Below are 57,671 nucleotides of genomic sequence, written 5' to 3'. Positions count from 1 at the left end.
TTGAAAAAACCGAATTGAGGATTATACATGAATTGCCACAGCAGCAAGGTGACAAGCATCGGGACAACCATGGGCAAGCAGAATAACAAACGATACAAATACTGAAAACGGCTGCTTTTCAGCCTGAACAGCACAATGCAGGAAGCAACGGTCGGCACCATCAGAATGATGTGGGCAACCAATAAAATCATCATGTTTTTAACGGATATCCAGAAAACAACGTCATGGAATATTTCTGCAAAATGATCAAAGCCGACAAACTTCTCAAGCTGAGCTCCATCCCAGCGGTAGAAGGCATGATACACGCCGCTCAGAATGGGATAATAGTCAAACAACAGGGTGAAAACCAGCGCGGGCAGCACGAACAAATAACCAATAAACCATAGCTTCCATGGATAGTCGGAATGCGAGCCGGACTTGCTTAGCCTTGCGCCTGCGATCTTCGCGGGACGGTTCATCCTCTCAATCTCCCTTCTGTATCCACACAGAAAAGGGCAACCTGTTGCCCGATGCCCCTTCTGCATCTATTTTTTTATTTCAACAATGGCACTGCGTCCTTCTGCAGCAATTCCAGCTTGCTCTTAAGCGTATCAAGCGCTTTTTGCTGCGCGTCCAGAAGCGATTGCGGGCCATTCTCCGCCTGCAAATCTGCAATCTGCTCCTCCACCGTGGCAATGGTCGCCGGAATTCCGATTTCCTCATCCAGCTCGTCCTTTATGGTCTTCTTCGCCATGGACTCCGCATCCTGGGCGAGGATCGACATGAATTTCTCCCGATCGATTTTGTCCGTATAGTATTGCTGGGCCGCGGCAAATGCAATCGATTTGCTGGCAGTGGTGAACAGCAAATTGCCTGCCGGATATTTCAGCTTATTCTTGTCGGTTTCCATGAATGGAACCAGAGCATCCGGAATATGCACGCCCTCGACCGGAGAATTGCTGACAGCAGTCTCGACAAATTTGTCCTGCACTTCCTTGCTCGTCATATATTGAAACAGATCGATGACCACCTTCAGCTTATCCGCATCTTTCTCCAAGTCCTTGTTGATTCCCCATCCATATACTTGAAGAGAATCCAGCCCCTTCGGCATCGCCTCTTCCGCATACGGAGAGGATTCCTTGGTAATTAACGGAAACGGAGTGACGCCCCATTCGAAATCGCTGATGTTATCCTTGTAGAATTGATAATTCCAGTTGCCGTCAACCAGGAACGCCGCCTTCTGGTACAGGAATAGCTGCTGCGCAGCCTGCTCATTGGCGCCTGCCCACCCATCCTGCCAATATTGCGAGAATTGCTTCACAAGCTCCACCTGGGCATTCATAACGGGATCGTCCTTGTTCACATCGCCGGCCAACACCGCGATTTCATCCTTGGTGCCGTTCAGATCCGCATTATCGGCATACTTGGCATCGAAGAAGCCGTTTACATAGTTTTCTCCGAGCTGTTTTCCCGTCCATGCGTGAATCCATTGCAGCCAACGATTGTTGTCCGCCGCAATGGGCGTAATGCCGGCGTCCTTGAGCTGTTGGCATACCTCGAGAAACTCTTTCCAAGTTTCCGGGAGCTTGGTTACCCCGGCCTTGTCCAGCAAATCCTTGTTATAGAAGAATGGCCGAATGGAGTTGATTCCCGGACCGCCGTCGACGGGCACGAAGGAGATGACGCCGAATTTATTGGCGATTTGCGCAGGCTGGAAGGATTCTTCTCCGCCTTTGAACGTATCGATCCAGTTCGACTCTGCCGCATAAGCCGAAGGCTGCTTATAGTAGGCATCGAGAGCCATAATATAACCCTGATTCGTATATTTCTGAATCATGCCTCCGTCCAACTGCATGGCATCCGGAGCGGTATGGGATACGAACTGGGTATCGAGCAACTTGTCATAGCCGTTGTTGGACAACGGTTGATAAATATGCTCAATCTTCACATTCGGATGCAGCTTCATATAGTCGGCGATGGCCTGATCATATGCCGCTTGATAGGGCGGGTTTTGTCCCTGCCAATCCATTAACTTTATCGAAAAGTTCTTATCCGCAGGAATCGAGCTTTGTCCATTCCCATCCGTTGACGCCGGAGCCGTGCTGCCGGCAGCCGATTCATTCCCATTATTCGCATTCGAGCAGCCGCCTGCGATCATCGCCATGGACAGAAGCACAGCCGGCAGCCATCTCATAAAGCCGATATTGGATTTCGCGTTCATTGAGAAATGTCCCCCTTGACATTAGAATTGCAGTCCCTATTTGGATGCTGCGCAAAGTGTCTGTCCGGACAGTTCACAATGCTTGATTTAATCTTACCTGCCTGCAACCGCTTTCGAAAGGGAAATATTCATAGGTTAAGTGTAATATTCTACAGGCGCGTCGCAGTCTCGTCATCCGCATTGCAGGGCAAGCGTACGATCGCCGCAACCCCTCCGTCTGCGTTCGATTCATAATGCAGGCCGTACATTTCGCCATATTTCAGCACGATGCGTCTGTTCACATTTTTGATGCCGCAGCTTTGATTCTCCTCTTCGCCCGCTACTTCCTTCCCGGTTGCAATGGCGTTCATTCTGTCGATATCGGCGCCCTGGCCGTTGTCGCCAACCATCACCACGACAGCATTCCCATCCTTATATGCGGATAATTCAATGCTTCCCGTCATCCCGGTATTGTCAATGCCATGAATAAAGGCATTCTCTACCAGCGGTTGAATAATGAGCTTGGGGCATGGCGTATTCAGAACTGCCGGGTCAATCTTATAATGAACGTCAAAACGATTCTCGTAACAATGCGATTGGATCGCAATATAACGCTTCACCTGCTCCAATTCCTCAGCTATGCTCGTTGGGGTATCCGAATCCTTGGTGATATACCGCAGCATGTTGGCAAGGGATGAATTGATTTCCGAGATCGGATCAATGCCCGACTTCAGCGCCAGCCAGTTAACAGAATCCAGCGTGTTGTACAGAAAATGCGGATTAATCTGAGCCTGCAGCGCCTTTAATTCCGCCTCCTTCTCGCGTATGCCGCTCTCATAAACCTCGCCGACCAGCCTGTTAATGCGGCGCATCATGTTATTAAAGCTTTTGAACAAAAAACTGACCTCGTCCTTGCCCACAGGGGGGTCCAAATAAACATCCAGCTTGTCCGTTATTTGAATAACCTTCATCGTTCGGGCCAATCTTCGAATCGGCGCTGAGATTCTATTGGAGATCAGCACGGAAAGAAGCAAGCCTGCAAACAGAGAAACCAGCGCCGTCGTACCTACAATGTTGCGCACGAAGGAGGCTTGCTCCGAAATATCGCTTAGTGGAATCAAAGCGAACAGTTGCCAGCCTGATGTCAGCTCATGATGGCTGACGGCATATTGTTGCCCATACTTGACAATGCTTCCCGAAGGAGCGTGAAGATAGACGTCGGGAGGAATAACGCCGGGCTGGGCGTCTTGACGATAGATGGCATTGCCTTCCTCGTCCAAAAGAATCATATGCGTGGCTTGCGTCAACTGGGACGCCTCAAGCTGCTTGCCGAGTTGAGCGGTATCAAAGCCGATCACCACGACGCCGACATTCTCAATAAGAGGCTTGTCCAGATGAGCGTTGTCATTGGATAGCGCCTCGGGATTTTTAATAAGACGGGCAGCATACAGCATGCGGCTCTCGCTTTCTCTCTTAAACCAGACCAAGGTTCCGTCACCCGCCAGAGTCTGTTGCAGCCACTTCTCGCCCATAACGTCTCGCCAGTTATAAAAGCCGTAAAAGAAATCGCTTCCTGTCGGAAGCTCTTGGGTAAACGGCAGCTTGTCGGTAACAAAAAAACTGACGGAGTAAGACGTCAGCATACTGTTCAATGGGAAATAAATATATTTCATCAATTCATTATTAAGCGCTTCAATGTCCTTATACGTCTGCATGAAATCGCTCGGCTCTTTATTCAGAATATTCATAATACTTTGATCGGAATAAAGCAGCAGCGTCGCCTTATCAAGTCCACTGACCAGATTGTTGAGATTCACTTTATTCTGCTTCATAATTTGATCCATATCGTGAATCAGTTGTCTGGACATAATGCTCTTGAATTGCCAATAGATAATGCCGCTCGACAGAGTCGTCAGAAACAGGATGACGACAAGAAAGATCAGCGTAATTTTGTGGTGAATGCCGATGGAATTGCGCTTGGCGATCATCCCCCCTCACCACGCTGCACCAGATTTCGATATTGGGAAGGCGTCAGCCCTTCGCTCTTTTTGAATACCTTTGAGAAGTAATGGGGATCATGGAAGCCGGCGCTTTGGGCCACCTCGCGAATGGGATATCCGATATCAGTCAAAAGCTCAAGCGCCTTTTCCATTCGCAGCCTCGTAATATAGGCGCTAATGTTCTCTCCCGTATATTGTCTGAAAATAACACTGATATAATTGGGGGACAGCCCCAGTTCGTGAGCGATTTTATATACGGTGAGATCCGGATCATGGAACTTGTGCCGCATCACTCCTATCAAATGCTCAACGATGGTTTCACTTCGTGAATTTTTCCTGTCATTGACGAATTGAACGGTTTCCTGGAAGACGCCTTGCAGCTTTGCTCGCCATTCCTCCCTCGTCTGGAGCGAAAACAGCTCCCTCGATATCTCTTCGAAAGACAGACCGAAGCCATTCGGAGATATCCCCGCCGCTTTCACGGCCTCCAAAAACAGGGCAAGCAGCTTCAAGCCAATATCCGTAACGGTATCCTGGCCCGCCTGGCCCATCTGTTGAAAAATATCTTCGAGAAGTCCTTCAAAAAATGCGCCGTTTCCTTCCTTCAAATGCTCCGAAATCTGCTCCTGCACCTGTTTTCCGTACAACATCGCATGCATTTGCCGCTTGGTTTCACGTCTATGCGCAACTTGCTCGATTTTATCGGCGATCAAGCCTATTTTCTGTTTATCAATGGGCTTTAGTATATAGTCGCTCACCCCGTACCGAATAGCGGCTTGAGCATAGGAAAATTCATGAAAAGCGCTGAGAATGAAAACAATCGTTTCCGGGAGCCGCTCTCGAATATGCTTGCACAATTCGATGCCATCCATTACCGGCATCCTCACATCGGTAATGATTACATCCGGCTTCTGTACGAGCGCCGTCTCCAACGCCTCCTGGCCGTTTCTGCAATCACCTACAATCTTTGCGTCGAGAGACTCCCATGGAATCATTTCCCGCAGCCCTCTGCAAACCATAGGCTTGTCATCCACAATCATAACTTTGATCATGCTCGTCCCCCCTTATGAACCTTACTATAAATAAGCGATAACGGAGAAGCAATATTCAAATTAAACCACTCGCTTCAACAATTGAAAAAAAGACGCCTCCATTTCCTCACAAGGAGGGCTTCTGGAAACGTCTTGACGCCTCATTTCAGAATCGCCTTCCACATGCACGACTCCTCTATGAGCTCGCTGCCTTCATTGCGACTGCCTTCTCACTGTCATAACTCAGGATTACAGGCAAGCTATGCGTCGGCAAGACGCAAATCGCTATCCGCCACAATTTCGCCCGGTCCTGCCGTTAGTCTTGCTTCAAACGCATCGTTAACCGCCAAGCTTCCGACGCTCTTGAAATAAATCTTCTTCGCCTCGACCTCATTTTCAATCAGCTCAAGCGTGCCGGGATGATGAAACGTGCAGCCGTTCAGCAAAATATGCGTTTTGCCGTAATCCTGCATCGCCTGATTGCCGTGTATATGAATCGGGTTGTTGCGGAAGCTGGAATTCGATACGGTCAACACATCAACGGGAGTGTTGATCGATAGCATCGGCTTTCGCTCATCGTACAAGACGCGAATATTGTCGAACGCCAACTGCTCTTGCGCGGGCACCGACGCTCCCGGATAATACGAACGACTGAAGCGGCCATTGTCGAAATGAATGGAGAAGGGGATTCTCGGCTTGTGCAGGTGAATATTGCGGAAGGTTACATTCCTCACACCTGCGGTATAGACGACATCCTCCTGAATCATTGCCCACTGAATACCGTCAAGCTCCTGTGTTCCTTTGACATGCACGGGCTGAGTGTGGGATACAAACCGCCGTCCGTCGGGATCGGCCTTGACACGGTATAAACGACCGTTGGATACGACTGTATCCGACTTCTGCACCTCCATTCCGGCTTCCCAGTCCCTCCAGGCTCCCGCCAGAATTCTGCAGAAGAATCCGACCGACTCACCGTTAGCGCGGGGCAGATCATGACAATTCTCCACCACCCCATCCTCGATCCAGCCAAGCTCCGGGTTGCCGACATCGTAATCATGGGCGTTAAGCGCGACGGCGTCATCATACGTTTCAAAGACGCCGCCGCTAATATGGAAGCGTCTTCCGCGGCCAAGATGAACGCCGTCCTTGTCTCCCTTGATGATTACGTCGCGAATGATCAAATCCTCGAAATTGCAAATGTGAATACCGTATTGCATCCTGCCCAAATCCATGCAACGGAAGCCTTCAATATGCAAATCGCGCACATAATAGAAGGCGAGTTGACCATGCAAACCAAAAACATCCACAAAGGTTCGACAGTCCATCCCATTGATTTCCATATGCAGATTTTCGACAACGATATGCTCGTCGTAGGTCTTCGTCAGCGCACCTTTGTTCAGAAGCACATGAGAGAACGGTCCCTGCTCATCCACCTTCCGCACGAATACGCCATTGCCGAATAGCAAGCTCGTAAAGCTGCCAATATAAACTGTGCGCGCCAGCTTGTACGTTCCCGGACAGCTCACTGTTATCGTTCCTCCAGCGTCCAGCGCTCTCTGGAGAGCGTCGGCATTCTCGATTCCTGACGCTTCCGGCCGAAATCCATAATCCTCCGCCTTTCTAAATGCCTGCATTTCCCAGTCCCCCGTTTCTTTTATCGCTGCTGCGCGTTCAATATAATAACATTATTTCCCATTAACCTAGCTTCGTCCCCATCTACTTTATACCATTCATTGTCGAATTCACAAGCCCTGTATGCAGCTTCACGGAATGCTCCTATAGAATTACTCCAATTGTATTCCCATTTTGATGATCGGGGTGCGATTTTTTCAGATTGGCTTTACAATCCTGCCGCTGTGTCTTATACAATTAATGTAGAGAGGTATAAGCGACAGGGAAGGAGAATTTATATCCGACGATTATTCTCGCCGAGGCGTTACCGCGAATGGAGCATCATGACCAAGCTGCTTGTGTTGACGGGCCTCCTGCTCTTCCTGTCCGTCTTCTTCGAATCCTATCTGTCCTACACGCGGTACACGCGCGATTTCCAGCAGCAATCCTCCGACAAGGTGCAGCAAATTATCGATCAGGTGTCCATTAATATCGATACCTATCTCGATGACCTGTATCGATTGACGCTCTCTCCCTATCGCAATTCGGGCATCATGACGGCGCTGGAGGAGCCAAGCGGCGGCACGGAGCTGCAGCAGCTCGAGAAACGGCGGCTCGTGGAGAATTTCCTCGACGAGATGATGATCTATCCGCGCAAGGATATTCTTCGCGTGTCGATCGTCACCGACCAGATTTACTCCAGCGCGCGGCTTCCGACAAGGCTGGTGCCGGATGAGAATTTGGCCGAATATGATTGGTATAAGCAGGCGCTCGCCTCTCAGGAATATATATTCGTTCCTTCTCGGAATAACGAGTTCAACAATGACAACGGCAATAGCGTCAGCGGCAATGTGCAGGTGTTCTCGGTCGTGAAGCAGCTTCGCAGCATCAGCAATACTCAGCATATTCTCGGCGTCATCAAGGCCGATGCCAATTACAAGGGCATTGTCGATATCGTGGAGAAAGCCGAGATGGGATCAGGCGGCGGCTTGTTCATTATCGACGAGCATCAGGACTTCATCTATGCTTCAAACGAGGAGCAGAAGGAGCTTGCACTAACGGCACTGGCGGACGAGAGCTCGGTTGATGACGATTACCTGCTGAACACCTCCTTCATTCCGCGAACCAATTGGCAGATCGTCGCGGTCAATTCGGTAACGGAGATGAACCGGGAGGCGATTCATACGCGCAATCAGACGCTTGCCGTATCGCTTGCAAGCGCGCTCATCTCCATCTTGGCGCTCGTTCTGCTCATACGCCACTTTCTAAAGCCGCTGCTCGCCATTGTCCGACTGATGAAGGAGGTCGAGCTTGGTCGGCTGAACGTAACGTTTCAAAGCAAGCGCAGAGACGAGATCGGCTATCTCGGCACGACCTTCAATCGGCTGGTGAGCCGAATCAGCGGCATGCTTCAGGAGAATACGAAGCTGGTCGAGGAGGTGTACGAGTCCAAGCTGCTTCAGCAGGAGGCGCAGATTCATGCGCTGTTCAGCCAGATTCAGCCTCATTTTATATTCAACACGCTTAACTTGATCAGTCTGTCCATGCAATCCGGCATGCAGGACAAAGCAATTCAGCATATTAACGGTCTAAGCAGCATTCTGCGCGGCATGTCGCAATGGGACAAGGAGATTCCACTAAGCAAGGAAATCGAGCTGCTCCAGGCCTATCTCGGCATTCAAAGCAGCCGTTACGAGGGAAGACTCTCCTATTCCATCGCCGTCGCTCCCGAATTGCTCGACTATCGCGTGCCCGCTTTGCTGCTGCAGCCGCTGGTGGAGAATGCCGTCATTCATGGCTGCGAAGCGCAGAAGGAGACGACCTCTATTGCGATTTCCTCCACGCTGCTGTCAGGGCTCTTAAGGTTCGAGGTTCGGGACAACGGCCCCGGGATGGATGAGGAGACATTACGCAGACTTCAGAGCAGGCTGGACGGGCTGGAGAATGCTCCCGGTGAAGAAGGCGCGCAGGAGAACACGGATGATGCTGCCCCGCGTGGCGGCAAATCAGATGGCAGGCATGCCGGCATCGGACTCCTCAACGTCAATCGGCGCATCAAAGTGCGATATGGAGAAGAATACGGCTTAACGATACACAGCAAGCAAGGAGAAGGAACGTTGATCATCCTCTCCATTCCCTATCACGCGGCGAAGGAGACATAATGATTATGTACAAATTAATGATTGTCGATGACGAACCTCTGACAAGAAGCTATGTGAGGAGCCATATCGGTTCGTTGCACGAAGAGTGGGAATGCGCGGGCGAGGCGGCCGATGGCGAGGAAGCGCTGACGCTGCTGAATCAAGACGAACATTTCGATCTTATTATTACAGATATCAAAATGCCGGGCATGTCCGGGCTGGAGCTTGCGCGCGAGCTGGCGAAGCGGCCTGGCAGGCCCAAGATGATTATTCTGTCCGGCTACGACGAGTTCGCCTTGGCGAAGGAAGCGATGCAATACGGCGTCACGGATTATCTCTTGAAGCCGATTGTGCGGGAAGAGCTGGCGGAGACGCTTGAGAAGATGGCGGTTCAGCTTGCCGCCGAGCGCACGGAGAAAGCGGCTTACGAGACGATGCTGGCGCTTAGCGACGAGTCTCGCGCAGGCGTGGCGCGCAATTTTCTGCGAGCCGTCGTGACGGACAATCATAGCGAGATCGGGATGCTCTATCCCCTCCTCTTTCGCTTGAAGATCAGCCTGCTGGAGGCCGAGGGCGGCATGTTGATTGTCGCGCTGGATGAGAAGCAGCTTCTTGAAAAGGGGTTCTCCCTGAGCGATCAGGCGCTGTTCCGCTATATCGTGCATCAGACCGCGACGGAGCTGACCGCTGAGAGCAAGGATATCGTCCTGTTCATTGATGACGAGGAGCGTACGGTACTGTTGGTGCCGGGGGAGGATGCGGAGCATGTCCGGGCGCGATGCGGACAGCTCTATGAAGAGCTCGCGGCGAAGATCGCGGAGATGACGGGATTGCGGCTATGGGGCGCTGCCGGAGCATCCGAGCAGCATGCGCTGCAATTGAATCATTCCTACAGCGGTGCGAACCAGGCGTTGAAACGCCGCTTAACGACGAGTCTGTCCGCGCCTCCGGTCTTGTTCTATGAGAGCCCCCGCAGCGGCAGCCTGGTTGCTGCCGAATCAGGCAAGAGCAGCGAGCATGAAATTGTGACGAAGGCGAAAGCGTATATTCACGCCCATTTCGCCGAGCCGATCAGCCTGGCGCTCATCGCCGAGAAGCTTGAGGTTTCCGCAGGCTATCTCAGCTCCCTCTTCCATCAGAACGCGCAGGAATCCTACATTAAATTCCTGACGCGCATTCGCATGGAGCATGCGGCGGAGCTGCTTCGGAGCAAGCCTTCCGAGAAAATCTACGATATCGCCGAGAAGGTCGGCTATGTCAGCGTGAAGCATTTCTCCTACGTCTTCAAGCAGCATTTCGGCATGCCGCCGGGGGAGTATCAGGAGAAGGCTCGGGGGTAAGGCATATCCGAGCAGCAATCACGCATGAACCCGCGCGTGGAATGCGGTATCGCCGGGCGCCTGCTCCCCCTCCCGCACCCGGTCCTCGCGGAAATCATGGGCCATGGCGAAAGCGATCAAATCTTTGATTCCTGCGTGAATATCAACTTGGGGAACATCTTCCATGAGCTGCGTCAGAACCGTGGTGTCGAAATGATACTGAGGCCCATTCAGATAAGGCTCGAAAACGCTGCCGACAGTCCGATAATAGAACTTTTCTGTACTGCTCAAATCCTCGGGCATCACTTCTACAAACTCATAATGGTCGAAACCGAGCGCGTTCAAAATTTGGGACAAATAATCCCGATGCGAGATGGACTGCTCGTGCACGATATTCAATTGGCGAATGTTCGTCCGGCTTAATCTTACGCATGCTTTCGCCACCACATCCACCGGAACGATATTCATGCCGGAATTCAGATTGATCTGAATTCTAAGCTTCTTGGCAGCCGCTTTCTCTCTCATCATCCAGAAAAATTGGGCCCAGCCATAAATAACGTCGAACTTGGACGTATAACAGACCGGTTGATCGAGCATTCTGCCTACTACAACACTCGGCCTGGCGATTTGCGTTTTCATATGATATCGGGCTCCGAAGCTCTCAACCATCTGCTCAATCTCCGCCTTGGATTGTTCATAGGGATTCCGATACATGGGGTCTGCCGAGGGCTCATGCTGATCATAAATGATCCCCTCTCGAATGCCGCAAGAGAACGCTGTGCTAATAAACATAAACTGACAAGGATAAAATCTCAAAGCTCGAAGCAAGGTTTGCGTGCCTTTATAATTATTATTCATCACCTCTTGCTCGGCAGCTTCGCCGATCCGCAAGTTGACGCTTCCCGCGCTGTGATATACTTGCAAGCTGCAATGATGAGGAATTTGATTATTGATGAGAATATCGAGATCATGATCGCGAATATCGCCTTCAATGATTTGAATATACGACAGAAGCTGGTTTAACGGAAATTTCTTCAAATAGTCGGGGGTCCAACGGTTATTCAGCAAGTCACGTATATAAGAGGTTGCCCCTCTTCCCTCTTTCGCGCGAATTAACAGGTAAATAACCCCTCCTTGTTTCCGACGGCTAGCGTATTCATGCAATTTCTCAAATAAGATATGTTGTCCGATCAGACCCGTGCTGCCCGTAATAAGCACATTCTGCTCCTTGTCCGCCATCATGCGACACCAGCCGCCTCTCTCAGATTAATTTCTATCAGGATAATCCGGGAATGTGTCGAGAAGAAGTCGAACGCATGACGGTATTGCCGAAATGGAATTCTCCTTTCACAAAAGTATGCTCATAAGGCTCGTTAGGATTCGCGATTCGCCACAGCATCTTCTCCGCCGCCCGGGAGCCCGTCCTCTCAACAGGCAGTACCGGACGGGTCAAGCCGGGCAGCATCTCATTCCGACCGCTCTGAATGCTGATAAGCGAGCAGTCCTCGGGGATGCGTAAGCCCGCCATGCTGCAAGCATAATAGATCCAGGCAATATCGCAATGAACCGCAGACAATATCGCCGTCGGCTTCCTCGCTCTGATCTTCTCCGTAACCTCCTTCATCCATTCCGCTTTGTCGATCCCATGCTCCGTCACATGCTGTTCGGGATTCGCGCCAATCCCCGCCTTCTCCATGACCTCTTGAAAAGCGTGCCAGCGCACGGCGAAGCCTCGATGTCTGTTCAGATTGCCGATATACAAAATATTCGAATGATTCATTGATAAGAGATACTGCACGGAATCCCACACGGCCGCCCTCACATCCCAAATGACGGAATCTACCGGCTGGGAGGGCGTTGCAAAATTAATAAGCACCCTCGGCACCGGCAGCTGGAGAAGCCTGCGCTCCACCTCGGGCAAAATAAGCGGCGCAATGAACAGCCCGTCCCAAAGCTCGGCCCGCTGCTCCATCAACCACTGATCGATGAACGCCTCTCTCTCGAATTGCGGCACAATGATCGTCTGCACGGAATGGCCGAATGGCTGCAGCTTATCCTGAAGTCCCTGAAGAATGAGCTGATATTGATGGGATTGCTGGGGATCTCGATTGACGAGCAGCTTGAACACCCTCTGCTTCTGCGTATAGATAGGAATCTGCTCGACGGCGTAGAACCGTTCCTGTTCCTTCGAGCGATAACCCAGCTTCTGCGCGCAGAGCATGACTTCCTTTCTTGTATGCTCCGACATGCCCGGCAGACCTCTTAACGCTTTGGACACCGTGTGGACGGAAAGCTTCAGCTCTTGCGCAATATGATGGAGCGTGACCTGCTTCTTGTTCGACATCCCCCGCACCTCGACTCTCTTTGTTAAGAAATCAAATTTGCAACAAAATTGTAGCTATAAATGAAAGTTCGTTTTCAATATAATTCAAAGCACAGCATTAAGCAATCTGAATGAAATGAGGTGCAATCTTGAAAAATCGTCCAAATATCCTGTTCATAACGACCGACCAGCAACGGTGGGATTGCCTTGGCGTCGCTCGCTCCAACCATCCCGTCATGACTCCGCATCTCGATCAGCTTGCCGCGGAAGGCTTGCGCTTCGATAAAGCGTACAGCGATTGTCCGATTTGCATTCCGGCCCGAACGACCATCATGACGGGGCGCTGCGCCTATCATCACGGGCAGTCCAATATGACGGTCAAGCCCTTCCCCGAGCAGGATCATCTCACCTTGCCCGGCAGACTCAGAGACGCGGGATACCAGACCCATGCGGTAGGCAAAATGCACTTCCATCCGCCGCGCGCCAGATACGGCTTTGACCGCATGCGATTGCTGCCGGAGGATTATGTCAATTGGCTGGAAACGACGCCTCATGCGGGCGAGTATCGGGGGCATGGGCTTGGCGGCAACGAGATTTATCCCGTATTCGCTTCCACGCCTATACCCTTCACGCATAGCCACTGGATTGTGGAAGAGTCGATCGATTTCATACGCCAGCTTGATCCGCATCATCCCTTCTTCATGTGGACCAGCTTCGAAGCTCCGCATGCGCCGTTTGATCCGCCGGAAAGCTTCGTTCGTCTCTATGATAATGCGGATATTCCGGAGCCGTTGTCGGGAGATTGGGAGGATGAGGAAGCCGCTCCAAATTGGGTGAAGCATACGAGATGGGCAGGCAAATTCGATGAGCTTCCCGCGCATGTCATTCGCGCTGCGCGCAAGCATTATTACGCGCAAATTACCCATATCGACTACGAGCTGGGAAGGCTGTTCGGCGAATTGAAGAGCCAAGGACTCTATGACAATACGCTTATCCTCTTCACCTCCGATCATGGCGAAATGCTGGGGGATTTCAATCTTTTCCACAAATCCGCCTTCTACGAATCCTCCGCCCATGTCCCCTTTCTCTTGAAATGGCATGAGCAGGCGAATCACTCTTGGACGAAGGGGCAGTTGGCGGACGGCGCCGTTCAATTAGCCGATATCTACCCTACCTTGCTGGATGCCGCGGGATTATGGTCCGCTCAAGATGAGGAATCACGAGATGGAGTAAGCCTGCTTCAGGCTCAAGAGTCCGATTTGCAGGATCGCTGGATTTGCGGTTATATGAACAAGCTTGACGGCTTCTACATGGCCACCAATCGCAAATGGAAATATATTTATTACGTTAATGGAGGAATGGAGCAATTATTTCATCTTGTGAATGATCCTGAAGAAAGGCATAATGCTGCCGCCGAGCATCCCGAAGCGCTCGCCATCTGTAGGCGGAAGCTGCTCGAGGCGATCCCGGAGCTGGAGGATTCCCAGTCTGAAACCGGCTTGAAGCGCACCACCACTCCGCTTCCATCGAAGCAAGAAGTGAAAGCTGTTAACGGCTTGGCTTGGCGCGGGCCGATTCGTTACGGGAAGGGGTATTAAATCGGATAGACATTAATTGAGCAGCCGAATCTCGTGTGAAATTGGCTGCTCTTTCGCTAATAAATTGCTCTTTTAACGAATAAGAATGACCTCGATGCCCGCAGCATCTACATTCGACCAGGCTCGGTCCGCAACCTTCTTATTCATCTCGAGCCTCTTTCTTTCGATCCGCTATAAGTTGCTCAGACAATAATGGTTCATTGACTTGATATTCCACCATCTATTCTTGCACATACTGTATGGCTTGCTTGCGGGTCATAAGAATAGAGTCTCCCTTTTCCAATGACAACACCTCCAGCTGGGAAAGAATCACAATCGTTTTTTACATTTAATGGTCATGATGTTATACCTATTATTCCATGCTGTTTGCAAAAATACAACGATGAACAACCGCTGTAATTTTAGGTGTATACAGATCGAAGTTTTGGCATTCCAAAAAGCAATGGGGAAAAGACGTTAATACTGGATTATTATATGCCGTGCGTGACTCCGATTCTTAACAGTCGCCGGAGCTAGGCAGAGGATTGACAGAAGAAATCCTAACGAATACTGAATTCGTTAGGAGGCTTCTAACCGTATGAATCTGAATCTAACGAAAGTGTATATGCTTATTTGCCAATTTTGCTCTGTAGGTAGGGATATTTTGGCGCAATAGCATTGTGAGTCTTCGTTAAATGTTTGATATGTCTGTTTTTGAGTAAATAACGCTTTGAATCTTCGTTAGAGATGGGTCTCAGCTATTCCACCTCCACCTCGGGAGCATGAACTCGCTGACTTGGTCTGAGCGCGAATCGGAACTACTCATTAAACTTCATGGCAGCTCAATCCACTCGTCGCGGCGCGAGAGAGCAACTCCGCCCGCCTCGATGAGCGCCATGACGGCAAGTGTCTCCGCAGGCGGCACCGGCACTTCGCGAGTCTCGAAGAATCGCAGCATCGCTTCCATCAGCCCTTCGAACATGTCGGAGCATTGCGGGATGTAGCCGCCTTGCCCGTCCTTCTGTTGAAGAATCGCCTGAAAGGGCGCGCTGCTGAGCTGCAAATAGGAGGCTTGGCGTTCGCCGTCGAACTCAACGATGATTTGGCGTCCCTGATCGTTCGACAGACTCTTGAGGCGCCGCGCGCCCGTTCCCATGAGCGTAACGATCATCTCGAATTGATGCACCGCATAATTGGCGAACCTGCCCGGACCCGAGACAGCCAAATAACTGATTTCTTCGGCATTCAGCTTGCCCGCTTGCTCCTGGATTTCCTTCGCGAACCGAAGCGCCGAGCTGGAGAACAGCGGCGTGCCGCCCGCTTCCGCCTGCTGGAATATGCGCTTCGCTGCTGCTACCTCGGGCGCGAAGGTTTTGTCCATATAGACCGGCTTGCCCGACTGAAGCGCCAATTGAGCCAAGCGCTCGTGATGCTCGGGATGATCCGGAGACAAAATGACGATGGCGTGGGACAGCTCGACCAGCTCTTCGAGGGAGTCCAGCCTCTGCACGTTATGCTTTGCGCACCAGTCATCCGTGGAGAGGCCGTCCGGCTTGTCGATCTCCGCCCATGCGTAGGCCAGCTCCCAATCCAATCCGAGCAGCTTCGCGCGTTCTTCGAGCCAAGCCGGATAGTTATTCGCATGCCATTCATCCAGAAAGTAGTCGATGAAGCCTATTTTCTTCACAGGACGACCTCCTTGCCTTGCGCGGCCGATTCGTAGATGGCGTCCATTACCTGTGTCGTCACCAGCGTGTGATCAATATTGGCGCGGTTCTTCTTGCCAGACGCGATCGATTCCAGGAATGACTTGATCTCGGCCTCGAACATGTTCTCCTTCTCAAAGGTTGCCGCCGTTTCGTACAGCATGCCGTTCTTGCTCGTATACAGGGTGAAGTCGCCGCCATACTGCAGCTTGATGCCGCCCTTGCTGCCGAGGAACTCTACGAACATTGCCCGTTCGCCGATATTTTGCGCCCATGCGCCATTCATGCTGATTGTCGGACCTGAAGTGCGAATCAAGCCGGTCACGAAATCCTCCACGTCGAAGATGCCGTCCAGAATCGGCGGTCCCGCCCACATGCTGGTATAGACGTAATCCTTCATCCGACGTCCGAGCTCGCCATACGCCGCTCCGGATACAGCCATCGCCTTCGCATTCTCGCCTAGCGCGTAGAAGATCAGATCGAGGAAATGCACACCCCAATCGATGAGCACGCCTCCGCCGGAATGGGCTTTGGTCGTGAAGGGTCCTCCCAGGCCCGGTATGGAGCGATGCGAGCGGAAGGAGCAATACACATGATAGAGATTGCCAAGCTCGCCTTCCTCGATCAATGCCTTGATCTTGTTCACCGCCGTGTTGAACCGGTTGACGACGCCAATGTTCAGCATCCGGTTATTGCGATCGGCGGCCTCTTTCATCCCCATTGCTTCTGTGTACGACATCGCTGCCGGCTTCTCGCACAGCACATGCTTGCCTGCGTTCAGGGCAGCGATCGAGACCGGCGCATGCGACGCGTTCGGCGTGCAGACCGAGACGGCATCGATCTCAGGATCGGCCAGAACCGCCGCCAGATCGCTGGTTGCATGCGGAATATCAAAGTCTGCGGCAAGCGAAGCCGCTCTCTCCGTCTCGGCATCCACCACATATTTGATTTCCGCCAGCCCGCTGTTCACATAGCCGGGAACATGCTGCGTGCGAGCGATTTGGCCGCAGCCTATTATTGCGATTTTCAGTTTTTTCATCTGGTGGATAACCTCCCCTGGTTAAGTTAGCCCTATTATAACAACGGGATTCGCGATCGGCTTTGGCCGCGGTTGTTTTCATTCGTTGTCATTTTTTTAGATTGTCGGCCAGGGCTTGATATTCGGTCGGCGACATGCCGTAATGCTGCCGGAAGGCTTTGCTGAACGCATGAATGGAATGGTAGTTGAGCCGCTCGGCAATGTGCGTGACCGTGAGCTGCCCGGCGCGCAGCCACTCCCCCGCAAGCTCGAAGCGCTTGCGATTGTAGTACTCCTTGATCGTTCGGCCCGTCTCTCGCGAGAAGATATGGGACAGGTACGAATAGCTGTAATTCAGCTCATCGGCAATTTCGGTCAATTCTTCGATTTCCGTCAGCCGAGAATCGATATAATGAATGATCCGGTATACGATTTGCCTGGGATGATCGGATTTGGCCTTCGGATCATAGTCGTAGTCCCAGCGTTCGTAGAAGGCGCGATAAGCCGCAACCAACACTTGTCTCAAATAAGACTCGATCATAATAGCGGCGTACCCGCTCGGATGCATCAGCTCCTGGAACAAGCCGACGAACGCTGCGGCGACCGGCTGCTGATTCGCCGCAACTGGATCCGCCGTCTGATCAAGCATGCGAAGCATAGCGAAGAAGGCGTCTGCATCCTTCGCAGCGCCTTCCGCGTGCTCCTCCAATGAGAAGCCGATATAGAAAAAACGAAACGGATCCGCCTTGTCGGCAATCCCGTTATGCCTTTGTCCCGGTCTGTGCAGGATGAGGTCGCCCTCCTTCACCTCGAAGTAATCTGAATCGCTGGTGAAGACGCCTTTTCCCGAGGCGATATAGCTGATCTCATGGCAATATTGCACATGCTCGCCGATTTCGTAGCCCGGCGCGCAGCTCAAATCCCCGATTTGATACAGCGTGACGGGTCCGTAGACTTTCGGATCATGTCGATACTGGTTGTCGAAATGAAAGCGCGCATGCTTCCTTGCATCCGTATCGAACGGCTGTTCCTTGTGCTTGTCCTCCATCTGCCATGAGCGCCTCCTTCGCTAACGCATTTGTCGACCACTGCGCACCGGCCGACGCTCTCCAGCTCTGATTTCCTGCGTTACAGCTCCTACTCGAGCCTGCTTCGGCTCTCCAACGCTAATTCCCTGCGTTGCAGCTCCTACTCATGCCGGCTTCGGCTCTCCAACGCTGATTTCCTGCGTTGCAGCAACTCCACGCGCCGACTTCTACTCTCCTGCGCTGATTTTCTGCGCTGCAGCAACTCCACGCGCCGACTTCTGCTCTCCAACGCTGATTCTCTGCGCTGCAGCAGCGCCAAAAGTCAGCTTCATCTTCTCACGTCGCTTATACCTTCCCGCATCGCTTCCAGCACTTCTCTCTCCGTCGCGAGCGGCGTATCGCCTTCTACGGTGTGAGCCAGCATCGCCGCGGCGCTCGCAAAGCTGACCGTATGGGCGGCGTCCGCTCCTTGCAGCTCCCCGTGTATAATGCCGCTGGCGTACGCATCGCCCGCCCCTACCCGATCATGCACGGCGAAGACGAGCGGCTTGGCGAAGGAGAACTGTCCCGCCTTGTGCAGGTAGCCTCTTAATTCATGCGTGCCGTCCGCGTTGATGCTGCGATGCGTGCCGGCCACCGTACGCAAGCCGTATTGCTCCGCCGCTTGCGGAATCAACTCCTGAAGCTGGGCCATGCGGTCCTTCTTGCCAGTCGGCATCTCCAGAATATGAATAGCGTCGCGTTCATTCATGAAGACGATATCCGCAAACGCCAGCATTTCTCGATAATGAGGACGAGCCAGCTCGTACCCGCCTTCGCCCCACAGCGACGGGCGATAGTTGCAGTCGAAGATGATCGTCTTGCCGGCATCCTTCGCGAAGCGAGCGAAGCGCTTCATCGCATCGCGAACGCGGTCGTTCATCGCCAGCGTAATACCGCAGAAATGCACAGCGTCCGAGTCTGCCGCCGCACCGGCAAGCAGCTCATCAGGGAAATCGGCCGTATTGAAGCTGCTGCCCCATCGATCCGTGTATGTGACCCGGCTGGGCCTCGCGCCGAAGCCATGCTCCAGGAAGTAGCTGCCGATATAGCGTCCGCCGCGCGCAATGTAACGCGTATCAACGCCGAGCCGACGCAAATAGCCAACGGCCGCGTCGCCAAGCGGATTATCCGGCAATACGCTCGCCACTCGTCCGCTATGGCCGTACCGCGTCAAGGCAGATGCGACATTGACTCCGGTCCCGGAGAAGGAATAGTTCAGCGTCGAGCTTTGCGCCAGCGTCGCGTAACGCGGCGCTTCCAGCCGCATCATCACTTCGCCGAATGCCGTTATTTTACTCATATCGATCAACCAGGCTCTTCAATGCTCCGTACAGCTTCCGCACATCGGACACCCGCGTCGCTCCAGTCTCCTTATCGATGATTGAGGAGTACACATGCGGAATAATCTGCGGCACGCCTGCTTGCAGCGCGATTTCCACAATCGCCTCGAAGTTGTCGAGATCAATGCCGCCGGTAGGCTCTAGCGCGAAGCCTTCCTCGCCGCATGCTTTGGCCACTTTGCGGAACTCGTCCACAAGCTTAAGACCGCCCATCGGAAAATACTTCAAAGCATTGCCGCCCATATCGCGCACCAGCGCAATGGCCGACTTCACGGGAACAATCGCTTTGTCCTCTACCGCGCTGCTCGCGACGCCGGTGGAGATGTTGACGAAGCCCGGCTTGCCGCAAGGCGATACAAGCGCATTGACCCACCCGTCTCTGCCGTTCAGGTTAGCGCGGGTTGCGCCAACGGAAGGGAAGATCTGATTGATATGCCCGCCCGCGTAGCTCTTCACGATTTCTTCCACGACGGCGGCCTGGCGATTGTCGCCCGCTCCGAGCCCGATGGAGACGGCGTCGTCAATCGCGGCTCCATATTCCTTCATGGCCTCAACGGCCGACGCGGCATCGGGATAGGACTTGGACAGTACGCCAACAAGCATATGCCCTTCCGCCGCCTCGAATACATCCTTCGCATTTTGAATCGAATTGGTCAGCACATTCAGTGCCGCTCTGCCCTTATACATCCGTTTGTTCATATTGCTCATATCCCTTAACCCCCAATGATTTCGCGTATTCTAGTCGCAATAACAGTCATGTCGTCGCCTTGCAACGATCGTGGATCGATATCAAAATAACCCTGCTTCACGCCATAGTCTCGCGTATAGACCGCGATGTCGCCTTCGCGCAGCTGATCATTCACCTCTGCGGCTCCGATACCCGCCTCGCCAGCGTCGATTCGGATGCGGCTGCGGAAAATCGCGCGACCCGCCTCGTCCTGCACGACCTCTACCGTTACGCCGGGCAAATTACCTAGCGCGTCCAGCTCGACCAGAGCCGCCTTCTCCTGCTCGCTCTTATCCTGGCGATTCATAAATTCGTCGAGCGCCTGCAGCAAGCCGAAGATGCTCTCCTTGCCCACCTTCATGCTGCGGCCAATGCCATGCAGCTGCGTCCGTACCCAGTCCGTATAAGGCTGCTTGCCGGCCACGATGCCGGACGTCGGCCCTTCGATCGCCTTCGACCCGCTATAGATCGCCAAATCGGCGAAACGGACATATTTGCGAAGATCCTCCTCGGCAGCCGCATCTACGATGAGCGGAACGCCGAGACGATTTGCCAGCTCGCTGACCTCCTCCACGGAAATCATGTTCTTCTGCACGCAATGATGCGACTTGACGAACAGAATCGCCGCCGTCCGCTCCGTAACTGCTTCTTCAATATGAGAGGCGCGTCCTTCATTGGCGAAGCCTACCTCCACCAGTTGTCCTCCGCCAAGCGCCACCATCGTCTCCACTGGCGCGCCGTACTGCACATTATGGCCTTTGAACATAATAATCTCGTTCGCGAAAATCGCATCCTGATGCAGACGCAGACTCGCGCGGGTCTTCCCCTTCGTTACTAATGCTGCAACGGATAACGCAATGCCGCTCGACGCCGAATTGACGGCAACCGCGCCCTGGGCTCCAAGCACGCGGGCGATATGCTCGCCGGATTTGACCACCAGATCGGCCATCTCCACATATTGCTGACCGCCTTGCTTCACGGCCTCCATCACCGTGTCCGTCGGAGCGGAAACGCCCAGAATGCTCATTCTTCCACTTGCGTTGACAACACGCTTCAAACCGTATTTAGCATGCATCGTATGTTCCATCGACAACCACTCCCTTTGCTTCTATATACTCGCTTGCGATTCGCTCCTGCCCTTCCGAATCTACTAGTCGTTTGGCTCCCCGCTTTACTTCGAACAAGGTCAAATTGGCCGGACCTCCGACCTCGATGCGCCCAAGCTCCGGTTGCCCGATGCGCTCAGCCGCATTCCGGGTGACCATCTGAACGACCTCCTGCAGACGATAGCCCAGCAACAAGAACTTGCTCATCGTGTCCGCCATGCTGAAGACGGGTCCGTTCAAGCGATTGTTCTTATAAATATCCGTACTTATCGTGCCCGGATGAATGCCCGCCGCCTTCGCACGCTCCGCGACCTCGAACGAAAAGCTCGCCGTGCCATGCCCGACGTCGAGATGGACGCCTCTCGCCAAAGCTTCAAGCAAAGCTGGAATCGGCTCCCCCGACTCGTCGAACAGATTATTCGCCTTGCCGTTCAGAAAGTGAGTCACAATGTCGCCCTGTCGCAGCAAGTCCATCACTTCGCTAATGGCCGGCGGCCCGGAGCCGATGTGAACCATCAGCGGCAGCTGATATTGGTCTGACCATTTTCTCGCGATTCGAAGCGGCTCAAGTCCTTGCTCCTTCACGACGCTGCGGCTGATCCTGGCTTTCATGCCTACGATGAAGCCCTGATATTGCTCGAGCGCCTCCCGAAGCTTGTCCTCGTCCAGCCATTCCAGCTGCGACAGCTCATCGATGCGCGCAAGGCCGATATGGGATATGTTCAAAAAAGCTCGAACCCTGGTGCTCGCCTGCGACGCCGCGGCTTGCAATTCGCCGATGCGATCGGCTCCGCAGCTGCCGGCGTCCACGATTGTGCCGACGCCCAGCTTCACGCCGATCTCATCGATTTCGTCGCCGTAGGGGTCAAGCTCCGGCACGGCATGCACATGCAGATCAATCCAGCCCGGGGACACATACTGCCCTTTGCCATCTACGATGCGATCTGCCTGCCCCTCTCCCGGAGGCAATATGCCGCTGACGATACCATCCGTTATGACAATATCCTGCCTCCTGCCGTCGAGCAAAGCAACGTCGCGCAATACCCATTGTTCCATTCTGCTCACCTTCCATTCCTTTTCGTGCGTGACATTCGTTCAGAAATCCATCAGCATACCTGCCTCATCCGCTTCATCAGCGCGTGATAGCAAGCTTCGCCGCTTCAGGCGCATGCGAGTCCAAACCAACGAACAACGTTACCTCGCATGGTTCTACCGCGAACTTCATCTCCCGATTCCATATCGCGAGCTGCTCCCTGCCCAGCTCGAGCACGACCGACTTCTTCTCGCCGGGCTGAAGCTCCAGCTTGCGGAAGCCCTTCAGCTCCCTCACTCGGCGCGTTATCGGAGAGCCCGATGCCTGAATGTAGAGCTGAATCGTTGTCGCTCCCGCGCGTTCGCCGATATTGGAAACGCCTATCGAGACCCGTACAGTCTCTCCAGCATCCAAAGAAGCAGCCGTTATGGACGTTGCTGTCAAGGACTCCAGCTCACAATCAAATTCGGTGTAGCTCAGTCCGTAGCCGAACCCATAGAGCGGCAGCTCCGACATATCCACATAAGGACGGCGACGTCCTTGATTCTTCTGATGATAATACACCGGCAGCTGCGCCGATGAGCGCGGCAGCGACACCGAGAGCTTGCCGCTCGGATTCGCATGGCCGAAGAGCAGCTCCGCTATGGCGCGGCCTCCTTCAGGGCCCGGATACCAAGCGCACAGCATCGCATCGCAATGCGGCTCAATCGCGGTCAGCGCGTGCGGACGCCCCTGAATGACAACGGCGACAATCGGCGTGCCGGTCGCGGCGATTCGCTCCACGAGCTCCTCCTGCAAGCCTCCCAGCCTCAGATCGGCCAGATCAACGCCTTCTCCGGCATCCATCTCGCTGGAAGCATTCTCATCCCATATTATGGCCCCGTTGCTGTCGAATTGCTCACCGAATTCACGCGCGCTGCTGCCTCCCAGCACCAACACCGCAACCTCCGAGCTGCGCGCGGCTTCGACAGCCTCGTCGAGGCCCGTCTCCCGCATATCTCTTATGCCGCAGCCGCGCGCGTATACAACCTCCGTACCGTCAGGCGCAAGCTCGCGAATGCCCTGCAGAACGGTTATGCCGGAGCCCGGCAGCTGCACGCTTGTATAATCGCCGAGCTGATTGTACAGCCGATCGGCATTCGGGCCGATGACGGCGATGCGCTTAAGCCCCGCCGAAGACGGCTTGCCGTCTTGAGGGCGATTGCCGCTCAGAGGCACATCGCCGCCTTGTGACGGGCCGTTGCTCAGAGTCTCTTCTCCGCCCTGTGACTGCACGCCGCTCAAAGGCACATCGCCCCCTCGAGACTGACCGTCGTCTCGAAGCCCGGCGCCGCCCAGCGGCAGAATGCCTCCGACATTGCGCAACAGCACAGCCGATTCGCGCGCAAGCTGAAGATTCAACGCTCGCGACTCCTCCGTACCGACCGCCGAAGCAGACAACGACTCATCCACATAAGGCTGGTCGAACAAGCCGAGCCGGAACTTCAGCGCAAGCACCCGCCGCACGGAACGGTCGATGTCTTCCATGCTCGCCAGCCCGCGCTCCACCGCTTCCTCCAGCATCGTGAACGATTTGTCCCATAAGCTCAGATCAACACCGGCCGACAGAGCCAGCGCTGCCGCCGACGGATAATCCCCGCCAAGAGCTGTCAATCTGTCGATCGCGCAGCCGTCTGCCATGACGATGCCGTCGAACTTCCACTCCTTGCGCAGAATTCCCTCCAGCAAGTACGAATTGGCATGGCAAGGCACGCCGTCGATCTCATTGTAGGCGGCCATCACTCCGAGCGCTCCGGCTTCCACGCCGGCGAGCGCGGCTGGCAAATGAACCTCGCGCAGCTCCCGCTCGCCGATGCTGGCGGGACCCGCGTTATGCCCCCCTTGCCCTGCGCCTTGCGCGCACAGATGCTTCAGAATCGCTGCCACCTTGCCGCCGGACTTCAGTTCTTCCGCCCTTTCTCCCTGCAGACCGCGCACTACCGCCTGCGCAAAGCTCGCCGTCAGATACGGATCCTCGCTGTAGCATTCCTCCGCTCTTCCCCAGCGGGGCTCGAGCAGCATGTCCAGCGCGGACACCAGACCAAGATGGCCGCCCCTGCCGCGAATCTCGGCGGCGACATGGGAATAAGCCCGCTCGGCCAGCTCGGGGTTCCAGGTCGAACCCACCGCCAGATTAACGGGCAGCAGCGTCGAGTCCAGCGCCTGATGGCCATGCGGGCATTCCTCCGACAATAACACCGGAATGCCAAGCCGCGTGTTCTCGCGGACATATCTCTGAATCTCATTGGCAATCCTGCCGTTTAAACGGGTAGGTATGCCGTTGTCATGCGTCACCGCCGACCACGGATCGGCGCGGAACAGCCCGTAGAGCGCTCCCATGCCCTCGCCGAACGCAACCTGCTCCTTGAATTTGTCCGTAAGCGCGATCTCTTCGCCCGTTCGCGCATAAGCGTCCCAGCCGTACATATGCTGATTAAGCTGGCCCGCCTTCTCCTTCAGCGTCATCCGACCAAGCAGATCCTCCACTCGTTCCTCCACCGTCAATTCCGGGTTCTTGTAACCGACAACCATGGTCCGCATTCCTCCTCTACATTAGATGGAACATTATTAATATTCAAGTCCAAAATACGACTTTTAAAGCAGCCCGCAGTAAGCTTCGATAAGCTTGGATAAACAGGAATTTCTCCTGTATATGCTGCTGCTTTCATCCCCTTCTGCTAAATAAACTGGAATTTCTCCAGCATAAATCCTGCTTCAAAGAGAAATTCGGCTGAATCAGCATAATAAGCGGGAAGATTTCCAGCTAAATCGTTTGTTTTTATTCATTTCATAAAATAAACAGGAGAAAATCCCGTTCATCTCCTCATCCACGAAGCAGAGCTGCGTATGACTCACTCAAGCTTGCATCGTCCTTAAGAAAAACGCCTGACGGCGTCCTTGGAGCGCAATAAAGTTGTGCTGCCTGTATGCTTTCCGTTCTTCTCATGGAAATTAGACTCGGCGGACTCGCAGGCTGATAAACCTGCGGCTCATTTCGCTATATTTATGGAATCGAAGTCTCTCAGACCAAGACCATCAGATTCCAGGGAAGATTCATAACGTTATACGCCTGAATCTCCAGCTTCTGTGAATCTAAAGAATATTGATATCGCTATTCATCAAAGGGAGCAGGATTTCAGCCCAAAACCATGTAATAAGACGATACATCTTTGTTAGATTTGAAATTGATGCCTTTTTATGAGTTTAACGTTATCACTCTTCGTTAGCTTTCCGCCTGGCTGCATCCAAGCCTACTCAAAATTTTAAAATTTCTATAACTGTGAGAAAACCTCTATCGAGGCCTTTCGAACATGAGCGACCGCGTTATCGCCAAATGAATTCTCAAGTTTAAGTGTCTAAAAAACTTATAAATTCTATTGTGGTAAGAAAAATGCCTGACGGAGTCCTTGGAAAACAGCAACCTGTTCTAACAGACTTTTTGTCTGGAAAATGCCCACTCGAACGCGTGCAGGTGTAAAAAGTAACTCTACAGTCCCGAAATGTCCGACCTTTCTCCACCCAATCGTCAACTTGCCGCTCTACTCACTATAGCTCGACCTTGAGAGCCCTCCTCTACAAGCCCGACCTTGAGCGCCCTGCACTACAGCCCGACCTTGAGCGCCCTGTATTGCTTCGGCGTCATTCCCGTCACGGATTTGAATACGGATACGAAATACTTGTACTCCTTATAGCCCACCTGATCCGCGATTTCGAACACCTTGTCATTGGTCGTCTCCAGCAAACGCTGGGCATGCCCGATGCGCACATCGTTCATATATTCCTTGAAGTTCTTTCCTGAATTTTGTTTGAAAATAAAGCTGAAATGGTTCGGCGTTATACCCAGCCATTCCGCAACCTCCGACGCTTTGATATCCTCGCTGTAATGCTCCGCGACATGCTTCATAGCCTTCTCGACGATCCAGTAGGATTTGTTCACCGCAAGCTCGCCTACCATCTCGTACAACGTGCGAAGCTCCTCCAGCGCCAGCTTCTCCAGCGCCCCATACGAATTATGCAGCAGCAGATCGATGCCTTGCTGCGAATCGGCAATCTGCTCAAGCTGCAGGCCGTTCCGGCGCAGCCGCTGGCGAAGCAGCGCCATCTGCTCCTCGTACATAGCGTTCATCTCCGCCAACAGCATCCGATGTCCGCGCATCTCCGCGAACAACTCTTGTATCATTGCCTTCGTATCCGCCCATTCCTGTCTGAACAACACGGCGCATAATCTCGCAGCCCAATCGGCGGCAGGCGTGAAGCGCTTCAACTGCCTGTCCCGCTCCAGCGCGCGGCAGCCTTGCTCGGTCAGCGGCTGCCCTGCCTGCAGTACATGATAGCCCATCAGCTGTCTCGCCTTCTCGCATGCCGAGGCCGTCCCATCCGGACTCGAATAAGCTCCGGTCACTGCGAGATACATGCCTTCTCCCTCCGACCAGTTCAGGGACACCTCGTTCAGAAGACTTTCCCACCAGCTCTCGCCCGGATCTTCCGATGTATGAACGAGCATGTACAAGGCATTCGGGTGGTCGAAGGCATGCATCGTCTCCAGTCCTTCCTCTAGCAGCTGCGAATGGAGCGACAATACCCATCTTTCATGAAGTGTTTGCCGTTCATCCGCGGACAATCCGGCATAATGCTTGCTGAATTCCGCCAGCTGACTTGCGATGATACGGAACGACCCGCCAGACTTGTTGCCAAGCACGGGCGGGCAGGCCTCCGTTACGCCGCTATTGCCCCCAATCGCATTCAGCAGCCATTCCTGATTCTCTTCACGGCTGCCGGATGCCGCCTTCTCGCGAATGCGCGCAGCGATTCGACCGACCACCTTTTCGAGCTCCTCGATCTCCACCGGCTTCAGCAAATAATCCCTCACGCCTGTCCGCATAGCGCGGCGCGCGTATTCGAAATCCTCGTATCCGCTGATCATTACGATATGAAGCTGAGGATGAATCGCCTTCAGCCGCTCCGCCAGCTCCAGACCGTCCATGCCGTCCATTCGAATATCGGACAGCAGGATATCCGGCGGATTGTCCGCAATCTTCCGAAGCGCCTCTTCCCCGTCATAAGCTGTGTCGATGACCTCGGCGCCAAGCTTCGACCAATCGATCGTCATCTGAAGCCCTTCGCATATGATGGCCTCGTCATCCACAATCATAATTCGAATCAATCGATTGTTATACTCCATTATGTTCACCGCCGTTAGGATCGTCATGAGGATCGTCATGTGATTCGTCGTGTGATTCGTCGTGTGGAACGTCATAAGGAATTCTGAGCCGCACCCACACACCGCCCGCGCCGCCGTTCATCAGCTCCAGTCCATAGCCCGGACCGAAGAAGATGACCAGACGATCATGGATATTATGCAGAGCGCCGAAGCTCTCTTCATTCCGTTTGCCGTCTTCCAGATCAGCCTTAATTCTGTATATCTGCTCCGGCGTCATGCCGATGCCGTTATCCCGAACATCCACCCAAATCTCTGGGCCGGCGCGAAAAATGTTCACTTTAATCCAGTTGTCAGACGTCTTTGCCCTGAAGCCGTGAATCAGGAAGTTCTCCACGAGCGGCTGGATAATCGTCTTCGGCACCTGTACCTTCTCAAGGGTGTATTCCATGAACAGGCTGTAATGAAGACGTTTGCCCAGACGCACCGCATGCAAGGAAAGATAGGATTGGACGAAATGCATCTCTTGCAGAAGCGTCGTTTCGTATTGTCCATTGTTCAGGGAAGAGCGGAAGAAGCGAGACAGCATTTCGATCAGATGACTGGCTCTCTCCGCCTTCTCCAGCCGGGCCGTCCAGCGAATCGTATCAAGCGTATTATACAGAAAATGCGGATCCATCTGGCTTTGCAGCAGCTTCAGCTCCGATTCGCGCTGACGAATTTCCATCTTGTACTTATGATCGATCAATTCCTGGATCGTATCCACCATCGCGTTGAACTTTCGGTTCAAATCGGATATTTCATTCTTCGAATGAATAGGCACGCGCGCGGTGAAATCTCCCATAATAACGCGGGTCGTCTCGTTCTTCAGGCGCACGATCGGTCCGATGATCATCGACTGGAAGCCCGCAAGCGCCGTGACGACAAGCAGCAGAATGCCCAGCAGCACCGCCGTCGTTACCATGCGAACGCCCGTCGTCTGTTCCTTGATGACCGAATCGGGAATCGCCGTCACAACCTGCCAATCGGTTCCCTCGACCTTATGGTAGAAGGCATAATACGAACTCGTCCCGCTGCGGTACAACGTATTCGTGGCACGCTCTTCTTTCATCTGCGCGAGCATCTCTCCCGGTTCCAGCCCGGATTCCTTCGCGTTATCCGATTCCAGAACTCTTTTTCCTTGGGAATCAAGCAAATACACATAGCCGTCCTTGCGGAACTGATCATTCTCAAGCAGACGAACAATGCTCTCTTCATCCAAACGTATGACCAGGTTAGCAAGCGGCTCGTTCACATGCTTATAACGGTTTAAAACACGAAACAGCGACACGACCTTTATCTGGCCATTCCAGTCGCTGTTAATCGTATAGCCTTCACTCCACACAATGCCGCCGCGCCGCGCCGCGGCCTCGCTCAGCCAGCGGCTCTCATCGCCATGCACCGGCTCGCCCATCTCCATCTTCCGACCGTTGAAGCCATCTATCGTAATGGAGCGTATATAGGATTTGGAGAATATATGGAAGGTGAGCAATCCTTCCACCGATTCATGCAGATTGTCGATTCGATCACTATATTCATTCGGATCAGATTGCAGATAGGCGTTGAGATCCGGGCTGAAATTCATATAATCCGCAATATCCTCCATGGTCGAAACCTGTTCTTCCAATTGATTGACGACCGCATTCAAATTCCTCGTGGTGGAGTCGACGAACTGATTCTTCAGAATAGCCGTATATTTGTACTGTACCATAATGCCAACGCCAAGCGTGGGCAGGATTACCAGCAGCAAGAAAATAAGGATTGCGATTTGCTTCAATCCGAAATGGCGAAATAATCGTAACTTCCCCAGCATTGGCCGCATTCCTTTCCTTGCTCCTTCATTAGCCTTTGACAGCTCCTGCCACCATTCCGTTCACAAGCTGCTTCTGCAGCAGCAGATAGAAGATGATGATTGGAACGAGCGCGATCGTAAGCGCAGCCATCTGCAGCGTCATGCTTGCCGTCTCGATGCCGACAAAGTTAGCGATGCCGAGCGGCAGCGTCTTCAGCGCTTCCGAGCTGATCATGACAAGCGCGAACAAATATTCATTCCAGTTATAGATGAAATTCAATATAATAACCGTTGCCAGCGCCGGTCTCGTGATCGGCAAAATAATCGACCAGAAGATGCGGTACACGCCCGCTCCGTCCACGATTCCGGATTCCTCCAGGTCACGGGGAAAGGAGCGCATAAAGCCCTCAAGAATGAATACGGTAAGCGATAGATGAAATGCCGTATACGGCAAAATCAGCGACAGATACGTGTCCAGCAGGTTAATATTTTTCATAATCATAAAAATCGGAATGAGCGTCGCATGAATCGGCACCAGCATGCCGATCAGAAACAGCGCGTATATCGCCCCGCGCAGCTTATATTGAAACCGAGACAGGAAATACGCCGCCAAAGCGCCAAGCAGCACCGTCACGATCAACGTAATAATCGTAATCAGCAAGCTGTTGAAGAAATATACATCCATATTGGCGACATCCCAAGCCTTCGCGTAATTGGAGAAATGCAGCTTCTCCGGCATCGCAAAGGGACTAGCCGCATATTCCGACTCGCTCTTGAAGGAGCCTACTATCATATAGAATATCGGAACGATATTGAATATCGCAAATAATCCAAGAAAAACATATGCCAATATATAATACCACGGTTTCTTTTTGGCCATGAGTCATGCTCCTCCTTTCTAGTCCTTCTCCCTGCCGATCCGGTTGGCGATGACGACCACAATTAGACTGAACAACAGGATCATGACCGAGACGGCGCTCCCATAGCCGAACTGCCTGCTCAGAAATGCGTGGTTGTACATATAGATAGTCATAACTTCCGTCTGATGGGCGGGTCCGCCGCCAGTCAGAATTTGAATCAAGTCGAATACGCGGAACGAATTGCTGATGCTATAGATCACGGTTACCAGAATCGTTGGACGAATGATCGGAATCGTGATTCTAAGCACCTTTCTGAGGCCCGTCGCCCCGTCAAGCTCCGCAGCTTCGTTCACCTCGCTCGATATATTTTGCAATGCGGCAAGGAATATAATCATATACAAACCGCAGTTTTGCCAAATGTAAGCAATGCTGATGGACAGCATCGACCAGTCGGGATCTCCGAGCCAATTGCGTTGCCAGCTGTCAAGCCCAATCAAGCCGAGAATATTGTTCAGAAAACCGTATTCCGTGTTGTAAATCATACCCCAAATCAAGGAAACCATGACCGAGGAAATAACTACGGGCAGAAAGCCCACTGTTCTGAAAAAGCCATTGCCGCGCAAGCCGCGGTTCAGTAATAAAGCCAGCAGCAATCCCAGCGGAAGCTGACCCGCAATGCCGGTAACCATAATAAACACATTATTTTTGACAGATAACCAGAAGGTATCATCCTTAATCATTTCAGTGAAATTATCCAGTCCGATAAACGACATGTCCGTAATGCCATCCCAGTCAAAAAAGGAATAATACATGGACAACACAATCGGAATGATGGCAATGCCGATGTAGATCGCGAGCGCGGGAAGCAGCCCGAAAAATATGGCAAGTCTGGTTTTTCTTAATGTATGCATCAGCCACTCTCCTCCAACCGCAAGCCTCGAAGCTCTTCTAGTGAAAACAAGCCAGTAACGGGACGATTCCTATTACCGGCTTGTTGGGTTATTTCATGGTCTTGCCGTGCTTCATGTTGCTGCCAATTAATGATGTTCCGTTATGCAGTGCGAAGCTGCTATTCAATTAGCGCCTGCGCATCCTTCGCCACCTGCTCCGGCGTGCTTCTGCCAACGGTAAGAGCCTGCAAGCCGTTTTCGAATTCTTTGGCTGCCTGAGTCGGGATAACCGCATCGAAGACAGGCGCCGTTCCATGGCTGGTCAATTCATACATTTCCTTCACGAACGGATTCACGTCCTCGCCCATCTCCAGATCAACAGGAACGAGAATGCCGGCTTTCGTCAGATTGGCATACATTTCTTTGTCAAGGAAGAATTTCAAAAATTCAAGAGCCGCTTCTTTCTTCTTCTCGTCCAAGCCGCTCTTGATTGCGATACCGAATTGCGCCACGCCAGAGCTCATCTGCGGGTCGCCTTTGCCGTCCGGTACGCTAGGGAACAATGCAATGCCGAACTTGTCGCCTTCCTCATTATCGATGCGAATACGCGCGTTCACCGTCGCGGAGGAGATATGCATCGCCGCTTTGCCTTGAATTAGATAATCCTGCGCTTGCACCGAATCCATGTTGTTGGCATCTTCATTGAAGGCGCCAAGCTTCGTCAACTCGTCGATGACGGCAATAGCTTTCACATATTCGGGATCCGTCAGCTTCGCCTCGCCTTTCACTACCTTCGCCAGGAAGTCTTCTCCCGCAAAGCGTTGGCCGATAATCGACATATAGGAGGACTGAAGAGGCCATTTTTCTTTATTTCCCAAGGAGATCGGCGTAATTCCCGCTTCCTTGAGCTTCTTGATCATTTCGATAAAATCGGCATATGTCGTCGGGAATTGATCATACCCAACCTGCGACAGATATTCTTTGTTGTAATAGATAATATCTACAAAGTTGCGTTTCGTCGGGATCGCAAGCTGATTGCCGTCCACATTATACCCAGGAAGGGAATCCTCTAGCACGTAGTCGAAATCGCCCATGACATCGTTCAGAGGCATTAGCAGATCGCCCGAAACAAGAGGATCCAAGTCCGCGCCAGGCCATACGACGTCGATGTCCGCCAGATTGTTGGCCGTTGCCAGCGTGAACAGCTTCGTTTTATATTGCGCTGCCGCTACGCCGTCTTGCTTGATCTTGATGTTGGGAAACTTCTCTTCGAAAGCCGCGATACGCGCTTTATACACATCATTGTCCGCATTCGGCGAGGTCCAGGGATGCATCATCGTCAGCGTAATTGTTTCCTCATCTGAGCCGCCGTTTTCCCCGTTAGCGCCGTTGTTCGAATTGTTGCCGCATGCCGTCACAACCGTTAGCGCAGCAGCCATTGCAATCGCCGCCGTTGTTTTCATCCATTTTCTCTGTTTCAAGTCAAAACCCTCTCCTTCTTGAAAACTTATTATGACAAATGTCATATATCCATTATAAATTGCCCTTAGACCGGATTAATATCCAAGCGAAACATGATTATACCCGAATTTTTAAGATTTCCACCCTTTTACAATAAAAAAATAGAAAAAGCAGATTGATCCATGTAACTTCTGGAACAATCTGCAATATAATTCGAATGATTTAGTTGCCTGCAAGGATATAATCGACTAATTCATCGAGCGGCACAGTAGCTAGAGCAATGGCCGTATCGGTAACGCCATAATAAATGTACAGCAAGCCGTCCTTCACCACGTTGCCCGTCGGGAAGATGACATTCGGCACCTGATACCCGAACTTTTCATAGTACGGCACCGGCTCCATAATGAAGTTTTTCGTGCGCGCAATGATCTTCTTCGGATCCTCCAAATCAAGCAGCAAGGCGCCGACGCGATAAACGCTGTCGAAGTCTACGCCGTGATATAGCACCAGCCAGCCTTTGTCGGTCTTGACCGGAGGCGTTGAACCGCCGATTTTTTTCTGCTCCCAAGCCTCGCTGCCGGCAGTGGCCAAAAGCTCGGGCTCGTCCCAATGAATGAGATCATCCGAGTAAGTGATCCACATAGCCGCTCTCTCCGTGCCGTATTCCGGACCGACATATTCCTCGGGACGGCGCAGCAGCGCGAATCTGCCGTTAATCTTCTCCGGGAATAGAATATTGTCCCTGTCGTTAATCTCAAGCGGCGTCGTGTCGCAGAGATATTCCCAGTTAACGAGATCCTTCGAGGTCATAATGCCCGAGCGGGTCAGCCAATGCTGGGGATCATTGCCCCAGCCGTCCGGGTATTCCGGAATCGAGCGCTCCGGCAAGCCTGTTCCGGTCGGATAATAATTCATCGCGCATGGACGGAGCGCGTAATTCAAGTAAAAGGTATCGTCAATCTTGACGACGCGAGGATCCTGCACGCTGCCGTAAGGGAAGCCCAGCTCATCCGGCGTGACGACCGGCTCGTCCTTCACATGGGTGAAGTTCACGCCGTCTTCGCTCACAAGCAGACCCAGATAGTTTTTGCATGGCGTAAGCGAGCCCGCCGTGCGTTCGATCATATAAAATTTCCCATCTTCTATAATAACAGCCGGATTGAACACGGTGGCCTTGCGCCACTCGAACAGACCCGGCACGACAATCGGGTTTTGTGGATGTCTTGTTATTTGCACCTTAAGTTCCTCCTGACAGGATGTAGTATGCCATTCATTATAACTTTCCCCATCAGCGGATTATATCCTACAAAACTTCGATTACGTCCGATTTTATGCGCTCATCCAGGTGTCGGCTCTCGAATTCCATACAAACGCTTGACACAACGCACTATACCGCTTATTCTCTAGATGTGCATTTATGTGTATTTGATTGGAGTTGATTGCATTTGTTTGCAAATGAACGATACGCCAAAATCGCGGAGCTGCTGGAGAGGAACGCTTCCATTACGGTCGCCGAGCTTATGGAGCTGTTCGCGGTTTCCATCGAAACCGTGCGCCGAGACCTCGCCCATCTGGAGAAGCAGAAGGTACTGACTAGAGTTCATGGCGGCGCCGTATCCATCAAGAAGTCGAAAGCTTTCACGAAGCTCGAAGCCCGCGCGAACGAGAATGTCGAATTAAAACGGCAATTGACCGAATCGGCCGTTCGCTTCATTAACGAAGGAGATATAATCGCCATCGATTCAGGCAGTACGGCCATGGAGCTCGCGCCGATAATCAAGAACCGATTCGAGCGGCTCTCCATTGCCACCAACTCGCCCGAGGTGTTCGGCTGCTTCAGCGATATGGAGCAGTATGAATTGATTCAGATCGGAGGGAAATATCACCGGGAAGAGAAGGCCTTCTGCGGCCACATGGCGTTGGATGCGATTAACCGCCTTCATTTTGCGAAAGTATTCATATTCCCCTCCGCCATTTCTTTAAAGAACGGAGCAAGCGAATTCGTGCACGAACTGTTCGAAATTCAGCGCGCCTATATGCAGAACGCCGATGAGGTGTTCCTGCTCGCCGACAGCACGAAATTCGAAACGACGGCCAAGATCAAGCTCTGCGACTTGTCTCCTTCCTTGAAGCTTATTACAGACAACCGGCTTCCGGACCGAATCTATGAGTCGTACAAAAGGAGCGCCCTGCAAATCATTCGCAATTAAAGGAGAGTTCATCATGAGCGAAAAGGTATTGTTGATTCTGGTCGACGGCATGCGTCCCGACGCGCTGGAGAGTTCCGGTCATCCCTGTATCGAAAAATGGAAAGCAGTCGGAAGCCACACGCTGAGCGCGACAACGGTCATGCCGAGCATTACTTTGCCCTGTCATATGTCCCTGTTTCACAGCGTTCCTCCTCAGCGGCATGGCATTATGGAGAATGTGTATACGCCGCAGGTTCGTCCGATTGCCGGCTTATGCGAGCAGTTGCACGGTCATGGCAAAAGCTCGGCTATGTTCTACAATTGGGAGCAGCTGCGAGACGTCAGCCGTCCCGGATCGCTGTCTCACAGCTGCTTTCTGAACGGATACAAGCATTCCTTCGAGACGACGAATGATGAGCTCACCGATCGGGCCTCGCAATACATACAAGAGCATTCGCCCGACTTCGTCTTCCTCTATCTCGGACTGGTGGATGAGATCGGGCACCGGCATGGCTGGATGTCCGAGGCCTATATCGAATCGGTCTACGATTCCTGGAGCAGCATCGAGAGAATTGCGAACGCCGTCTCTGAGGAATATGCCGTCATCGTAACAGCCGATCACGGCGGACATGAGCGGACGCACGGCACGAGCATGGCGGAGGATATGACCATTCCCCTGTTCATCAGGAGCAGCGCCGTTGCGCAGGGGGAGGAGCTCGGGCAGGCGAATATTATCGATCTCGCTCCTACGATCGCGAAGCTGATCGGCGTTCCGGCTAATCCGGATTGGGAGGGACGATGCTTGCTGTAAGCCTGTCCGGACGTCAAGCGACAGCCTTCAGCCTCTTATGCTGCCTTGTCTATTTCACCAGCTATCTGACTCGCATCAATTACGGAGCGGCCATTTCCGAAATCTCGGATTCGCTGGGGGTATCCAATCAGCTTGCCGGAATCGCCCTGATTCTAAGCTTCGTCGCCTATGGCGTCGGGCAGCCCTTTTTCGGCATGTTAGGCGACCGCTTGCAGCCCAGATCAATGATTGCTGCGGGTCTTGCTCTGGTCGCTCTGAGCAATATCGCTGTCGCTTGCCTGAACAACATCTACTTGATAGCCGCCGTTTGGGGCTTCAACGGCTTGTTCCAGGCCATGCTCTGGCCGCCTCTTATGCGCAGTATGGCGGGGGCTCTATCCCCCGTGCAATTCCGGAGAACAAGCGTCGGCATTGTAACGGCAGCCTCCGCCGGCACCATCGGCGTATACTTGCTTGTGCCGCTATGCATTCATCTATCGGGATGGCGGCTGTCCTTCCTGTTACCAGCTGCTCTGGCTCTAGCCGTTGCCGCCGCGTGGTTTGCCAGGGCTCGGGATTTGCCACGGCGACATTCGTCAAGCCGCGCGGAGGTCCGGGATATATCGAATAGAGGGAGCGCCGAGATCGAAGACTCCCTTGTAAAAGGCAGGAAGACGAGCTCCGTCGCTGAAGAAAACGATCCGGTCTCACCGGCGAAGACTAACCCAGGCTCGCTCTTACTGGCTTCGGGACTGCTGCCGATCCTTCTGGCAATCGTGCTGCAAGGCGCGCTGCGCGACGGCATCACCACCTGGATGCCGACGTATATCGCCGACACCTTCCATATCGGCAATGCCGTCTCCATCCTGAACACGGCCGTCCTGCCGCTGTTCGCGATCGCGAGCGTCGCCGCGGCTTCGTTCTTCCAGCGCATCGTGAACAATGAGCTCAAGATGGCCGCCTATCTCTGGACCGCGGCTTTCGCAGCAGCCTGCTTACTGCTGGCTGTCTACAAGTCGAATGTTGTTGTCGCCGTTGCGATTATAAGCCTCCTGACAGGCTGCATTCACGGCATAAACTTAATGCTGATCAGCTTGCTCCCCATGCATTTCGCCAAATTCGGCCGGATCTCCACGATGTCGGGCATCTTGAACGCCTTCACCTATGTCGGCAGCGCCGGTTCGATCTATGGCTTTGCGGCATTCAACGAGCAATTCGGCTGGCGGCACACGATCATGATATGGAGCGTCATGGCTCTTGCGGGAGCGATCCTGTGCGCATTATGCGCGAGGCGCTGGGGACGGTTTACGGCAAGCTCGTAACCGATCTTCACACAAATGGGTGTAGTGCTGGTTTCCAGCTCTATTTCTCCATTCCATCCGACTTTCGGCTCTGTAGTGTTGGTTTCCAGCTCTATTGGGCGGCTTCGGGCTGCTTTCGTTTAAAAGGCGACAGAATAACTCCCGAAGGAGTACTCTGTCGCCTATTTCTGTTCCTTATTTTTTCAGATCGCCTTGCCTTCCTCATCCTTCTTCAGATACGCGCCATGCTCCTGCGTCCATGTTCACATGGACTGCAAGCCTTTAGGCGGAGATGTCGTTCAGCTCCGGTATGCCTTGGAGCGATAGCAAGAAGACATCCGTTGCCTCACCCTGTCTATCTATGATCTCCTCTTCTTATGCCATGCTCGGGAAACGAACCGCTCGGGAACGGGTCTCCGGACTCCGACATCCAAAGCGTCAGCTTCTCCGTAAGCTCCCTGCGAATCGCTTGATAAGCGGGATCCTCCGCGCGGTTGCAGTGCTCCCAAGGGTCAAGGTACAGGTCGAACAGCTCGACGGCCCCAAGAGGGCGGTCATAGAAGCCGATGGACGCCATGAGGTCATCGCACGGGGAATCGCTGCGAAGCTTGGGCCCCTCCGCATAATGACGCAGCACAAGCTTGCAGCGCTCGGTCCGAATGCACCTGAGCGGCTCCAGCTTGCCATGACAGGTTTGCTCGGCGAATATCTCCTCATGGATCGACTGCGCTTCCCCGCGCAGGATTGGCATCAGGCTCTTGCCTCGCAGCCATGACCTGCACTCGATTTGCAGAAGCTCGCATAGCGTCGGGTAAATATCGAGCTGCGAGACCAGGCTCTCGACGACCCGGCCTCCGCTGAAGCCATGAGGCCCGCGCATCATCAGCATGACGCCGATGCCTTGATCGCTCAGCGTCTTCTTGCCGCCGGCAAACTCGATGCCATGATCGGTCGTCACAATGACGAGCGTGTTATCCTCGCAGCCGTAATGCTTCAGCGCGTACAGCACGCGTCCCATATACTCATCCATGATGCGAGCGCCCTCCCGATAGCTGGCCATATCCTTGCGAATCTCGGGCAGATCGGGAAGGAACGGCGGCGGCGCCGTATAGCGATAATCCAGCAAATCAGGATTATAATAGCGCGTCTTGGAGAAGCGGGCGCTCTCTCCGCCGATGCCGAGCTCGGGCCGTCCGATATTGTTGCGATGCGGCTCGTCAATGCCGACCGACAGGAAGAAGGGCCGCGTCTTCGGTTCGGCGAGGTAGCGCTCCACATGGTCAATCGTCTCCTGATAAAACCAGCCCTTCTTCTCCCGTCCTTCGTTCAGCAGACGCTCGTAGCCAAGATCCTCGCGAAGCTCCTTGTCGCTCTTGCCGGTCTCGTGCTGGCAGCCGGCAAGCACCGTCTCGAAGCCAAGCTCCCTCAGATTGCGGACCAAATGCTTGCCATAGTCGTCGAACGCCCAACCCTCTGGCGTCCCGGGAAGTCCGTACATTCCGATCTCATGCGGATATTGACCGCTCATAAGCGCGGACCGACTGGGGCCGCAGGTCGGCGCGGCGCAGAACGCTTTGCGGAACAGCACGCCCTCCTGCGCGAATTTCATCAGATTCGGCGTATCGACCGGGAAGCCGTACGGACTGACATAACGGCCCGCATCATGCGCGTGCAGATAGACGATATTCATAGGCCTCATCCTTTAATGGCTCCGATCATGACACCCTTGACGAAGTATTTCTGAAGGAAGGGATAGACGAACAAGATGGGAAGCGTCGTGACGATGACCGTAGCGTATTTAATGGTCTCGCCAATGGAATAGATATCCGAGCCGCCTCCTGCGCTCTGAGACATCGCTGACGTATTATTTTGAATGAGAATTTCCCTTAAAATCAGCTGCACCGGGTACAATCCGCGATCTCTCAGGAAGATAACGGCCTGGAACCACGCATTCCAATGCTGCACGCCGTAGAACAAGAGCATGACCGAGATGACCGACATCGACAGCGGCATCACGATCCGCGCCAATATATACGGCTCGCTGGCGCCGTCCATCCTGGCGCTCTCGATCAGCTCTTCCGGTATGGAGGCGAAGGAGGTTCTCATAATAATCAGATTCCATGTATTAATGGCCGTCGGCAAAATCAAGGCGAGCAGATTGTCGCCCAGATGGAGCGTTTGGGTTACAAGCAGATAAACGGGAATGATTCCGCCCGAGAAGAACATCGTAAACACAATCCCGAGCATGACCGGCGTCGCCAGCATCACGTTCTTACGGGACAGACAATACGCGCCGATGGAGGTTAGGAGCAAATTCAGCGCCGTACCGCCCACAACGATTATTAACGTATTTTCGTAGCCTTGAAGAATATTCGGATTGGAGAAAACGGCTTTGTAAGAAGCAAGATCAAAGCCTAACGGATGCAGCAATAGCCCCGAATGCGCCATGAATTGATTCGAATCGCTCAAGGATGCGAATACCACATAGGCGAAAGGATACAAGCAAATCAGAATCAGAATGAATAATATGAAATAATTGAACACATCAAATAGCTTCTCTCCACTGCTGTCGTGACGCGATGTCATCGCATTCCCTCCTACCATAAACTTGTTTCGTTCACCTTGCGGCTAATCCAATTGGCAAGGATGAGCAAAGCAAAATTCATAGCCGATTGGAACAACCCTACTGCCGTTGCATAGCTGAATTCAAAGCTGCCGCTAAGGCCTACCCGATATACGTAAGTGTTGATGACATCCGCCGTTTCATACGTGTTCGGATTGTACATCAATACAATTTTCTCAAACCCAATGGTCATGAATTTCCCCATATTCAGAATGAACATGATGACGATAATCGGCATAATGCCGGGAATGGTCACGTTCAATACCTTCCTCCAGCGTCCGGCTCCGTCAATCGTTGCCGCCTCGTACTGCTCATTGCTGATCCCGCTCAATGCAGCCAAATAAATAATGGAGCCCCAGCCGATTTGCTGCCAAATTTCGGATACGACGAATATAGCGCGAAAGTTTTCGGGAAAGGCGAGCAGCGAAGCTTGGGTCGACCCGCCAAAATGCGATAATAGCTGCGTAATGAATCCATTGCGTTCGGTAAACTGTACGATCATCCCTACGACCACTACAACGGAGATGAAATGAGGCAAGTAGGTGATACTTTGCACAGTGCGCTTGAATTTGTTGGCTCTTACCTCATTGAGCAGCAAAGCTAACAGGATCGGAGCCGGAAAAGCGAAAATCAGCAAATACAAGTTAACAACAAATGTATTCTTCATCACGCGCCAAAAATAGATGCTTTCAAAAAAATCTGTAAAATGGCTAAAGCCAACCCAGTCGCTTCCCAGAATTCCCCTGCTCACATTGAAATCCTTGAAAGCGATAATTGCGCCATACATCGGTCCATATTCAAAAATGATGTAGAAGACAAGGACTGGCAGCAGCATGAGATAAATGGCTTTGTTTCGAACAATGTCCTTTCGCAATCGCGGCAGTATGGATTCTCTCATCGTTGAATCACCTTTCTATTGCAGGAAGTTGAAAGAAGCGCAAATGCGCTTCTTTCGCAAGAAATCCTATCTCTGTTGGTAACGGTCGAATTGATTCTGCTTCAATTCCACCAATCGATTCACTTCCAACTTTTCCAGCGTTGCCAAATAATCGTCGTAATTGTCCAAGGATTCGGCGCCCATGATAAACTTGGTGAACATTTCTTTCACATACGTTTGAATGTTCGCATTGAGCTTGGCCATTTCCTTCGATTCGTCAGCCGTCGGCACCAATCCCTTCGGCAATGCGTTTTTCGTGTTATTGTCCGCGTATTTGCCGAACACTTGCACCGCTTCTTTCTGTTCATCCATTTGATAATATTGCTCCAGATAAGCAGGAAGATTTTGTATACCCGGCGCCGGTTTGTTTGCTCTGAAATGTTTCCCCATCGCAACCGCAATCGACAAGCCGTCCGGATTGTTCAGAATCTCGTCTGTATAGGTTGGGTAATTATCGACCATGTTGTAGGTCTCGCCCTCGACGCCAAAGTTTTTCAATAATTGTCCTTCTTCGGAGAACCAATAATCAAACCATTTGATCGTATCCACAGGGTTTTTGTTCGCAGTCGTAATATAAGCGCTGTTGCCAGGCTGATAAACCGCCGCGGCATTGATAAATTGGGGCTCATCTCCTTGATTCAGCACGGGGTATTGCACCGCGACCAATTCGAAATTCTTGTTTTTCTCTTGGCCGGCCGGGTTATAGGTTCCCATTCCTCCGCCGATATAACCATAAATCCCAGCGGTTTCATCTTGCAAAACCTTGGCGTCCATCGTTTTCTGATCGATCGTGGCGAAGTCCGGATCCAGCAATCCCTTCTCATACCAGCTATGCATTCTCGTCAAATATTCCTTGTACTGGGGCTGCATAGGTCCATACAATACCGTTCCGTTATCCTGATAGAAGCCTTGATCGTCGAAAATCTGAATGCCGTAAGCCCAAGCGAAGACATCGGGCATCCATTGCAATTTCGCATACGGAGCATCCAGCCCCTTCTCCTGTTTAAGCGTGCCAAGCACGTTCTCCCAATCGTCGACGGTTTCCGGTGCGCTCAGATTGAATTCATCCAGCCAATCCTTGCGAATCATAGGTCCGCCAAACGAACGATACGTGGTGTCGGACAAGGAGGGAATATTATAGATGGTTCCGTTATCCGTTTTGATTTCTTTCGCGAGATCCGGATGTTCATCCAGATATTTTTTAAGATTTGGCGCATATTCATCAATCAAGTCGTTCAGCGGAATGATAACCTCATCCTCGATCGCTTTATCCGGTCCTCCCGGGTACTTATTCAGGAAATCGTATTCAATCACATCCGGCAGCGCTTGACTCGCCATCATAAGATTGAACTGCTCATCCTCGCTCCCCGAAGCCGGATGCTCGAATTCTACTTTCACGTTGCTTTCTTCATTTCTTACTTTATACATGGTGATGTCGTTGTAGCTCTTCGCTACAGTCGCAACTTCGGCCGGCAGCCCCGTCCAATACTTGAGATCAATCTCTTTCTGACTGTCGCCAGCAACCGAAGTCGCTTCATTCGCAGCAGTATTGCTCCCATTCTTCGCATTCCCGTTAGCATCCGAGCCATTGTTGCCGCTGCATCCTGTGACCGCAGTCACCACCAACAGCGCTGACATCCATTGAATGGCTCTGTTTCTGTTTTTCTTCCCCATTTGAAGTTGCCTCCTTATTTCATATCGAACACCTGGCAGGTTCAGTTATCAGTGTAGGAGAATGGCTATCCTTCGGTAAATCGTCAATTCCTTGTTTTATCATCAATAACAGTCTTTGAGCGTCATCAATATTGAACACTGTCGCCATTTGCGTTTTATCTGTTCATTCGTTGCTTTCCCTGTATTTCCCCGGCGTGATACCCTCGTATTTCTTGAAGATTCGTATAAACGCATTGCTGTTGTAATAACCGACATCATTCGCGATCTCTTTAATCGTCTTCCCGGTTTCGATTAATTGAATTTTCGCCGCTTGCAGACGGACCCGATTAATCGCGTCCAGAATACCGTCTTCCTCATATTTCCGAAAGTACTTCGACAGATAGACAGGATCCTTGTGAAAGCTTTCCGCAATTGAAGATACGCTCAAATCGTTGTCGGAATAGCGCTCCTCGATGAAAGACAAAATCTGATTTTTCAGTTCTTCGTCGCCGCCCGACTTCTTCTCTTGAATAAAGTCGGTCATCTTCTTGAGTAATTGGAGTAATTTGTCTTGCATCTCCACAATCGTTCGACAGTGAAGGAGATCGTTAATGGTTTGATTCACGATTTCCTCTTTGTTCATTTGAATTTCTTCTGTCGCCTTTATAATCGTGGAGGTAATGTCGAACATAAAACATTTCACCACTTCAATCGATACGTTGCCGGCTGAACCAAATAGGTGCACCAACTGATCGACCAGCTTTTTCGCGCTCTCATAATCGCCTGCCTTGATATAATTGACGAGCCATTGCTCCTGCTCAAGCGAATAGAAATACTCGGGCTCCGATTTCTTAAAGCTCTCGAAGTCGATCATTTGCGATGTGCCCAGCAAAAACTTGTATTCCATCGCTTGCATCGCCTCTTCATACGCACTCGGGATACTGGAAATCGTTCGATGAAGTCCGCTGTACGAAACGGAGTATTGAATGTTGAACCGATTTTGAATAAATTTCTGGGACTCACGCAGCTTGGCGATAACAGGATCTCTGTCATCCTTCATAACGCCTTCTTGGGATGGAGGCACATTAATCAGCCCGACCAGGAGATCGTCAACCTCAAACATGATTTGACGACATACGGGATTCAGCAGCTCCTCCGTAATATTGCTAATAATTAGGCGAACAAGATCCCAATCCCTGGCGTCGTCCTCTCGATCTCCGACCAGGTCAAGCTCGTAGTTTTCGATATAAATGATGAAAATCATAAATTCCTCTGACGCCATTTCGAAATCCATCCCGCTAAGAATATCTTCCAGCATCTCTTGACCTTCGATTCGTCCCTTGATGACTCGCTCGAGCAAATTCGATTCAATAACCTTTCTCTGACGATGCAATCGTTGATTCGCAGTCGAATTTTCTTCCAAGGTCTCGCCCAGCATCGACTCGATCATTTCCCACTCGTTATCCGTATTGGCATGACTGACTGGTTTGTTCTTCGATAACTGGGACATAATGCTGCGGACTGGCTTATATTGCTTGCTCACTAGCCATAACACCATGAGCAGCCCTAGAATAATAGCCAGGACCAGAGCGGCAATCGCGGTTTTGTTAATCGCGTGCAGCTTCTGCTGGAATACGCTTTCGGGAATCGCGATGACGTAAGTGAACGGCGTGTTGGTAGATTTAATATACGATACAACATATTCATTCGAGTGAAATCCATTAGCCTCCGACGTTAAACGCGAAGCATCAAATGGAAGAGGCTCTGATTGAGAAGACAATAAGGTTCGGCCTTGATCATTCAGAATATAGACAATCCCCTGATATTCATCGTGGAAATAATCGAAATATTGCAGAATACTCTTGTTATCCAGCACTGCGGCAATGGTCACATCAGGATCCTTTGTCTGCCTGAACGGCAAGCTTTGCTTGTAGAATACCAGCTTGCTTCCATCTGGTTTCTCAAGCGCGCCGTAACCCTCCATCGTTGAATTTCCGACAAGCCCGTCCCACTCCTCCATATCGATGTCCAAATCATCCAGGAAGATCGACAGGTGATTGGTTCTAAATTTATTATTGGAGGAAACGACTATATCCTGATGGTGGAAGTAAACAAAAAAATCTTCGACTGTGGAGTTAGCCGCCTTATACACCTTAAAATCATCCAGAAGCTCCACCAACATATACTCCTCTCGAGGAGTCAGAGAGGCTTGTTTGCTAACCATCATCTGCACTTTGGGGTTAAATGCGATTTGCGTTGCAATCTTGCCCATCTCATTCAACTGATTATCAAAGGTATCCTTCATCTCCTTCAATATCATTACACTCGACTCGTTCATCTGTCCCCTGACGATTTTCTCGGAATCATGATACAGGTAGAGCGCAAATAAAATAGGAATAACAAGGACGATTAAATAAGAAATAAACCATTTTAGCGCCACACTTTTATTGCGCGGCAATAGAAGTAACTTTTTGTTAGACATGATGCTCCCATCCCCCGATTTTGAGATATATCGATTTTGTCGAACCCGTAATCCATTTTACTATCCTGCTCTAACACTACTGGATTCAATCCGCCCTCGTAAATCATCTTTTTTTCGAAAGGATCATCAAAAACAGACAGGACCTCCGCAATGACGAAGGTCCTGTCTGTATGGAAGCTTTATTTATCCTTATAGAAGGGGGCATACTGCTCGACAAAGCGATCATATAGATTCGGCGGCAGTTGCAGCAAATCTCCCGTCCGCTTCATATGATTGCTGAGATCATCCAACAATCTCGCGATCAATTCTCGCTCACTTTCTTCGAATATCCGATTATCCTGTTCCATAGGATCGTTCGACAGATCGTATAGCTCCAGAAAAATTTCATCCTTGAACCAGTCTACGATCAATTTGTCGGAGCCTTGTACGATGCATCGTTGATAATTACCTCTTGCTCCATTGCCGTCGAATTGGATGAATACATTTCCTGATGCTGCTCGCGCTCTGCCATTCATGACTTCCATAAGCGATGTCCCGGTAACCGATTCGGGAATGGGCGCTCCGAGATAGTCGCAAAGCGTTGGGAACACATCGATTGCGCTAACCGGTTCATCCGAGCTGCCACCGCCATATTGGTCGTGATCACCTTGCGGGAATTTGAAGCCGAGCGGAATGCGTACAGACTCCTCGTACATGCACATTTTTTGCCATAATCCGTGAGAACCGAGCATTTCGCCATGATCGCTTGTGAATACAATGAGCGCGTCCTCGTACATCCCTTGTTTCTTCAGCTCATCGATCATTTGGCCTACACAATCATCGAGCAACGAGACGAGTCCGAGATAGGTCTTCCAGATTTCATGCCAGTCTTCCCTCGAATAACGACTGCCTACAGCCCCGGTCAGATTATAAAGCTGCAACGGCGATTGCTTGGCCGACCAACGCCCGACATTGTCCGGGAGAGCGATCTCCTCCCGATTGAATCTGGAGTACCAAGGCTCCGGAATGTCAAGCGGCGGATGCGGTGCCAGGAACATGGCATTTAGAAGCATCGGCTTACTCCGGTCCCGATCGCGAATCGCCTTCAAGGCCGTATCCAGAATAAAGCCGTCGAAGAAATAGTCAAAGCCTTCCTCATAGCAGCCTGTGGTCGGTATGGAATACTTCTTCAATCTTGTCGTTGTGCCGAAAGCCATTTCCGGAACGATTCCCCGGAACCGCTCTCCTCCCGGCGCGCGCTTGCCATGCTCGCGTAAGAAAGGCCCATATTCTTCTTCGCTGTTCCGCCAATTGGTTTTCGAATCCGCCAAGCGATCAATGCCGTCAGCCGTCAAGAAATGCTGCTTGCCTACATGCCAGCTATCCCAGTCGTCCTCTAAATGCTGATACAAATTCGGAGTGCCGGACGCCACGAGCCCGTGCGCTTTCTCCGCGGGTGTCCATGGATTGATGACGCAGCCTGTCTCGTTCGGATACCGCCCGGTGAAGAACGAGCCTCTCGCCGGCACGCAAAGCGGCGAAGCGCAATAGGCGCGCTGAAAGCGAAAGCTTTCCGTGAGAAGCTTGCAAATATGCGGCGTAACCTCAGGCGATAAAACATCCTCTCTTAATTGATCGGCCATAATGACGATTACATGCGGTCGATTTTCCAATGCTGACCCTCCACTATTCAAGATACATGTACGACCAATTCCGCTGTTACCGTTTCGCCGGCCGCATTGATTAGCTTGCCGTAATATTCATACGTGCCTGCTTGCTTGCCTGTCATCGTAACCTGAGCTGATTGGGCTCCAGGTGTCGATTCGACCAGAGGAATGGTTTGAAGAAGCTTTCCGTTCTCATAGAGCTCAAAGATAGAGGCATTCGTTCCCCACCACATATCCATCCTCACGTTGTAGTTGCCGTCTCCATCCCAATTATCGCTGGAGAGCATGGCATTGCCGGGCAATGCGTCGACAACAGCAACGGTCAAAGGATCGCAGCTTGCGGTGCCGTATGAATTCATTAATTCGCAAGAGTATACATAAGTGCCATTGTGTCTGCCCGTCAGGACAGTTGCAGCTGTCTGAGCAGCAGGAGAATAATCGATTAATGACCTCGTATCAATCAAGACTCCATTCTCGTATAGCTTGTATGTCGTACCGTTATTCCCCCACCATTGGTTCATCGTGATGGTGTAGTTGCCGTCTCTCAAGCCTGTGTCGTATCCGTTGTCGTTCGAGAGAACCGGATTGGCTGGCGCGTCCGTCGCCAGTGAATTTGACTCTTGCCAATAAACGCCCGCTTCATTAATGCTGTTCCAGGTGTTCACGCTATTCCCATAGCCCACGATACGGATATATCTGGCAGAAACAGCATTGAACGTATATAGTTCGGAATCAGCGGAAATACCGCTGCTCTCGCCCTCGTAAACCGTCTGCCAAGTTTCCGCGTCTTGAGAAACCTGGATATCAAACCATGTTTTTCGCGCATTTCCGCTCAGCCAGGCTGCGCTGACGGCATTGACCAAGCGCTCCTGCCCGAGATCAAGCTGAAGCCATTGGCCGCTGCCGCTTGCGGACCAACGGGTTGACATATTGCCATCGACGGCATTCTCCGGAATATTGCCTTCCGCGTATTGCGCATCGCTGGCGCTTGCTTGCAGGACGTCCCACTTGGTAGCCGACGCGGGCACTCCGATTTGAATTTCACGCTTGAAGGAAACGTAATAGACCGCTTCATCCTTGTCTGTATCTGCTGGAATGACCGTAATGACTGCGGTTCCCGGCAAGCCTTCCGCCTGCTCGATCACAACCTGATCGCCTGATGACTGAGGGACGGCGGCGACGATCGGCGGATTGTCCTCGTCTATTGGAAGCGTCTCTTCATAGAAGCGTTGATTCGGCGAAAAATTCGGAAGCGTCCCCCCATTTACCAGAATCGATTCCAAGGGGGCGGCTTGCCGCTCCGATATCGTCCAATCCTCCAGCGGCAAGACCGTCTCATTCTGGCTATCGGGCGCGTAGCCGGCCAGATAAGGCGTAAACGACACCGCAATGGTCGGATTAACGGCATTTTCCAGATGAATGGCCAGCTTGCGGATGCCCGTCGTGCTGTCATTCTCCGCCGGATTCGGCGAGCTTGGCAGCGGAACGGCATCCATGAGGCTGAACTCGGCATTCGCCGGAGACTGAATGCTTACTTGCAGCCGCTTGTTTCCTTGCTTCAGAACAGCCGTTCTGCCATCTTGTCCTATCTCAACTTGAGATGCAGCAGTATGCATGAACCACCATATATCAGATGCTTTCTTCGTTTCCAGTTCATCCTGCATAAGAACGCTGCTCCGATGATCCTTCAGCGCTACCCCTCTCCGAGCCGATACGACCTGATCTTCATAGGCAGGCGTAAGATCGACAATCGCAAACGCTTCTTGGGATCCATAGACGAATTGCGTGACGCTCGAAACCGCATAAGGGTTCTGATCGGGGCCCGAGTCGGGATTGATCACAATCGTGTTGTTCCCCTCCGCCCGCTTCTTGTAATAGGTCCACCTTGCCGCATCTTCATCGAAGCTCCACAAATCGGTTGAGCCATAGGCTTGCACGCCGAGCTCCATCGCCCATCTGACGCCGAGCGCATCCAGCACGAACGATCCGATATCCAGGTCGCCGTGGCTGGATTGGTTGTCCCCGCCCTTGACTCCGACATACAGAGCCTCGTCATTGCCCCATGCGTTTCGCATCGACGCGACTTCTTCCCTTCCCGTGAACAACTTGTCTAATGCCGTTCCAGTTTCCGCGGGCGTCTGATAATTCTCGGGCTGCGCCCATAGCAAGCGTTTCACGCCAATCCTCGGACTCTGCAGCGTAAAGCCGCCCAGCTCGGGCACATTGTAACGATTGGCCATCCAGAAATTCTCGTCATTAAACATGCCGGATGAATCCGCATCACTGTAATTGAAGCGGCTTCCTGTCGGCGATGTCATATAGAGCGGGTAATAACTGGATTCCGCCATTCCTTCCTTGTCGGAGAACCCATAGTCGGTTCCAAGGGAGGCGTCCATGGAAGACAGCAGATCCACCAGGTACTGCATCGCATAATTCCAATACATCGGTCCTTCTTCCGAGGCTCCATCCGGCGCATAATGATCCAGATGCTCCTGTACCGATTGCAGAGCCTCCTCAAGAATCTCCTTCGATTGGACAGGCGCTTCATCGGCAATCGCGAGCGCAGACATGGCTAGTGCGCTGTTGACCACCGCATTCTTGTTGGTCGATGAAGTGAACCAGCCTCGCTCTATCCCAGTGGCAGGCTCCTCCAGATATACCTTCAACGCAGGATCGAACGCTTTATCCGATATCGCCGTGTACAGAGACTCTCTCTGCTGCTCGGTCCATGCATCATAGAACCAGTCATACGCAATCGCGTAGGCGAAGGACAATTCAGCCGTGGCAAGAAATTGAGCCGGGCTCCAATCGACGAAAGCGTTGGTTGCCTGAAGATCCTGCCATGCTCTGTCGACGTAAGCCGTATCGCCGGTCATTTGGTACATGAAGCCCCAGTGCAGCATGCGATCCAATTCGGTTCTGCTGATGCTGTTGAGGAAGTTGCCGCTTCCGTGATCCTGCGAGGTATCATAGACCGGCAAAGGATCCTGCAGCATATCGTCGGCTTCTTGCTCGACCTCTGCATACCATTGTTGGAATGTCGTGTCTGTAAGCATTCTTTGGCTGACCGCGTCGAAATCATCGCTTGTAGCCAAAAGGCGTGGATGCTCGCCAACGGGATGCTGCTGGCGCAGATCCGCCATCACCGTATCTCCCGCTGGGCCGGTAAACAGCTGGATAACAGCCGGCGAATGGCCGCCTTGCGAATCGGATACGTCGATTTGGAATTCAACTTTCCCTACATAGCCGTCAGAAACGAAAGTCCATTGTCCATCTTGCAGCAAGGTCAGCTCGCCGTGTTCGGGCGATTGTCCGATAGCATAGAATAGCTCGTCCCCCTCGATATCCTCTGCCTGAATCTGTCCGCTGACATTTTCATATTCGGTCAACAAGAACTGCTCGTTCTCTACTACAGGCGCATCGTTGACAGATTGAATCACAAGTTGGACTTGTACGGTGCCGAAGCCTCCATTCTGATCCCAATAAGCAGCCGTGAAAGAATCCGTTCCGTAGCTATTGCTGTCGGGACGGTATTCCCATGTCCCATCCCCGTTCAATTCCGTTTGTCCCCTTTCGGGCCCTGCAAGCATTTCATAACGCAACGGAGCTCCTCCGTCGCTATACGGCTCCAGCGCTCCTTGAACGGCAATGTCCTCATCTGTAACGACTTCAGGGCTCGCTTGCTCCAACTCGTAAGACACGTCTACCTTAACGAGGCAGCTTGCGCTGAATTCGTCTGAAGCAGCCGTAATGATGGCAATCCCCTGTTGCAGCCCGGTCACTGTGCCGTCAACGACCGTTGCCACTTCAGAATTGGAAGTCGTCCAGGTTATCGCCTGATCGGTGGCATTTCCTGGAGCGATAATGGCTTGAATAGCAGCCGCTTCACCTATATCCAGAGAAAGCGTTTCAGGATTCAGCGAGATGCTTGTAACGGGAATATACTCGGACAAGGACATATCATCCAGCCAGTATGTGCCCTTCGCTGAGAAATAAGGGTTCAGATTTATGCGAATTACATCCTCCGGCACTTGGAAATGCGATTCTATAAATCGCCAATCCCCTGTTCCTGTAAGACTTGTTCCAGGTATCTGGACCGTTTCCTTGCTGCCATCGCTGCTAACGTATGTCGCACGCACATAGAATGTCGCGTTTTCATTCAATGGCTCCATTTTCAGCCAAAACTTGAGACTGTACATTGTACCGCCTTGTACATTTACATTCTGAATGCTCCCTGCCGTCTTGTCCGACAACACAACCTTCAGCGCTGCGCTCCCTTCCTTATATACAGACTCGTCCACGGTTATCTCGGCAGCCTGCCCCCATGGAATCCATCCGACAGTGCCTTGCTCGAAACCGCCGTTCTGCAACAGGTTCTCGCTGCCCGAGCTTGCCGCCGCGCTTGGCGCAACGAGGAAGGATTGCAGCCCAAACACACAGACTTGCAACACAAGTACAGACAACATCCCCTTTGCCAGGATTCTGGTCATTCGGTTAAATGATTTCGCTTTCATTTTTCTCCTCCTTCATTTGGATTGATCTTGGACCGTTACGTCCAGATTCATTCTAAAAGAGGGAGTTTAACCGTGTAAATCATGGAATATGGCAGGCTATCATCAATTTCTGAATGGGCGATCATCATTTAAGGATCATCATCATCAAAAACAGGAGACCGCGGGCGATCTCCTGATGTGTAGCGAATAAAGCTTATGGATTCGTCGCCCGTGAACGGAACGCCGATCCCGGGCCGTATGGCGCCAACGCAACCATCACGTAAGGATTAATGCACACATCGTCAACTGTTCTGGCAAAGGCCCAGAGCTGCTCGGAAAGCAACCGCACGACGGGCTCGTATTCCTCTTGCCCGAATAGATTGCGCGTCTCATGCGGATCTTCCCGCAGGTCGTAGAGCTCCTCGTAATCGAAGCCGTTATAGACGAATTTCCATTCCTTCGTCATGATCGAGCGTTGAATGCCGTATAGCTCGTTGCCGTTGGATTGCGTGAACACTGCCTCTCGCCAGGCTTCCGGCCGACCGTCCCGGATAAACGGCATTAAGCTTCTTCCCGCGAACTCGCGTTCCGTCTGTATGGAGGCCGCCTCCATGAAGGTAGGGGCAAAGTCGGCCAGGTTGATGAATGCATCGACAATCCTTCCCGGATTTTTCAATTCGGCAGGCCAGCGGATGACGGCCGGGATGTGATAGGCGCCGCGGAAGCAAGGCAGGCCTTTGCACCATAAGCCATGCTCCGCCATATAATCGCCATGGTCGGAAATATACAAGACGAGCGTGTTCTCCGCTTCGCCTGACTGTTCGAGCTCCACCAGCACCTGTCCGAACAAATCGTCTTCATAGGTGCAGAACGCAAGATAATGGCGGATCGCTTCCTTATGCTCGCGTTCGGTAAGCTGGTCGAAGCGATCGCGCGTTTTGCGGTACAGACCGGGCTTGTCCTTCATGCGATCGTTGAAGCTTGGCGGCAGCTCGATATCATCTATAGCATACTTATCCAGATAGCGCTGCGGGACGAAATAAGGATCATGCGGGCCAAGCGTACCGACATAGAGGCACCAGGGGCTGCCGGATGAATGGGAACCCAGCTTTCGCAGCGAGGCGATCGCCTCTTCGACTGTCGCGCGATCGTTGAACGGATCCTCGTGCACGCCGTAATGCGCGTACGTTTCATAGCCTTTTCGCATAATCTGGCCTTCCTGTCGTTCGCCCTGCTCGTCTATTCCGGATCCAGCATTCATGCTCTCATATTGTGCCCATTCCCTGGTATGAGGACGAGAATGACGATAGCCGGCGGCGGGTGAAGCTGCTTCGTTAAACCCCCGATGCTCGGGTCCCTCCAAACCGCTGACATGCCATTTGCCATGATAGCTCATCGCGTAGCCGTCATCCCGGAAATCCTCGCTCCACAGGCGAACGCCCTCGTACAAGCCCCGAGACAGGGTATTGCCGACATCCACGTTATTCCATACGCCATGCTGCGACGGGTAGAGACCGGAGAAGAACGTCGCCCTCGAAGGGCAGCAATGGGGGGAGATCGTGTGCGCATTGGAGAAGGTCAAGCCTTCCCGGCAGAAGCGGTCAAGATTCGGGGTCTTGGCTTTGCCGTAGGGCGGAATCGTATCCCCTCTTTGCTGATCGCTCATGAAGATGAGGATATTCGGTTTTTGCTTTTGCGGGTTGCCACTCATTCGAACCACTCCTTGAACCATTGCTTGACGTAGGAAAGCTTTTCCTCCGTCTGCCTTGCGCCCCCGCCCTCATGTCCGTTAAACGGGTAGACGACGATATCCTTATCGCAAGCAAGCCGGTTATAGGTAGCAAAATACATCAGCGGCGGGCAGGTTTCGTCTTTTAACGCTACCGAGGCAAGCACCCTGCACGTGATGCGGTCGGCCATATTCATCGTGTCGAAGTACGTCAAGTTATCGATGGCGAGCTCGAGCTCCTCGGGACGCCGCTTCACATATTCGGCAACGCTTGCGAAGGCGCCGTGCAGCCCCTCGACGCGCTGGGTCAAATTGCTGTTGCTCGGCACATCGACCATCGCAAGCGCCGGCCGGTCATCCAGCGCCGCCACCGCCATGGCAAGGCCTCCCCCTTGGCTGCCTCCTTCAACCACGATGCGCGAAGCGTCCACCTCCGCCTGCGCGCAAGCGAAATCGATTGCCTTCAAGCAATCCATATAGGCATAGCGGTAATAGTACTCATATTTATTATGAATCCCCTTGCTGGCTACGTTAAGCGAGAAGCCGCTTGAATACGAGGCCTGGTTGCCTGTGCGCCCTCCCTGGTCGCGACAGTCGACGGTCAGGACAACAAAGCCCATCATCGCCCAATTCATAAATGCCGAAGGCTCCCCCCGGTTTCCGCTAAATCCGTGATAATGAATCAGACATGGGTATTGCTCCTTGCGCATGAACGCCGGTACGATCATCCAGCCATGAATCGTCGTTTCATCCATCCCGTTATATTGAATCTCGTAAACCTCCACGCTGCCGATCGGGTAGTCGAGCTTTATCCGTTTTGGGGCCAAGGGCACTTCCTTCGCTTCCCCTATCGTCTCTTGCCAAAACGCATCGAAATCATCCTTCTTCGTAAGCTCGGGCATATATTGATATAATTCCTCTGTTGCACGCTGCAAATAACCCATTCTGCAATTAATCCTCCTAAAAATGAATAGACTCTCGGCAGGCCGAGGCGGATTGTTCACCATCAGAACGCTTGCCAGGGTTCGATTTATATCGATTTTCACACAGGACTTGATGAATGGCAAGCCTTATGATGCAGATATCCATCAATTGTGGCGTGCAGCATAGAACGAGCAGCCCCCTCACCAAGAGAAGGCTGCTCGTTCCGAATCAAGCCGCTATTCCATCGTTACTCGCACATCGTCGATATGAACCACCGTACCGCCGGGCGAATCGACGTAGAAGCCGATGTCGATCTGGCCGCTTGTGACATTGATGTTATCAACGCGGATATACTGCCACTGCCCTCCGCCTGGAATGCTCTCGTAGATGACGGTGCCGCCGTAGCTCGCGATTTCCGCTCTGGCCGTCGTCGGCGTCGCGTAATCCATTCGCACCCATGCCTCCAGCGTATAATCATGATTGTTCACCGGCACGTTAATCGTCTGGTGAATGCTCTGCTGATAAGCGCTAGCCGAGTAGAAGTAGGCGCGATAGTCGCCCGTCCAAGGCGAAGCGGGCGGGTTCGAGCCCGATCCGCTGTCGATGCCGTAAGCCAGCGCCTGACCGCCTGGATGCCATTCCGTCCAATTGCTTCCCATAGCCGTATTCCGCTCGAAATCGCCGTTATCGAGCAGGTTCAGCTCCGACTGAGGCGTTCCCGCAGCTCCGGATGAGACAAGTATCCGATCCAGATTAATGCCTCCTGTATCGGCCACATCGTATCTGTACGCAATCGTGTTCATGCCTGCGTTCAAGGAGACCGTCTGCACATGATCCTGCCATACATCCCAGCTCGTTCCCGGACTGGTCAAGCTCGCCTGCGCCACATCGACACCGTTGACGTAAGTGCTCATCGTCTTCGTGCCCCCCGATCCGTTCGCGTAGCGCAAAGCAAGCTGATAGCTACCGGAGGAAGGAACCTCGACCTGGAAGCTGACCTGGGCGCCCGAGGTGGCTATGCCGTCGACGAACGCATGGCCCGAATAGAACTCATGATTCTGATTCGTCGAAGCGCCTCCGGACAATGCCGCGCTCTCCGCCTCGTATTTGGCGACTGTCGGAGCGAATGGAACCGTTATATAATCCAGGTTCACATTGCCCGTATCGCCGCCTTCATCATAATAGCGATAGCTGATGGCATTGCGGCCCGCTTCGAGCGGAAGGGTCTCGCTCTGTGTCGACCACGTATCCCAATTCGCCAGAGTCGCAAGGCTTGTCTGGTTCACTCTCTCGCCGTTCACGAAAATGCTGAGAGACTTTGCGGACCCTGTCGCGTTCGCATAGCGCAGCGCGACATCATAGTCGCCGCCGACCGCAACATCCGCATAGAAGGTTGCCGCCGCTCCAGCGTTATCCAGACCGTCGACGAAGCCGCTGCCCGAATAGCCGGAATGATTCGTATTGACGGAAGCCTGCGCGGCAGCCGTCTCGCCGGACAGCGAAGCCTCCTCCGCCTCCAGCTTGCTTCCCGTTGCCGCCGGCGAGCCGCTTCCCGACACGACTACGCTCTTGCTCGATCCGCTGGCTGCGGCGACCTTCACATAAGTGACCTCGCCATACACATCTTTGCCGGTCGTCCAGCCTTCTCCCGCCGCCGCTTGCAAGGCAGCAAGATCCGCATAAGAGGTCATGGCAGAGCCGTTCAGCGTGGCCGCCGTTCCCGCTTCCCCATGAATTTTCAGCATATAATGCTCGACATCCGGCGTATACGTCCCGGTCTTCGCGGCTACGCCTACATGGATTCCGCTGCCGCCGTTGTCCTGGGCCGTGATTTCTTGTTTGAAGTAATCGCCGCTTTCGTAATCATAGCTGGCTCCGTCATCGTCATAATAGGTGAAGCTGGTCGAAGCCGTATCCGGGAACACATCGACATCCACATCGGTTACCGGACTCTGTCCGACATAATCCTGCACCTCCTGCGATGGAATGATCGCGCCCTTCTTGACGAAGAGAGGAATATCCGACCATGTCTCGGCGTTGACTGCGTAATGAATCGTTTGGCCGCCTGTATATTCCGTGCCTTTGAAATAGTCGATCCACGTTCCCGCAGGCAAGTAGATATCCTTCACCGTCTGTCCCTCGTCCACGACCGGCGCCGCCAGCAGCCAGTCGCCGAACATCCAGGCATCCACGTCGTTCTTCACGTTCGCGTCCGACGGATAATCGAAGATCAGCGGTCTGACAAGGCCGTTGCCCGTCTCGTACGCCTCTCTCTCGTAAGCGTACATATACGGTATGAGGCTGTATCTCAGCTGAATCGCCGCCGTTGCCGCTTCCTCGGCCGTATTGCCGTAGAACCAGGGCTGTCTCTGCTGATACAGATTGCCATGCACGCGGAACACCGGCGTGAGCGCGGCGAACTGCATCCATCTCGCATACAGCTCCGGACTCGGATTGCTGTCGTTCGGATTGAAGCCGCCGGTATCCATGCCCCACTTCGGCTGGCCGTTGTTGATGGAGGAGAGCATGACCGCCCGCTGCTCCTTCATGCCCGAAGCCCAGCCCACCTTCTCGCCCATGTAGAACTGGCCGCCGATATCTCCAGACCAGAGCGAGGTCGCGTAGCGCTGCGCGCCGGGATAATACGTTCTCACCGTCTGCCATACCCGTTGCTCGTCATTCGTATAATCCCGCTGTCCTTCATACAGCGCCTGGGACAGATGGGTTGTCGTGAAGTTGCCGAACCACCACTGTGCGGCGCCGGAAGCGATCTTATCCGTCTCGTCGTTCCACCAGCCGACAATCCCCTTGTCGAAGGCATCCTCGGAATGATCCCAGAACCACGATCTCATGCTGGCGTTATACGGATCAATGCTGCGAACGAGCACAGGGATAAAATAATCCGAATATTCGCTATGCCCCGGATACCAGTAACCTCCCGCATCGGCATCGTAATATTGCGAGGTTCGGGTGCCTCCGCTGTCCTCGGTCACGATTCTCGGCTTCGTGATGCCGATCATCTTGACGCCTTCGCTGTCCATGTCGGCTTTCAGCGTGCCGGAATTCGCGTCTGGAAAGTTCGTGGAGTTCCAGGCAAATTCGCCGTAGCCGGTCTCCCCGTATTTTTTCCAATCATAATCGAGTCCGTATGCATCCAGAGGAATGTTCTTCGCTCTGTACGTCTCGACCATATCTGTCATCTCCGTCTGATTCGTGTCCCATTCGAAATTCATGAAGCCCAGCGACCACTTCGGCATCATCGGGGATTTCCCCGTAATCGCGGAGAAGCCGTCCATAATCTCCTCGGGATCGCCGACAATCGCGTAATATTCCACATCGGTCTTCGTGTATCTGCGACCTTCCGTCGGCGTGCCCCCATAATAGAATTCCAGCTTGCCGGTCGTGTCCGTATACGGATAACCGCCGTCGCTGTCGACCAATATGCCATATCCGGCCGTCGACCAGATGAACGGTCCGCCCGAGTCGCCCTGATTCCCCGCATGCGCCGGATGCGTGCTGGAGTTGCGAATAATGTCCGATGCGCTCTCATTCGCGTTGTAGCTGCGAATGCCGTATACATTATGGCTTGTCGCATGCTGGAAGCGAACACCGTCGTAGAACACGCCGCCGCCCGAAGGCTCCCAAAGCAGTGTCGTGCCGTCCGCCTTCTTGATCGTGACGCGTGCCGGATTCTTGGCAATCTCGACCTTGATGTCCGACGTTGTGATCGTGATCGGATCGCCGGTCGTGTCGATTGTCGCGCCTACCGCCGACCAGGTCTTGTCCGGATCGATCATCGGCGTGTCCGGACTTGGAGAAACGTCGTTTGGCCTGTAGGACACTTTCACGATATCGCTGCGCAGCACATCGAAGATCAGCTTATCATCATTCGGCTCGGCTCCATTGTCTACCGTCAACGTCAGCGTGTCTCCCGAGACCGACGCGCCGGTCACATTGCCAAGCGCGCTGACGTACGCCTCCGCTTTCTGCGCCGGAGCGAAGGAGAAGAGCGCGGCAAGCAATACAGCGGCCATGCAAGCAGACAGAGACTTCCTCCATGCTTTGAAGCTCCCACTTCCATAGGTCATGAATGATTCCGCCTTCCTATCATTTTATTTGATGGCATTAATCAATTGAAATTTCGAAATCCGTTCCTTCCCAGCGATCCGTTCCCGTCTCAAGCACACCATTCGCATTATCGTCCCACAGGAAGGTGAAATCGACCGTCGTTCCCGATGTGAACGGCCCGACGGACACCTCATGATCGAGCAGCGCGTCGCTTGCTCCATTGCCCCTCATCATGTAATCGCCTACGCCCGTCCAGCCGTCAACGCCCTGATGCACCCAGCCTGATGCGCCTGTTCGGAACGTAATTCTGTAGCCTGCGGGAGCCGACGTAATTTGACGATCGAATTGCCACACATACGTCTTGTCCAGATCGAGATAATCCAGATTAATCGCTCCCGTATTTGAAGCATTCTTCC

The 57,671-nt window shown here is 52.6% G+C and carries 38 protein-coding genes (2 of these 38 only partly in view); 6 read left to right on the top strand and 32 right to left on the bottom strand.

What is annotated here, in order from left to right; genetic code table 11:
* The 5 genes from HFP08_RS08195 to HFP08_RS08175 all read right to left on the bottom strand — a co-directional run.
* Positions 1 to 458, bottom strand: the 5' end (the start) of a protein-coding gene (locus HFP08_RS08195) for a carbohydrate ABC transporter permease (RefSeq protein ID WP_168120101.1). 472 nt of this gene lie to the left of the window's left edge; the window shows 458 of its 930 coding nt (coding positions 1-458); it begins with the start codon at positions 456 to 458; the stop codon falls past the left edge of the window.
* A 74-nt stretch (positions 459 to 532) separates the two neighbouring features.
* Positions 533 to 2,200 (bottom strand): ABC transporter substrate-binding protein, encoded by a 1,668-nt coding sequence (locus HFP08_RS08190; protein ID WP_168120100.1) that lies wholly within the window; start codon positions 2,198 to 2,200, stop codon positions 533 to 535.
* Between the two features lie 149 nt (positions 2,201 to 2,349).
* A complete protein-coding gene (locus HFP08_RS08185; protein WP_168120099.1) occupies positions 2,350 to 4,167 on the bottom strand; it encodes a cache domain-containing sensor histidine kinase in 1,818 nt (605 codons plus the stop codon).
* On the bottom strand, positions 4,164 to 5,231 hold the full coding sequence (locus HFP08_RS08180; RefSeq protein ID WP_168120098.1) for a response regulator transcription factor: 1,068 nt from the start codon (positions 5,229 to 5,231) through the stop codon (positions 4,164 to 4,166). Before HFP08_RS08180 ends, HFP08_RS08185 begins: the two co-directional genes overlap by 4 nt.
* A gap of 239 nt (positions 5,232 to 5,470) precedes the next feature.
* Complete coding sequence (locus tag HFP08_RS08175) at positions 5,471 to 6,844, bottom strand: glycoside hydrolase family protein (protein WP_168120097.1); 1,374 nt, start codon at positions 6,842 to 6,844, stop codon at positions 5,471 to 5,473.
* Positions 6,845 to 7,165: 321 nt separating this feature from the next.
* On the opposite strand from HFP08_RS08175, the gene HFP08_RS08170 reads away from it, so the two are divergent.
* Positions 7,166 to 8,983 carry a cache domain-containing sensor histidine kinase gene (locus HFP08_RS08170; RefSeq protein ID WP_168120096.1) on the top strand — a complete coding sequence of 606 codons (1,818 nt, stop codon included), beginning with the start codon at positions 7,166 to 7,168 and terminating at the stop codon, positions 8,981 to 8,983.
* A 5-nt stretch (positions 8,984 to 8,988) separates the two neighbouring features.
* Positions 8,989 to 10,302 (top strand): response regulator, encoded by a 1,314-nt coding sequence (locus tag HFP08_RS08165; protein WP_168120095.1) that lies wholly within the window; start codon positions 8,989 to 8,991, stop codon positions 10,300 to 10,302.
* A gap of 18 nt (positions 10,303 to 10,320) precedes the next feature.
* Here HFP08_RS08165 and HFP08_RS08160 read toward each other — a convergent pair whose 3' ends face one another.
* Both HFP08_RS08160 and HFP08_RS08155 read right to left on the bottom strand, forming a co-directional pair.
* Positions 10,321 to 11,523 carry an SDR family oxidoreductase gene (locus HFP08_RS08160; RefSeq protein ID WP_168120094.1) on the bottom strand — a complete coding sequence of 401 codons (1,203 nt, stop codon included), beginning with the start codon at positions 11,521 to 11,523 and terminating at the stop codon, positions 10,321 to 10,323.
* Positions 11,524 to 11,557: 34 nt separating this feature from the next.
* Positions 11,558 to 12,625 carry a LacI family DNA-binding transcriptional regulator gene (locus HFP08_RS08155; RefSeq protein WP_168120093.1) on the bottom strand — a complete coding sequence of 356 codons (1,068 nt, stop codon included), beginning with the start codon at positions 12,623 to 12,625 and terminating at the stop codon, positions 11,558 to 11,560.
* 128 nt (positions 12,626 to 12,753) lie between these two features.
* Between HFP08_RS08155 and HFP08_RS08150 the strand changes: the two genes are divergently transcribed.
* A complete protein-coding gene (locus tag HFP08_RS08150) occupies positions 12,754 to 14,202 on the top strand; it encodes a sulfatase-like hydrolase/transferase (protein ID WP_168120092.1) in 1,449 nt (482 codons plus the stop codon).
* An 811-nt stretch (positions 14,203 to 15,013) separates the two neighbouring features.
* On the opposite strand, the gene HFP08_RS08145 is transcribed toward HFP08_RS08150, so the two are convergent.
* The 14 genes from HFP08_RS08145 to HFP08_RS08080 all read right to left on the bottom strand — a co-directional run bounded on the left by HFP08_RS08145 (position 15,014) and on the right by HFP08_RS08080 (position 33,656).
* Positions 15,014 to 15,868, bottom strand: coding sequence for a Gfo/Idh/MocA family oxidoreductase (locus HFP08_RS08145; RefSeq protein WP_168120091.1), 855 nt, complete (start codon positions 15,866 to 15,868; stop codon positions 15,014 to 15,016).
* Entirely contained in the window at positions 15,865 to 16,926 is a 1,062-nt protein-coding gene (locus HFP08_RS08140) for a Gfo/Idh/MocA family protein (protein ID WP_168120090.1), read from the bottom strand. Before HFP08_RS08140 ends, HFP08_RS08145 begins: the two co-directional genes overlap by 4 nt.
* 88 nt (positions 16,927 to 17,014) lie before the next feature.
* Positions 17,015 to 17,953 carry a helix-turn-helix transcriptional regulator gene (locus HFP08_RS08135; RefSeq protein ID WP_168120089.1) on the bottom strand — a complete coding sequence of 313 codons (939 nt, stop codon included), beginning with the start codon at positions 17,951 to 17,953 and terminating at the stop codon, positions 17,015 to 17,017.
* 308 nt (positions 17,954 to 18,261) lie between these two features.
* Entirely contained in the window at positions 18,262 to 19,275 is a 1,014-nt protein-coding gene (locus tag HFP08_RS08130) for a sugar kinase (RefSeq protein WP_168120088.1), read from the bottom strand.
* A complete protein-coding gene (gene dagF / locus HFP08_RS08125) occupies positions 19,268 to 20,023 on the bottom strand; it encodes a 2-dehydro-3-deoxy-phosphogluconate aldolase (protein ID WP_168120087.1) in 756 nt (251 codons plus the stop codon). The genes HFP08_RS08130 and dagF overlap by 8 nt, the downstream gene beginning before the upstream one ends.
* 5 nt (positions 20,024 to 20,028) lie before the next feature.
* The gene (locus tag HFP08_RS08120; protein WP_168120086.1) at positions 20,029 to 21,129 is read right to left on the bottom strand and encodes a DgaE family pyridoxal phosphate-dependent ammonia lyase; all 1,101 of its coding nucleotides are present in this window, start codon (positions 21,127 to 21,129) and stop codon (positions 20,029 to 20,031) included.
* Positions 21,107 to 22,204: an amidohydrolase/deacetylase family metallohydrolase gene (locus HFP08_RS08115; protein ID WP_168120085.1), complete on the bottom strand. Its 1,098-nt coding sequence runs from the start codon at positions 22,202 to 22,204 to the stop codon at positions 21,107 to 21,109. The genes HFP08_RS08120 and HFP08_RS08115 overlap by 23 nt, the downstream gene beginning before the upstream one ends.
* 76 nt (positions 22,205 to 22,280) lie before the next feature.
* On the bottom strand, positions 22,281 to 24,752 hold the full coding sequence (locus HFP08_RS08110; RefSeq protein WP_168120084.1) for a glycoside hydrolase family 3 N-terminal domain-containing protein: 2,472 nt from the start codon (positions 24,750 to 24,752) through the stop codon (positions 22,281 to 22,283).
* A gap of 1,069 nt (positions 24,753 to 25,821) precedes the next feature.
* Positions 25,822 to 27,402, bottom strand: a complete 1,581-nt coding sequence (locus HFP08_RS08105) for a response regulator (protein ID WP_168120083.1) — start codon at positions 27,400 to 27,402, stop codon at positions 25,822 to 25,824.
* Positions 27,392 to 29,230, bottom strand: coding sequence for a sensor histidine kinase (locus HFP08_RS08100; RefSeq protein WP_168120082.1), 1,839 nt, complete (start codon positions 29,228 to 29,230; stop codon positions 27,392 to 27,394). Before HFP08_RS08100 ends, HFP08_RS08105 begins: the two co-directional genes overlap by 11 nt.
* 28 nt (positions 29,231 to 29,258) lie before the next feature.
* On the bottom strand, positions 29,259 to 30,089 hold the full coding sequence (locus HFP08_RS08095; protein ID WP_168120081.1) for a carbohydrate ABC transporter permease: 831 nt from the start codon (positions 30,087 to 30,089) through the stop codon (positions 29,259 to 29,261).
* 18 nt (positions 30,090 to 30,107) lie between these two features.
* Positions 30,108 to 30,980 (bottom strand): carbohydrate ABC transporter permease, encoded by an 873-nt coding sequence (locus tag HFP08_RS08090; protein WP_168120080.1) that lies wholly within the window; start codon positions 30,978 to 30,980, stop codon positions 30,108 to 30,110.
* Between the two features lie 158 nt (positions 30,981 to 31,138).
* A complete protein-coding gene (locus tag HFP08_RS08085) occupies positions 31,139 to 32,440 on the bottom strand; it encodes an ABC transporter substrate-binding protein (RefSeq protein WP_240941184.1) in 1,302 nt (433 codons plus the stop codon).
* Between the two features lie 202 nt (positions 32,441 to 32,642).
* Positions 32,643 to 33,656 carry a glycoside hydrolase family 130 protein gene (locus HFP08_RS08080; RefSeq protein ID WP_168120079.1) on the bottom strand — a complete coding sequence of 338 codons (1,014 nt, stop codon included), beginning with the start codon at positions 33,654 to 33,656 and terminating at the stop codon, positions 32,643 to 32,645.
* A 209-nt stretch (positions 33,657 to 33,865) separates the two neighbouring features.
* On the opposite strand from HFP08_RS08080, the gene HFP08_RS08075 reads away from it, so the two are divergent.
* From HFP08_RS08075 to HFP08_RS08065, 3 genes are read left to right on the top strand one after another with little or no spacing between them, the layout of a single operon-like run.
* Positions 33,866 to 34,630 (top strand): DeoR/GlpR family DNA-binding transcription regulator, encoded by a 765-nt coding sequence (locus HFP08_RS08075; protein WP_168120078.1) that lies wholly within the window; start codon positions 33,866 to 33,868, stop codon positions 34,628 to 34,630.
* Positions 34,631 to 34,643: 13 nt separating this feature from the next.
* Positions 34,644 to 35,420, top strand: a complete 777-nt coding sequence (locus HFP08_RS08070) for an alkaline phosphatase family protein (protein WP_168120077.1) — start codon at positions 34,644 to 34,646, stop codon at positions 35,418 to 35,420.
* Positions 35,408 to 36,721 (top strand): MFS transporter, encoded by a 1,314-nt coding sequence (locus HFP08_RS08065; protein WP_168120076.1) that lies wholly within the window; start codon positions 35,408 to 35,410, stop codon positions 36,719 to 36,721. The genes HFP08_RS08070 and HFP08_RS08065 overlap by 13 nt, the downstream gene beginning before the upstream one ends.
* Positions 36,722 to 37,055: 334 nt before the next feature.
* On the opposite strand, the gene HFP08_RS08060 is transcribed toward HFP08_RS08065, so the two are convergent.
* The 11 genes from HFP08_RS08060 to HFP08_RS08010 form a co-directional block, all read right to left on the bottom strand.
* Positions 37,056 to 38,390, bottom strand: coding sequence for a sulfatase family protein (locus tag HFP08_RS08060; RefSeq protein WP_168120075.1), 1,335 nt, complete (start codon positions 38,388 to 38,390; stop codon positions 37,056 to 37,058).
* A 5-nt stretch (positions 38,391 to 38,395) separates the two neighbouring features.
* Positions 38,396 to 39,286 (bottom strand): carbohydrate ABC transporter permease, encoded by an 891-nt coding sequence (locus HFP08_RS08055; protein ID WP_168120074.1) that lies wholly within the window; start codon positions 39,284 to 39,286, stop codon positions 38,396 to 38,398.
* 11 nt (positions 39,287 to 39,297) lie between these two features.
* Positions 39,298 to 40,221, bottom strand: coding sequence for an ABC transporter permease (locus tag HFP08_RS08050; RefSeq protein WP_168120073.1), 924 nt, complete (start codon positions 40,219 to 40,221; stop codon positions 39,298 to 39,300).
* 66 nt (positions 40,222 to 40,287) lie between these two features.
* The gene (locus HFP08_RS08045) at positions 40,288 to 41,934 is read right to left on the bottom strand and encodes a type 2 periplasmic-binding domain-containing protein (protein WP_168120072.1); all 1,647 of its coding nucleotides are present in this window, start codon (positions 41,932 to 41,934) and stop codon (positions 40,288 to 40,290) included.
* A 163-nt stretch (positions 41,935 to 42,097) separates the two neighbouring features.
* Positions 42,098 to 44,395, bottom strand: coding sequence for a helix-turn-helix domain-containing protein (locus HFP08_RS08040; RefSeq protein ID WP_168120071.1), 2,298 nt, complete (start codon positions 44,393 to 44,395; stop codon positions 42,098 to 42,100).
* Between the two features lie 179 nt (positions 44,396 to 44,574).
* Entirely contained in the window at positions 44,575 to 46,047 is a 1,473-nt protein-coding gene (locus tag HFP08_RS08035; protein ID WP_240941183.1) for a sulfatase family protein, read from the bottom strand.
* Positions 46,048 to 46,064: 17 nt separating this feature from the next.
* Complete coding sequence (locus HFP08_RS08030; protein ID WP_168120070.1) at positions 46,065 to 50,555, bottom strand: discoidin domain-containing protein; 4,491 nt, start codon at positions 50,553 to 50,555, stop codon at positions 46,065 to 46,067.
* 193 nt (positions 50,556 to 50,748) lie between these two features.
* Positions 50,749 to 52,245 (bottom strand): sulfatase family protein, encoded by a 1,497-nt coding sequence (locus HFP08_RS08025; protein WP_168120069.1) that lies wholly within the window; start codon positions 52,243 to 52,245, stop codon positions 50,749 to 50,751.
* A complete protein-coding gene (locus tag HFP08_RS08020) occupies positions 52,242 to 53,207 on the bottom strand; it encodes an acetylxylan esterase (RefSeq protein ID WP_168120068.1) in 966 nt (321 codons plus the stop codon). The genes HFP08_RS08025 and HFP08_RS08020 overlap by 4 nt, the downstream gene beginning before the upstream one ends.
* Positions 53,208 to 53,423: 216 nt before the next feature.
* Complete coding sequence (locus HFP08_RS08015; protein WP_168120067.1) at positions 53,424 to 57,275, bottom strand: TIM-barrel domain-containing protein; 3,852 nt, start codon at positions 57,273 to 57,275, stop codon at positions 53,424 to 53,426.
* A gap of 37 nt (positions 57,276 to 57,312) precedes the next feature.
* Positions 57,313 to 57,671, bottom strand: the end of a protein-coding gene (locus HFP08_RS08010; protein WP_168120066.1) for a glycoside hydrolase family 66 protein. The gene runs 2,545 nt beyond the window's last position; 359 of the gene's 2,904 nt are visible here — the last part of the coding sequence; its start codon lies beyond the right edge, outside the window — the gene reads right to left on this strand; the stop codon is at positions 57,313 to 57,315.

It is taken from the genome of Paenibacillus sp. HB172176, from assembly GCF_011947265.1.
In the GTDB taxonomy this organism is placed as follows: domain Bacteria; phylum Bacillota; class Bacilli; order Paenibacillales; family Paenibacillaceae; genus Pristimantibacillus.
This window is presented reverse-complemented; position numbering and strand designations above follow the sequence as displayed.

Coding starts and splice junctions, on each gene's coding strand:
- HFP08_RS08190 (WP_168120100.1), bottom strand. CDS start 2,200: ATGAACGCGAAATCCAATATCGGCTTTATGAGATGGCTGCCGGCTGTG.
- HFP08_RS08185 (WP_168120099.1), bottom strand. CDS start 4,167: ATGATCGCCAAGCGCAATTCCATCGGCATTCACCACAAAATTACGCTG.
- HFP08_RS08180 (WP_168120098.1), bottom strand. CDS start 5,231: ATGATCAAAGTTATGATTGTGGATGACAAGCCTATGGTTTGCAGAGGG.
- HFP08_RS08175 (WP_168120097.1), bottom strand. CDS start 6,844: ATGCAGGCATTTAGAAAGGCGGAGGATTATGGATTTCGGCCGGAAGCG.
- HFP08_RS08170 (WP_168120096.1), top strand. CDS start 7,166: ATGACCAAGCTGCTTGTGTTGACGGGCCTCCTGCTCTTCCTGTCCGTC.
- HFP08_RS08165 (WP_168120095.1), top strand. CDS start 8,989: ATGTACAAATTAATGATTGTCGATGACGAACCTCTGACAAGAAGCTAT.
- HFP08_RS08160 (WP_168120094.1), bottom strand. CDS start 11,523: ATGATGGCGGACAAGGAGCAGAATGTGCTTATTACGGGCAGCACGGGT.
- HFP08_RS08155 (WP_168120093.1), bottom strand. CDS start 12,625: ATGTCGAACAAGAAGCAGGTCACGCTCCATCATATTGCGCAAGAGCTG.
- HFP08_RS08140 (WP_168120090.1), bottom strand. CDS start 16,926: ATGAAAAAACTGAAAATCGCAATAATAGGCTGCGGCCAAATCGCTCGC.
- HFP08_RS08135 (WP_168120089.1), bottom strand. CDS start 17,953: ATGGAGGACAAGCACAAGGAACAGCCGTTCGATACGGATGCAAGGAAG.
- HFP08_RS08130 (WP_168120088.1), bottom strand. CDS start 19,275: ATGAGTAAAATAACGGCATTCGGCGAAGTGATGATGCGGCTGGAAGCG.
- dagF (WP_168120087.1), bottom strand. CDS start 20,023: ATGAGCAATATGAACAAACGGATGTATAAGGGCAGAGCGGCACTGAAT.
- HFP08_RS08120 (WP_168120086.1), bottom strand. CDS start 21,129: ATGGAACATACGATGCATGCTAAATACGGTTTGAAGCGTGTTGTCAAC.
- HFP08_RS08115 (WP_168120085.1), bottom strand. CDS start 22,204: ATGGAACAATGGGTATTGCGCGACGTTGCTTTGCTCGACGGCAGGAGG.
- HFP08_RS08110 (WP_168120084.1), bottom strand. CDS start 24,752: ATGGTTGTCGGTTACAAGAACCCGGAATTGACGGTGGAGGAACGAGTG.
- HFP08_RS08105 (WP_168120083.1), bottom strand. CDS start 27,402: ATGGAGTATAACAATCGATTGATTCGAATTATGATTGTGGATGACGAG.
- HFP08_RS08100 (WP_168120082.1), bottom strand. CDS start 29,230: ATGCTGGGGAAGTTACGATTATTTCGCCATTTCGGATTGAAGCAAATC.
- HFP08_RS08095 (WP_168120081.1), bottom strand. CDS start 30,089: ATGGCCAAAAAGAAACCGTGGTATTATATATTGGCATATGTTTTTCTT.
- HFP08_RS08090 (WP_168120080.1), bottom strand. CDS start 30,980: ATGCATACATTAAGAAAAACCAGACTTGCCATATTTTTCGGGCTGCTT.
- HFP08_RS08070 (WP_168120077.1), top strand. CDS start 34,644: ATGAGCGAAAAGGTATTGTTGATTCTGGTCGACGGCATGCGTCCCGAC.
- HFP08_RS08065 (WP_168120076.1), top strand. CDS start 35,408: ATGCTTGCTGTAAGCCTGTCCGGACGTCAAGCGACAGCCTTCAGCCTC.
- HFP08_RS08060 (WP_168120075.1), bottom strand. CDS start 38,390: ATGAATATCGTCTATCTGCACGCGCATGATGCGGGCCGTTATGTCAGT.
- HFP08_RS08055 (WP_168120074.1), bottom strand. CDS start 39,286: ATGACATCGCGTCACGACAGCAGTGGAGAGAAGCTATTTGATGTGTTC.
- HFP08_RS08050 (WP_168120073.1), bottom strand. CDS start 40,221: ATGAGAGAATCCATACTGCCGCGATTGCGAAAGGACATTGTTCGAAAC.
- HFP08_RS08045 (WP_168120072.1), bottom strand. CDS start 41,934: ATGGGGAAGAAAAACAGAAACAGAGCCATTCAATGGATGTCAGCGCTG.
- HFP08_RS08040 (WP_168120071.1), bottom strand. CDS start 44,395: ATGTCTAACAAAAAGTTACTTCTATTGCCGCGCAATAAAAGTGTGGCG.
- HFP08_RS08030 (WP_168120070.1), bottom strand. CDS start 50,555: ATGAAAGCGAAATCATTTAACCGAATGACCAGAATCCTGGCAAAGGGG.
- HFP08_RS08025 (WP_168120069.1), bottom strand. CDS start 52,245: ATGAGTGGCAACCCGCAAAAGCAAAAACCGAATATCCTCATCTTCATG.
- HFP08_RS08020 (WP_168120068.1), bottom strand. CDS start 53,207: ATGGGTTATTTGCAGCGTGCAACAGAGGAATTATATCAATATATGCCC.
- HFP08_RS08015 (WP_168120067.1), bottom strand. CDS start 57,275: ATGACCTATGGAAGTGGGAGCTTCAAAGCATGGAGGAAGTCTCTGTCT.